The organism is Mesorhizobium sp. M0239, assembly GCF_040321815.1.
GTDB lineage: Bacteria > Pseudomonadota > Alphaproteobacteria > Rhizobiales > Rhizobiaceae > Mesorhizobium.
The window spans coordinates 54,566-111,910 of the sequence record NZ_JAMYSG010000024.1; the positions used below are offsets into that span (position 1 = coordinate 54,566).

Genomic DNA, 57,345 nt, shown 5'->3' on the forward strand with positions numbered 1-57,345 from the left:
CCGGAAGACGAGATCCCGATCGTGCTTTCCGCCTTCGGCCAGGGCTCGATCGCGATCAAGAGCGCCGAGCAAGGCACCGGGCTTGGCTTGCCGATCGTGCAAGGGCTGCTCGCCATGCATGGCGGCGAGTTCGAGCTTCATTCCAAGCTGCGCGAAGGGACCGAGGCGATCGCCATCTTTCCGCTGAGCCGGGTGATGGAGGAACTGCCAGCACTGCCGACAGCGGCGGTGGCGGCTCGACGACGGTAAGCGTCGCGGCGAACTGTGTCGATGGCCAGCAAGAAGGACGGCGCCCCACGATGGCAGAAGGTGATTGGCACGTCGTTGGCATAGAGATCCACTCGGACCGCCTTCGCTTGAGGCTGTTTACAGCCGACGACGCTGAAGACCTCTTTTTCGCCATCACTCCCGCCATCACCCGTTTCATGCAGTGGGAACCACCTCGATCACTGGCGGCCTTTGCCAAAGTATGGCGATCCTGGCTGACGCCAATCCAGGACGGATCGGATTTGCACTTTGTTGTGCGTGCATTGGCGGACGATCGCTGTCTGGGACTTGTCGGCCTTCATGCAGCGAAGACCGTGTGTCCCGAACTCGGGATCTGGATCAGGGAAGACGCTCAAGGAAACGGCATTGGCCAAGAGGCAATTGCTGCTGTCGCGGAGTGGGCCTCCGAGGCACTTGAACCGGACTGCTTCGAATATCCGGTTGCCGAAAGGAACGTGGCCAGCAGAAGAATAGCGGAACGCCTTGGAGGCGTAATAGTCGGCGGCCGCTCCAACCCAAAATACAACGCTGTCGTCTATCGCATTCCCAATCTCCGGCGCTAATACCTCAAGACTCTAGCCGCGTACTGCCGCAGCCATGCCCGAACTGGTCAGCGCGGCGGCCTTGACCAGCCCCGCGGCAAGGGCGGCCCCTGCCCCTTCGCCATGGCTGATGCCCAAATCGAGCAACGGGCGCAGGCCGAGCCGTTGGGCGGCGCGTGCATGCGCAGGCTCTGGCGACAGGCTGGCCAGCAGGCAATGATCGAGCGCGGTGGGATTGACGCCATGCAGTACCGCTGCGGCTGCCGTGGCGGCCAATCCGTCGAGCAGCAGCGGGATTTTCTGCATCCGCGCGGCAAGGATGGCGCCGGCGATTGCTGCGAATTCACGGCCGCCGACCCGGCGCAGCGCCTCGAGCGGGTCGCCGAGATGGCCGTCATGAAAAGCCAGCGCAGCATCGACCACGTCGGCCTTGCGTGCCTGCATGGCCGCATCGGCCCCCGACCCCGCGCCGACCCAGTCGGCGCCCCTGCCCCCGAACAGCGCCGCAAACAGGGTGGCGGCGACGGTGGAGTTGCCGACGCCGAGATCGCCGAGACACAAAAGGTCGGTGCCGCCGGCGATCGCTTCCATGCCGAAGGCCATGGTGGCGGCACAGCCACGCTCGTCGAGCGCAGCATCCTCGGTGATGTCGGCGGTCGGGATGTGCAGGGCGAGATCGAAGACCTTCAGTCCGAGATCGTTGGCGATGCAGATCTGGTTGATCGCGGCACCTCCGGCGGCGCAAAGCTCGACCGCATTGGCGGTCGCCGCCACCGGCCGTGGCGAAATGCCGTGGCGCGTGACGCCGTGATTGCCGGCAAAGACCGCCATCAGCGGTCTTGTCACCGCGGGCGGGGCCCGCCCGCTCCAGGCTGCCAGCCACGCGGCGATGTCCTCGATACGGCCAAGCGAATTGCCTGGTTTGTCGGCCTTGGCAAACAGCATGCGCACGCGGGTCTCGGCTGCCGTGTCGGCCGTCGGCAGATTGGCCAACAGGTTGCGAAAATCGTCGAAAGGCAGTGCGCTGGTCATCTTGTTGTCGATCATTCCCTGGAGTTGGTGAGCGGCATAGCCGCCTTGCGAGGTTGGCACAACCTCCGGGATGATGGGCCTGCATTTGACGCAAAGCCGGCCCCGAAGGGCGCAATCGCGAGGGCTTGCATTGGCTTTGCCGTTGCACCATGTGGAGGTGGAACAAGGGATTCCGGATGGAAGCCCAAGAGAAAGTCATGACGGCCATCGAATCCCCGTGCATCCTGGTCTGTTCGATCGACATGAAAACCGGCTTCTGTTTCGGCTGCGGCCGCACGCGCGAGGAGATCGGCGCCTGGATCGGGATGACGACGGAAACGCGCCGCAGCGTCATGGCGCAATTGCCGGCCCGGCTGGAAACGGTCGAGCGCCGGCCGCGCCGGGAAACGCGCCGCACCCGCATGACGCGCGAACGCGACGCGCTATCGTGAGGTGCGGATGAGCCGGTTGTTCTGGATCTTGATGGCCGCGATCGGGGTGGGAGCAGTCCTGCTCATGCTCAACGATTCCGCCGGCAGCACGCTCGGCGTCGAGAACAACGATTTCAGCCGACTGATCTGGCTCGGCGCCTTTGGCGCCCTTGTCGGCGCCGGCCTGCTTCGCTCGGGCCGGCCCCTGGGCGCCATGGCCCGCAACCTCGGCGCCTGGGCGGCGATCGCACTCGCGCTGATCGCTGGCTACCAATATCGCTATGAGTTGCAGGATGTCGCCAGCCGGGTGACCGCGGGCCTTGTTCCCGGCAGCCCGCTTGCGCTCGGCGTCGAAGACGGTCACGCCACGGTGACGCTCGACAAGGCCGACAACGGCCATTTCGAAGCGCGCATCCTGGTCAACGGCAACCCGGTCCGGGCCGTGGTGGATACGGGTGCAACCAGCACCGTGCTGACGTCACAGGATGCGCAGGCCGCCGGATTCAATCCGGCCGCGCTCAACTACACCATACCGGTTTCGACCGCCAACGGCATGGCACGCGCCGCGGCCGTGAAAACCGATCAGATTGCGATCGGCGGCATCATGCGCAGGGATATGTCGGTGATGATCGCCGCACCCGGCATGCTCAGCCAGAGCCTGCTCGGCATGAACTTCATCGGTTCATTGTCGGGTTTTGACGTGCGCGGCGACCGCATGATCCTCAGGGATTGATCTCCAAAACTCAAGCCGCTTCGGCTGCTGCTCCACCGAACTCGACGGCCGCGAAAGCCGTCTTCAGCACGTCCGGGCCGGCGCCGGGTTTTGTCGCGTCGGTGGACAGGATCTGCCGGTAGCGGCGCGCACCGGGCAGGCCATGGAACAGTCCGACCATATGGCGGGTGACATGGCCAAGCCGGCCACCCTGCTCGATATGGCGTGCCGCATAGTCCGCCATGGTATCGATCAGCGCGGCAAAATCGAACGGCTCGGACTGGACGCCGTAGAAAGCGGCATCGACGCCGGCCAGAATGCCGGGCGTGTGGTAGGCGGCGCGGCCAAGCATGGCGCCATCGACATGGTCGAGATGCGCCTGGGCCTCTTCAATCGACTGAATTCCACCATTTATGCCTATGAATTTGTTGTTCTTTTTTGCCTTCAGTCGATAGACTCTGCTGTAATCGAGCGGCGGGATGTCTCGGTTTTCCTTGGGACTCAGCCCTTCCAGCCACGCCTTGCGTGCATGCACCCACAACGCGTCGGCGCCGGCATCGAAAACCCCATCCGCCAGCGCATCGAGGGCTGGTTCCGGGTCCTGCTCGTCGACGCCGATGCGGCATTTGACGGTGACGGGAATTGTCACCGCCGCCTTCATCGCTGCGACGCAGCCGGCGACGAGGTCCGGCACCTTCATCAGGCAGGCGCCGAACGTGCCCGACTGAACGCGGTCCGACGGACAGCCGACATTGAGGTTGATCTCGTCATAGCCAAAAGCCTCGCCGATGCGGGCAGCCTCGGCGAGCTTTTCACGATCAGAGCCGCCGAGCTGCAGCGCGACCGGATGTTCCGTCGCATCGAAGCCGAGCAGCCGCTCGCGCGCGCCGTGAATGACCGCGTCGGCCACCACCATCTCGGTGTAAAGCAGTGCATGGCTCGTCAACTGGCGGTGGAAGAACCGGCAATGCCGGTCCGTCCAGTCCATCATCGGGGCTATGGCTATCCTAAACCTTTGATACTCTTGCATATTTAGTAACTTCAATAGGTTAAATCGTATCGTATGAACTCTATCACGTGCCATGATAGGCCAAGCCGCAAATTCGGCGGATGACTGGCTGGCGCGACGGCGTGCGGCGCGACTAGCTCAATCGCAGGGGTAGCTTATAGGTCGACCTGGCCGGAATTGCCAACGCGTCATCTGCTTTCGATGCCTGGGCGGAGGATGGAACCCTCCAGTTTCGTATGATGGTGTCTGCGCCAAAGATGTGGCTAGGAACTGGGAAGGCCAGCCCTCGACAGCATCTCAAGGAACCGGGAATGGTGATGATCCTTCACATAGCGCGGCACAAAGCCAGGGCAGACATTGCTCAGATTGAGATGCGGAAGTTGTGACAGGCAATGGTGGATGGCTCGGGACGCTTCTTCGTTGTTCCCGGTGGCCGACGCGGTCGCGGCCCAATAAAGGGCACCGCGAACGAAGCCCGGCTTTGTCCTGACCACTTTGCGGGCGGCTTCGAGCGCCCGCTGGTTGTCTCCGCCAGCGAAGAGCGCCACAACCAGGCCGTGGTGGCGCCAGAAGTCGATCACATCGTGCGTTCCGAGCCGGATTGCTTCGTTGGCCTCGCGCACCGCTTCGTCGACCTGCCCGCGCAACGCAAAGAGCATCGAAATATCGCCGTGGCCAGTCGGGTAGCTTGGGTTGAGGCTGATCGCGTGGCGGCATTCGGCGATCGCCTCGTCGATACGACCGCAACTTTCGAGAGCGAACGACAAGATACATCGGGCAATTTCATCGTCCGGTACCGCCCGCACCGCGGCTTCCGCGAGTTCGACCGCACGCTCGATCACCCCACGCTCCCGAGGCAGCGCGCCAAACGCCACGCCCATGGATATTACGATCGAGAGCGTCCGCTTTGCACGGGCGTTGTCGGGACCTATCGAGAAAGCCTTCTCGGCAAGCTCTACCCCCACCAAAAGCGAGTCCCGAGTCATCTCAAAATATTTCATGAGGGCTTCGTTGACCAGCCTGCGCACTTCAGGGGTACCCGGCGGGCTTTTGTCTCGAACCTTCCAGTTGGTCAGTTGAAGTTCGAGGATCACGGCAAGAACAACAGACTGTGCGATCCTGTCCTGGAATTCGAGCGCGTTTTCGGAGTGGCCGTCGAATTTCTGGGCCCAGACGTGGTGGCCGCCGGCGGCGTCGACGAGCTGGATATTCACCCTCAACCCATTGCCGGATCTCTGGACGCTGCCGCTGAGCATATATCGCGCCCGGAGTATCCCTGGCGTCTTGGCTTCTTCGCCCGGGCCGCTCTTCTCGGGCGGAAGCGCGGCGAGCACGACATAGTCGGCCACTTCGGAGAGGGCCGTCGTGATGTCCTGGACAAGTCCCTTGGCGAAAAAGTCGTCGCCTTGCTTTCCGGTCAGATTGACGAAGTCGGCAACGCTGATGGACGGGCGCCCAAGGCGCTGGCTGGCCGGAACACCACTTGTCGACTGCACATTTGAGGCGTCGTCGGCGGCAAGCAACAGAGATTGCCAAAGCGCCCGCGTTTCAGGGCCTGCTTCGACGCCGAACTCCTTCTTCAGCATGCTTCTGCAAGCTTCGTATGTCCTGATTGCCCTGTCGCGTTGGCCACATGCAAGGAGCAATTCCATCTTGAGCCGATAGGATTCTTCCCGTGTCGGTTCCATGGCCAAAATACGATCGGCTAGGATCAGCCCTGCATCGGGGTCGACGAGACGGGCCAGCTTTTCGAAGGACTCAAGCGCACGGCTAAGCAGCCTGTCGCGTTCCGATGTGATCCAGTCATCGAACGCATTGCTTCCCAGATAAAGCCCGTCGAGGAAGGGCCCGGTGTAGTTCGCCAAGGCCTTCGCGAGGTCCTGAGCGGAACGGGCCGAGAGACCCGTTTCGAACTTCTCCACGTCGATTTGAAAGGCCTCTGGCCTCAGGGCGATCAGCTCACCGCTGGAATGGATGAGATCCACCCCTTCTCGCGCCAGATCCTGGCGCAGGACACTGAGGGCTTGCCGAAGGCTGTTGCGCGAATGTTCGCCGTCACTGTCGCCCCATAGGAGGTCAGCCAGCCTCTCCCGCGTCGCCGCCATGCCCGGACACCGGGCCAGATAGGCGATGATTGCCGGCCCTCGTTTCCCGGTCAGCCGAAGCGGACCGGCCGTTTCATTTTCAATCCGGAAACCGCCGAAGAGTGAGATTCTATTTGCAGCGCCCCTGTCCTCACTTTGCATTTGCTATCCCAGCCTGACGAAATCCTAACTCAAAACTAACGCTTCGCAACAGTCGGCCTTCGCGCTCAAGCGCTGCCGTAACGGCAGGCTGTTTAGGCTTTGCTAAATTAAAGTGACCAAGTCAACGAAAGGCTTGGTTCGAGGGGGACGCGTGTCCAGGACAAGAGCCAATTTGCTGCTGCTATTCGCAGCCGCTTTGTGGGGCTTCGGCAATGTCTCGCAAAAGATGGTGCTTGTGCATCTCGACGCGCTGAGTGCGGTGGGTCTGCGCTGCCTGATCGGCGGGCTGCTTGTGCTGCCCTTTGTCTTGATGGAGAGGCGGCTTTCGCTCGGGCCGGACTATTTTTCCAGCTTGGCCAAGGTGGGCGCGCTGTTTGCCATCTCCATCACGCTCCAGCAGCTTTGCTATATCAGTGCCTCCGTCACCAATGCCAGCTTCCTGGTCAGCACGGCAACGGTAATGACACCGCTAGCCGCCTGGTTTCTCGCAGGCGAGCGTCCGACAGCGAGTCTCACGGTCGCCGCCGGGCTGACCGTTGTTGGCGCACTGCTGTTGTCGGATGGGATTGCCGGGTTCAGCAGTGGCGATCTCACCGCTGTCCTCTCGGCTGCCTGCTATGCGCTCTGGGCAGTCGAGCTGGGCCGGCACATGCAGGTGCATGCGCGGCCGTTCACCGCAGCCGCGACACAGTTCTTCGGCGCCGCAGCCTTCGCCCTGCCGCTCGGCGCAATGCAAGGCAATCTGTCGTTGGCCGCCGCATTCGCAGCCGGCCCGGAACTGGCGATCCTCGGCGTGTTCTCCACTGCGATTGCCTTCGGCATACAGACGGTTGCCCTCCGCTTTACGCCGGCCAGCCACGCCGCCGTGATCGTCAGCGCAGAAAGCGTTTTCGGGGCGCTGGGCGCGGCGATCTTTCTCGGCGAGCGGAGCTCGTCCGCGAGCGCATTGGGTGCCGCCATCATTCTGGGTGCGATCCTGTCCGTGGCACTGTCGAACCGAGCGCCGCAGGCACGCACGTCCTTGCGAACCGCTTCGGTTCAACCCTCCGACGGGGCCCCTGCCTTTGCAGCTGCCGCCGCAAATTGGGCAGGCGATCGTCACCCCAACAATTCAGGTCCAGTGGAGGAATGTGATGACCCTTGCCGGTGATGCGAAACCTATTCCGGCCCCGGCTGCCGCCCGACACGGGGCCAGTGGCGTCGATCAGCCAGGCGGCGGTGGCCTTGCCGATGGCGGCAGGACTTGTCGTGGGGGCGCAGTGATGGACGCGCGGACGATCCTTCTTCCTATCGCACATTTGGTTTCGGCGCTTCGCGCCCGCATGAAGGGACCGGGCGGCTATTACAACAGCGGTAACGCGCTCGGCCTCATTGTCGGTCTCGCGATCCAGATTGCTACCGCGCCGGTCGGCTTGCATGAGGGAAGCAGCGTCACCATGGCGGTGATCGAATATTTCGCCGGCAGCCATGGCACTGTTGCGCTGACCTTGACCACCCTGGTCTTCTTCTGGGGCGGCGAGGCCTATCACCGGGCCTGGGCAAGGCCGGATGCTCCCGATCCCACCCTCAACCGTCTGGGCGACTTCCTGTCGGGTCTGGGTGCGATCGGACTCGGTATTGCCCTGTTGCTGCTCGGCGATCCATTGCTTGCGGCGACCTCTGGCCTGCTCCATGCCCTGGGCAAATTCGGCAGCACCTTCCACAGGCCCGGCACGCCAATTCCGATGTGGCCGGCCGCTTGGCCCGATCCGTTCCGCAGTGCGGTGCTCGCCAGCCGGTTGCCGGCAATGCTGGCGACGACCGTCGCCCTCGGCCGAGCTCTGCCGGAGGTCTGGTCGGGCGGGTCCTTCGCGGCACTCGCCATGCCACTGACCTTGCTCGGCTGTTATCTTTTGTGGACCAAGGCCGATCTGCTGCTGTTCGGGGTGGGTGCCAAGGCGCCCCGCCAAATTTCCACATGTTGAGCTCGCTTTTTGAAACGACCGGATGTCGAGATGGAGAATGACATGTTTGGCAGTGTATATCATCAGGACGCCGGCCCCCTATCCTTTCGTGAACGGGTACGGACGAAAGGTTGGGGCATTCTGACGCCGGTCAGTTCAATCTCGAGAGTGACAGGAATAGTCGCAGCTTCGATGTTTTGGGCGATCTCTGCCCATGCCGCGAACGTTGACGTCGCTATCGTGTTCGCGGTCGATTTCTCGTCGTCAATCGATCCAAAGATCGCCGATATGCAACGCGAGGGACATGCCGCGGCACTCACCTCGCCAGAGATCATCGCCGCCATCAGCCGGAATTACGTTGGCTGCATCGGCATTGCCTACTTTGAATGGTCGAGCCCCGGACACGCGCGCATCGTGCTGCCGTGGACAAGCATCTGCGGACTGGAAGATGCCAAAGCGGCGGCTGCGGTGATCAGCAGGAAAGGCGATACCGGCTTCATCCGCAGAGGGCGAGGCGGAACATCCGTTTCCTCGGCTATCGACATCGGCAGTCTCCTGCTCGACCAGTTTCCGGGAAAGGCAGCCAAGAAAGTCATCGATATCTCCTCCAACGGCGAGAACAACGACGGGCTTCCCGTCCAACCGAGCAGGTCGAACGCCATAGCCAAGGGATATACGATCAATGCCATCGCCATCCCGACGGAGGATGAGAGTCCCGACGAACCTCTGGCATCCTATTTTGCAGAATCGGTCATTGGCGGTTCCCAGGCCTTCGTCATGACGCCGAAGGGGCCAGACGACTACACGATGGCGCTTCGCCGCAAGCTCGTGACTGAAGTAAGCATGATCGACGACCGTCCGCTGTGAAGTGTGCCATACAGGACGAACTTTCGACGCGCCATCCGAGCGCATTGCACAACGAGAGCCCGGCCCGCTGCAGCGCGGGACCTTGTGGGGACCGTCAGGACAACAGCCTATCGCCGCAACGCGTGTATGCTTGCCTTGCTTTCGCCGGGCACCGGCAACGCCATGTCGTCATCGAGAAGACGCGTGATGCGGGCAAAGCCGGTGAACGCTTTCCTAGCTTCCTCGGCCGACATCTGGCCCGACAAGGCGGCCGAGCAACAATTCAGCGCGCACTGATAAACCGGACCGCGCCGTCCCGTCGGCCATTTCCGCAAGAACATCATGGCTTCGGCAACACTATCGATTTCTTCCAAAGGGTGTCCCTGCCCGCGCGAAATCCGCACGGGCGAAAAGAAATGCAATTGATCCATCGTTTCCTCCCGGTCGACCGCAATGCGCTCGATCGAACCCCACCAAACGCGCCAATAGCCGGTTGGTTCCAGGCAAAAATGGAATTTTTTAGAAATCTGTCAGGCGAAGGCGATCACCCGTGCGGTGGTGAGTGTCGCCTACATCGTGGGGAAGTGGCAGGCGACTTTGCGACCGGGCCGGTATTCCCGTAACTGCGGCCGCTCCGAACGGCAGCGCTCCGCCGCGATCGGGCATCGGGGATGGAAACGGCAGCCGGTTGGAGGGTTCAGCGGGCTCGGTACGTCGCCGGTGAGGATGATGCGCTTGCGCGTCCCACCGGGCGTCGTCTCCACGACGGGAACCGCCGAGATCAGCGCCTGGCTATAGGGATGGGCTGGTGCTGCAAACACTTCTTCCGCCGGCCCTTCTTCGACGATCGAGCCGAGATACATGACCGCGATGCGGGTTGAAACCTGACGTACCACAGACAGGTCGTGGGCGATGAAGATGTAAGTGAGGTTGAGCTTCTCCTGCAGATCGGCGAGCAGGTTGACGATTTGCGCCTGCACCGACACGTCGAGCGCAGAGACGGGTTCGTCCAGGACCACAAGGTCCGGATTCAATGCAATAGCCCGCGCGATGCCGACGCGCTGGCGTTGTCCGCCGGAAAATTCGTGCGGAAACCGCATGACGTGATCCGGCAGCAAGCCGACAAGGTCGAACAGTTCCGCCACGCGTTTGGTGATCTCGCTCGACGAGAGCCTGCCATGGATGCGCAGCGGCTCGGCCACCAGGTCGCCGACGCGCCGGCGCGGATTGAGCGATGCCGACGGATCCTGGAAAACCATTTGCAGGCGCCGCCGCAGCGGCCTGAGTTCAGACAGCGACTTCGAGGTGATGTCGTTGCCTTCGAACAGAAGCTCGCCGTCCGATATGTCGTAGAGCCTCACCAGACAGCGCGCCAGCGTGGACTTGCCGCATCCGGATTCGCCGACCAGCCCAACCGTCTCGCCGCGCCACACGGTCAGGGAAACATTGTCGACCGCATGGACGGTTCGCTTGCCCTCGGCAGAAAAGCGGCTGCCGATGGAAAAGCGCCTGCCCAGCGAACGCGTCTCGAGGATTGGGCGGTTCTTGTCGATCATCGGTCCGCTCATGCCTGTGCCACCCTGAAGCATGCCGCGGCATGGGTGCCGCTCCCGAGATCGGGCTTGCCGGCCTCGCAGGGTTCGTAGTGAACTGGACACCGCGGACCGAACGCACAGCCCTGCGGCAGTCGCAGCAATGATGGCGGCGAACCGGGAATGGCCGGCAGGCGCCGTGGTTTTTCGCCGGTCAGCGGCGGGATCGAACCCAGCAGCGCGCGCGTATAGGGGTGTCGCGGATCGGAAAACAGCTCCGCGCGACTGCCGCGCTCCACCACGCGGCCGGCATACATGACCATGACCCGGTCGGCGAGTTCGGAGACCACGCCCATGTCATGCGTGATGAAGACGACCGCCGACTTGTGCGTCGCGCGCAGCTTGCGCACCAGATCGAGAATACCGGCCTGTACGGTGACGTCGAGCGCCGTGGTCGGTTCGTCAGCCACCAGCAGCGCCGGATTGCAGGACAAAGCCATTGCGATCACCGCCCGTTGACGCATGCCTCCGGACAGTTGGTGCGGGTAGCGCGACATCGCCTCGTGCGGGTTCGGAAAATTCACCTCGGCCAGCAGTTCCTCGACGCGCTCCATCGCCTTGGACTTGCTGATGTTGCGATGCGCGCGGATCTGTTCGGCGATCTGCCAGCCGATCGTGTAGACAGGCGTCAATGCGGTCATCGGATCCTGGAAGATCATCGCGATCTCGTTGCCGCGCAGCCGCCTGAGTTCGCGTGCGGGCAGTCCCACGAGTTCGCGGCCCTTGTAGCGGATCGACCCTTCGATGGTGGCGTTGGGATCGGTGATGAGACCCATGACGGCCAGCAGCGACACGGTCTTGCCGGAACCGGACTCACCGACGACACCGAGGATCTCGCTCTCCTCGAGGTCGAAGGAAACGCCATCGATGGCCCGCACCAGGCCATCATTTGTGCGGAAGGAAACTCTGAGGTCGCGCACCGACAGTATCATGATGTCCTCAGGCGCGGATCGAGAAGGATGTAGACGAAATCTACGACCGCATTGGCGATAACCACGAACATGGACGCATACATCACCGTCGCCATGATCATCGGCAGATCGAGATTCTGCAGAGCGTCATAAGTGAGCTTGCCGATGCCGTGCAGCCCGAACACCACCTCTGTCAGCAAGGCCGAGCCTCCCACCAGCGCGCCGAAATCCAGGCCGAACAGAGTGACGAAGGCGATGAGCGACGTGCGCAAGGCATGGCGCAGCAGGATGCGGGTTTCCGACAGCCCCTTGGCCCGGGCCGTGCGGATATAGTCTTCCTGCAGCGATTCGATGATTGCCGCGCGCAGCACGCGCCCGTAAATGCCGATATAGAGAATGGACAGTGTGATCCAGGGAATGACCAGGGTCAGAAACCAGCCCTTCGGATCGTCGGAGAAATTCTTGTAGCCGAGCGGTGGCACCCAGGAGAACGCCCAGCTGTCGTGGTAGCGGCTCTGGGTGATCAGGTTCATCACTTCGCCCAGCCAGTACACCGGCATCGAAATACCGAGCAGCCCCAGCGCCATCAGCAGCTTGTCCAGCCAGCTGCCGCGCGTGGCGGCGGCGGCGATGCCGATGATGATGGAGACGACCACCCACAGGATCGCCGCTCCGAACACCAGCGAGAGTGTGACCGGGATCGAATCCATGACCGCCGGCACCACCTTCCAGCCACGATTGACGAAGGAGGTCAGGTCGCCGGTGACGAAGATCTTCTCCATCATCGTCACATATTGCACGTAGAGCGGCCGGTCGAAGCCGAAGCTGTGGCGTACCGCCTCCAGCACTTCGGGCGATGCATTGCGGCCGGCGATGCGCGCCGCCGGGTCGGCGCCCGGCGTTGCGAAGAAAATCAGGAAGACGATGACCGAGATGCCGAACATCACGAACAGCATCTGGCCGAAACGGCGCAGGATGGCGTAGATCATCAGTCGCGCCCCAGCCGAACCTTGGAGCGCGGATCGAGCGCGTCGCGCAGGCCGTCGCCGAAGACATTGAGCGCCATGACGGAAACCGCGATCGCCAGCCCCGGCACCAGCGCCACCAATGGCCTGGTGTAAAGCAGCGCCTGTCCGTCCTGGATGATGGTGCCCCAGCTCGCGGCCGGCGGCTGCACGCCGATCGAAAGGAAGGAAAGCGCCGATTCCGTAAGCATGTTCAGCGCCATCATCAGCGGCACGAAGACGATGAGCGTGGTGGTAACGTTGGGCAGGATGTCGCGCCACAGGATGCGCCATCCCGGCACGCCCAGATTGATCGCGGCCAGCACGAACTCGCTTTTACGCAGTGCCAGAACCTGCCCGCGGATTGGGCGGGCCACATAGGGCACGTAGACGATGCCGATGATGATGACAGGCAGCCACAGACTGCCGGACTCGATCTGGATCGGTCCGATCGTGATGCCATGCGCGATGGTGACGATGGAGAGCGAAATCGCCAGCAGATAGATCGGGAACGCCCACAGTATGTCGAGGAACCGCGATAGCACCGTGTCGGTGACGCCGCCGAAATAGCCGGCGATCAATCCCGCCGCCGTGCCCAGGATCAGGGTGAAGATGGTGGCTGCTCCGGAGATCAGCAACGAGCTCAGCCCGCCATAGAGCATCCTGGCCATGACATCGCGCCCCTGGCTGTCGGCGCCGAGGAAATAATTGCCCAGCCGCCAGGTCGGGCCGAGCGGTGTGTAGCCAAGCCCGAGCCCTTCCGTCGATTGTTCCATCACTGGAACGTCGGCACCGTCGATCTGGATGACGGCGTCGAGCGTCGAGGCGAAGGGGTCCACGCCTGCCCATTTTGCATAAAGAGGCGCACTGAGGCAGGCAAGCACGATGAGGAGGAACACGGCCAGCGACGCCATGGCAGCCCTGTCCCTTGCCAGCTTCGCAAACGCGACGGCCCAGGGCCCTCGCGTCTTGCGCGGCGCGGCGACAGCTACGTTCGACACGGACGTGCCCCTCCGCGGTTCGTTACTGCACCCAGGCCATTACTGTACCCAGGATTGGGTGATCATCCAGTTGAACTGCCGGTTGAACTTGAAATTGCCGAGACGTTTGCTGACAAAGTCAAGCCGCTTCGGCGTGAAGAGGCCAACGGCGGGTGCCTTGTCGGTGACTTGCCTGTCGATTTCAGCCCACATTTTGTCGGCGGCTTTCTGGTCGGTGACGCCGAGGTCCAATGCTTTTTGCATCTTGGCGTCGATTTCCTTGTCGCAGAAGCCGGCGATGTTGATCGAGGCGTCCGAGCCTTCACGGAAGGAGGCGCAGCTGAACAGGATGTTCAGGAAATCCGAGGCCGCAGGATAGTCCTTGTACCACTGGGTGACGGACATCTGCACCTTGTTGTTGGTGTTCTGGATGTAGGTAAACTGGATGTTCGACGAGATCGGCTTGACGTCGGCGACATAGCCGATGCTGGTCAGCACGCTCTGCAGATAGACGCCGATGGACCGCGAAATGGCGGTGTCCTCGACGATGATCGTCACCTTCTGGCCCTTGGTGCCGGAGTCCTCGACGAGCTGCTTTGCCTTGTCGAGGTCTCCGGCCGACCATTTGGCGCCCGGATTCTTGGTGAAGGGGCAATAGTCTTCATGGCCGGGGAAGTCCGGCGGCAGGACCTGGCAGACCGGCGAGGCCAACACCTTGCCACCGAACAGCTTGACCAGCGTGTTGCGGTCGATCGCATAGGCAACGGCCTGGCGCGCTTTTTCATTGTCGAAGGGCGCGAGACGGTTGTTCAGCGGCGCGTACCACCACGCCGAAAGCGGCGAGATGTGCAACTGGTCCATGGATTTGCTGCCGAGTTCGCCGAGGCGGTCGCTCGGCAGAGCGTCGAACATCCAGTCCGCTTCGCCGTTCTGGATCGCGGTGACGGCTGCCTCTTCGGACAGGCCGAAATCATATTGGACGACATCCGGATAGCCGTCCGGCTGGGCTTCTTCGCTCCACTGCTTGAAATTGGGGTTGCGGGAAACCGTCATGCCCTTATTGGGGTCGAAGGCGGAGATCATGTACGCGCCGGTGCTGGGAATGGGCTTGGAACCCATGTCTTCGGCGGGCGTGTCCGCCGGCAGGACCACGGCATGCGGCAAGGCAAGCTTGTAGAGCAGCTCGGCATCCGGCTTGGTGATGTTGATGGTGATGGTGCCGGCCGCTTCGTCGCCGACAACGCCGCCTTCCAGCGTGCAGCTCTTGGTGTCGGCCAGGCATTTGTCCGCGCCGACGATGCCAGCATAGAACGTGCCGGAGGTGGGTCCGGAAACCTTGAAGATGCGCTGGAAGGAAGCGACGACGTCCTTCACGCCAAGATCCTGGCCGCTGGAGAACTTGATGCCCTTGCGCAGCTTGAAGGTGAAGGTCTTACCGTCATTGCTGACCTGCGGCAGGGCCTCGGCCAGATCGGGAACGATGGTGAAGCCGTCCATGCCCTCGGCCTTGCGGAAGGCCACCAGGCCGTCATAGATCGGCTGGTACATCTGCCAGCCCTGGTCCGTGTAATTGATGTGCGGATCGAGCGTTCCGGCCGCGGAGCGGGCCAGCAGGCGGATGGTGCCGCCTCGGTGCTCCTTGAGATATTCGGCCTGTGCCGGGGCCAGCCATGTACCGGCCAGCAATGCCGCGGCTGTTGCCGCCAGAAGCAGTTTCTTCATGTCTTCATTCCCCTTTTTTTCAGTTATCGTTGTGGTCCAGGAAGTCTCCCACCACCCGCATGCACGCATCTTGCTCTTCGACATGCGGCATGTGGCTGGAATGCTCGAATATCTCCCAGCGAGACCCCTTGATGCCGTCCTTGTAGGGCTGCACGGTCGCGGGCGTGGCCTCGTCGTGACGTCCGGAGATGATCAGTGTGGGAACATCGATGGCCGGCAGGCGCTCGACGATGCTCCAGTTCTTCAGCGTTCCGATGACATGGAACTCGTTCGGCCCATTCATCAGATTATAGACGGTCGGATTGCGCACGACCTGGGCGAAACTTTCCGTGACTTCGGGCGGGAAAGGCACGACCCGGCAGACATGCCGCTCGTAGAACACCATCGTCGCCGCCTGGTACGCCGCATCGTCCGTCGTGCCGGCCTGCTCGTGCCGGGTCAGAGTCTCCTGCACATCGGCGGGCAGATCCGCACGCAACCGGTTGGCCTCTTCGACCCACAGTTTCATGGACGCCGGTGAGTTGGCAATGGTCAGCGATTTCAGACCCTTCGGCCGCGTCACGGCATATTCGGCGCCCAGCATGCCGCCCCAGCTCTGGCCGAGCACGTGGAAGCCCGCCCGAATGCCGAGATGGTCGACCAGGTTTTCAAGCTCGTCGATGAACAGCCCAGGTGTCCAGAAATCGGCGCCCTTCTCAGGCAGTAAGGTGGAATTGCCGCAGCCCAACTGGTCATAATGAATGATGGCGCGATCCCTGCGCGCAAGAAGCTTGTAGGCATCGACATAATTGTGGGCGACGCCCGGGCCGCCATGCAGGATCACCACCGGCGCCTTTTCGCCACCGAGTTCGCCACTGACCCGATACCAGGTCTCGTGGGCCCCGAAAGCGGCCCGTCCTTCCATGCCGATGATCTCAGATGACATCCCAGTTCCCAGTGCGGTTGAAGGCATCTTGTATTTGTCCGTGACTGCGGGCGCCTAACTCATGTTTCGGCTGACCTGCACCCACTCTTCCAGCATCTGCACGCCAAATGCCGTGGCGCCTTGCCTGCCCAGAGGCCGATCGGTGTCGGTCAGTTCCTTGCTGGCGATGTCGAGATGCACCCAGGGGCGGTCTTCAGTGAAGTGACGCAGGAAGGCCGCCGCATAGGGAGCGTCGCCGTCTTCCATGTCCTTGGCATGATGCCGCAGGTCCGCGAACGGCGATTGCAGACCCTCATCATAGGCCCGGTCGAGCGGCAGCCGCCAGAACCGTTCGCCGACCGCTTCTCCGGCCGCGATCATCTGTGACGCGATGGCATCGTCGGTGCTGAACAGGCCGGCGAATATCGACCCCAGGCCACGCGTCACCGAATAGGTCAGCGTCGCCAGATCGACGATCACCGAAGGGTTGAAGCGCGTGGCTGCATAGTGGAGGCAGTCGGCCAGAAGCAGGCGTCCTTCCGCATCCGTGTCGAACACTTCCACGGTCTGTCCGGACGCCGTCGTGATGATGTCGCGCGGTTTGAGCGCGGTGCCGGATGGCATGTTCTCGGCGATGCCGAGAACACCGACAACATGTACCGGGCTGCCTTGCCGGGCGAGCGCGATCAGCAGGCCGACCACAGCGGCCGCTCCGCCCATGTCGGCTTTCATGTCGAACATTTGCGCTCCGCCCTTGATGCAGAGGCCTCCCGAATCGAAGCAGACGCCCTTGCCGACGAAAGCGAGTGGTTGAGCGGGCGCACCCTTGCCCCGGTAACGCAGGACAGCGACCCGGGGCGGGCGCGCCGAGCCCGATCCAACAGCAAGAAGCGCGTTCATGCCGAGCTCCTTCAGTTGCGCGGCATCGAGCATTTCGATGTCGATGCCGGCTTCACGCAGCGGCTCCAGATGATCATGGAAATTGTCGGGATGGAGATGGTTCGGCGGCAGGTTGACCAAGGTCCGCGCATATTCGACACCGTCGGCGATGGCATTCATCCGCGCCAGCGCCGCGGTCAGATTTGGGCCGCGGGCCCCGACCAGTTTCACCCGCAAGGTTCGATCCGCTCCCGCCCCTTGCCGCCGGTTGCGCATGTCGAAACGATAGCGGCGCAGCCGCATGCCGAGCGCGACACGCGCCAGGATTTCGGCTCCGGGCAGGTCAACGCCGGCGATGGGGTCCAGGACCAGCGTGGCCGCGCATTCTCCCTTGCCCTCCAGATGCGCGGCAAGCAGACCGCCAGCGCGTGCCAACGACAGGGCGGTTACGGTTTCAGCTTTGCCCAAGGCCAGGACGACCACGCGCTTAATCGATACGGCCTGAGGAGCAATAAGATCGATGCAGGTGCCGGATTCGGCCAAGGCGGCCGGGTCGGAGCAGGCGCGAGAGAGGATCCCGCTCATCTCGGCATCCAGGGCGACTGCCCGCGGGCCAAAGCCCGTGTGGGCAGTTTGCAAAATCACGACGACAGAGGCTTCGGCGGAAATCTCATCCGCGGTCTCGAAAACCGGCGCTGGCGATTGAGGCATAGGCTGGCGCTCTCTCCAATTGCGGCAATACCAGCCGGTAGCGAGCAACGCTTCGCTCGCCCCGGTGGAGACTGGTCAAGCCGGTCTCCGCCGTTCGTGGTATAATGCCGGTCCCCAAACAGTCGCTTTCTTGAGACGACTTAATTGCTCTTGCCTTCTGGGTATCCCCTAACGGGGCAGGCGATCAAACGCGAATTCTGCCCATATCGATTGACAAAAACTCAACTGACAATTCATGATCGGCCAATGGCCCTTCCCTCACTCAATGGCATGCGCGCTTTCGAGGCCGCCGCTCGCCTCGGCAGCGTCAAGGACGCGGCGGAAGAACTGCATCTGACACCCTCGGCTGTCAGCCGCCACATCCGCGCGCTTGAACGAAATCTTGGCCAGGACCTGTTCGAACGCGGTTTTCGCCAGATAACGCCAACTATCAGGGGCTCCTACTATGCACGCAGCCTCTCGGAGGCGTTCGAAGCCATCTGGCGCGCCACCGATGACGTCAGCCTCTCCGAGGGGTCGCGCCACGGCAAGATCCAACGTGTCCGGGTCTTGTGCGTGCCCACTGTTCTGAACCTTTGGCTGGCGGACCGGTTGCCGAACTTTCGCCGGTTGCATCCGTCGGTGGATCTGGAGATCTCCACTTCAGGCAAGCGCGCCAACTTCGATTTGGCCATTGTCGACGAGTTCGTCTACAAGGCCGGCCCGGCTTTGACGCTGCTGATCCCGCTGCTTTTGACGCCGGTCTGTGCGCCTTCGCTTCTGGAGGGGCCTGTGCCGCTGCGATCGCCGGCCGATCTGGTCAATCATCATCTGATCCATGAATGCGAAACCATGAGATGGAAGCGTTGGCTGGAGCAGGAAGGCGTTCTGGAAACGACGCCAAAATCCAGCACAACACTGGATGATTGCACCTTGATCATGCGCGAAGCGATCAATGGCGCGGGAATAGCGCTCGCGGACACGATGATGGCGCAAGATTTTCTGCAGCAAGGCAAACTGGTCGCCCCGTTCCGTGCCCGCCACACCTATCCGGCCGGCATTTACCTGCATCAGCGTCGCAGCATCGGCAACAAACCAGGCACCGGCCTGTTTCAGGATTGGCTGCTCGCCGAAGTCGCGGATCACAAGCAGCTTATGGCCATCACCTAGATGGCCCCCTACCGAAGATGTCGGGAGCCACCGCTTCAGATTGGAATCCCAGCGTCGAACTTCGAATCATCCGTGCCGGGCTCAGCGATGACCCACCATCGCCGTGCATCGATAATCGCAGTTCTCATTGAATATCTTTAAGGCCAAAGCCGGCAAATAGGTTGCTTGTCGGTTCCCCTGCGGCAGGCTTAACCTGCACGCGGCCAACGCGTGAGGGCGCGTGCTGCAAAAGGGGACCATTGCAATGACAATACAGGGTGCTTCACCTGATCTGTACAACGAGGATCTGGCTCCGGCCAAAGTTCGAAACTGGGGACCATTCTCGATCTTCAACGTCTGGACGTCGGACGTCCACAGCCTTTGGGGCTACTATCTTGCCGCCAGTCTGTTCCTGTTCTGCGGCGGCTTTGTCAATTTCATCATCGCCATAGGCATCGGATCGCTGATCATCTACGCGCTGATGAACATGGTCGGCTATGCCGGCGTGAAGACGGGCGTGCCCTACCCCGTGCTTGCCCGCGCCTCTTTCGGCATCTGGGGCGCCAACATACCGGCACTGGTGCGCGCCATCGTCGCCTGCTTCTGGTACGGCGCGCAGACGGCCGCCGCCTCGGGCGCGATCGTGGCGCTGCTGATCCGCACGCAGTGGTTCGCCGATTTCAATGCCAGCACGCATTTCCTCGGCCATACCGGCCTGGAGGTGATCTGCTTCGTGGTCATCTGGGGGCTGCAACTGCTGATCATCCAGAACGGCATGGAAACGGTGCGCCGCTTCCAGGACTGGGCCGGCCCCGCGGTGTGGGTGATGATGCTGATCCTGGCGATCTATCTCTGCGTCAAATCCGGGAGATTTGCCTTCACCAGCGACATCCCGATGGACGTGTTGCTGGACAAGACGAAGGACGCGGGCGTGCCCGGCACGCCCGGCTCGTGGACTTCGCTGTTTGCGGTGGCAGCAATCTGGGTCACCTATTTCTCGGCGCTCTATCTCAACTTCTGCGATTTCGCCCGTTACGCGCCGGACAAGGCATCGCTGCGCAAGGGCAACATCTGGGGTCTGCCGATCAACCTCATCCTGTTCTCGCTGGTCGCCGGCGTCACCACCATTGCCGCCTTTGACGTCTATGGCGAAGTGCTGCTGCATCCCGACCAGATCTCGGCGAAATTCGACAGCTGGTTCCTGGCGGCGCTCGCAGCCCTGACCTTTGCGGTTGCGACCCTGGGCATCAACGTGGTCGCCAATTTCGTCTCGCCGGCCTTCGACTTCTCCAACGTCTTCCCCAGGCAGATCGACTTCAAGAAGGGCGGCTATATCGCGGCCGTCATTGCCCTGCTGCTCTATCCCTTCGCGCCATGGGAAGGCAGTGCCGCTTCCTTCGTCAACATCATCGGCGCGACGATGGGGCCGATCTTCGGGGTGATGATGGTCGACTACTACCTGATCCGGAAGGGTGAGATCGACGTTGAGGCGCTTTACCGCGAAGACGGCGAGTTCCGTTTCCAGGGCGGCTGGCACGTCAATGCATTCATCGCCGCCGGCATCGGCGCCATCTTCTCGTCGATCCTGCCCAACTTCACCAACTGGCTGCCGTCCTGGTGGGGCGTCTATGGCTGGTTCTTCGGCGTGGCGATCGCCGGCATCATCTACTACGTGCTACGCACCGCCGCTTTAGGCGCCGGAGCGAAGACGGCAAAGGCTTGAAAATGAGGCAGTAGGCAGTAGGTGTGAGGGAGTAGAGAACTGCTTCCCTACTGCCTACTGCCCACCATCTCGGCCAGTTTTCGCACCGTGTTCCAGTTGCGTGAGGTACCGACGCCCAGACGCTTGTGGCTCGCTGCGGTCAGAAGCCGTGAACTGGGTGCGGCGCGCGAGAAGACAATCCAGATATTGCCAGCGACGGCGTGCATCTTTTCGTCTTTGCCGACATAGGAGCCGAGCGCCGTGACGGCTTCGTCCGGCACCGGCCGGCGCATCACGCGCACCGCCACCTGATCCGCGGTCGCATTCGATTCATCTGGAAACGGATTGCCGGCGGCAAGCTTCAGCCAGTCCTCGGCACCGCGCACGAGGATATCGACATGGCGGCCGAAGGTTTTTTCGAAGGCTGCTTCCAGCCGCTGTTCCAGGTCGGCGATATCAGTTGCCGGTGCCTCGAAGACCAGATTGCCCGTCGCCACCAGCGTGCGCGGGTTGTTCAGCCCGAGCTCTTCGGCCATGGCCTTGAGGTCGGCCATGACGACCCGGCGGCCCTCGCCCAGGATGATGCTGTAAAGCAGCGCGACATAGGTCTGCATTGCCGCCCGACCTGATCGCTACACCAACCGGCTCTGCTCCACCGCCGCCTCGATGAAACTGGCGAACAGCGGATGCGGGTCGAGCGGCCGGCTTTTCAGTTCCGGATGATATTGCACGCCGATGAACCAGGGGTGGTCTGGATACTCGACCGTCTCCGGCAGCACGCCGTCGGGCGACATGCCGGCGAATACCAGGCCGCAATCCTCGAGTCGCTCCTTGTAGTCGATATTGACCTCGTAGCGGTGGCGATGGCGCTCGAAAATCTGTGTGTCGCCGTAAATCTCGGCGATCTTGGAGCCCTTGGCGAGTTCGGCCTGATAGGCGCCGAGCCGCATCGTGCCGCCGAGATCGCCGGTTTCCCGGCGCTTCTCCAGCATGTTGCCTTTCAGCCATTCGGTCATCAGGCCGACGACCGGTTCCTCGGTCGGACCAAACTCGGTCGAAGACGCATGTTCGACGCCGGCCAGCGACCGCGCCGCCTCGATGCAGGCCATCTGCATGCCGAAGCAGATGCCGAAATACGGCACCTTGCGCTCGCGCGCGAACTTCGCCGCCAGTATCTTGCCTTCGGCACCGCGCTCGCCAAAGCCGCCGGGAACCAGGATGCCATGCACCTTTTCCAGCCATGGCGTCGGATCCTCCTTTTCGAAGATCTCCGATTCGATCCAGTCGAGCTTGACCTTGACGTGGTTGGCCAGGCCGCCATGCGACAGCGCCTCGATCAGCGATTTGTAGGCATCCTTGAGGCCGGTATATTTGCCGACCACGGCGATGGTGACCTCGCCTTCCGGATTGTGGATGCGGTTGGACACCGCCTGCCACGGCTCCATGCGCGGCTTCGGCGCCGGATCGATGCCGAAGGCGGCCAGCACTTCCGAATCGAGCCCTTCCCTATGGTATGCCATCGGCACATCGTAGATATGCGGCACGTCGAGCGCCTGGATCACGGCACTTTCGCGCACATTGCAAAACAGCGACAGTTTTCTGCGCTCTTCCTTGGGAATGGCGCGATCGGCGCGGACCAGCAGGATGTCGGGCGCGATGCCGATGCCGCGCAGTTCCTTGACCGAATGCTGGGTCGGCTTGGTCTTCAGCTCGCCGGCCGTCGGGATGTAGGGCATCAGCGTCAGATGCACGTAGACGGCGTTGTTGCGCGGCAGGTCGTTGCCGAGCTGGCGTATCGCTTCCAGGAACGGCATCGCCTCGATGTCGCCGACCGTGCCGCCGATCTCGCAAAGCACGAAATCATAGTCGTCATTGCCGTTGAGGACGAAATTCTTGATCTCGTCGGTGACGTGCGGAATGACCTGCACGGTTGCGCCGAGATAATCGCCGCGCCGCTCGCGCTCGATGATGTTCTTGTAGATGCGGCCGGTGGTGATGTTGTCCTGCTGATTGGCGGAGCGGCCGGTGAAGCGCTCGTAATGGCCAAGATCGAGATCGGTTTCCGCGCCATCATCAGTGACGAAAACCTCGCCATGCTGGTACGGCGACATCGTGCCCGGATCGACATTGAGGTAGGGGTCGAGTTTTTTGATGCGTGCGCGATAGCCTCGCGCCTGCAGGAGAGCCCCAAGGGCCGCTGCGGCTATGCCTTTTCCAAGTGAGGAAACCACGCCGCCTGTGATGAATACATATCGCGCCATGGGAGTCATCGCTTAACGCGGCCGGATTGATTCCGCCAGAGAAAAAACCACCGCGAAGGTTTTTTCCCAAGAAGGCGCTCGGATCGTGAACAGGGCAAAACAAAAGGGCCGGCTGAGCCGGCCCTTTCGGCAGGATGACGAAAACGTCAGATGATAACGACCTTGGTGCCAACCCTGACGCGGCTGTAGAGGTCCATGACGTGCTCGTTGATCATGCGGAAGCAGCCATTCGAGGCGCTGGTTCCGATCGACTGCGGCGCGATGGTGCCGTGGATGCGCAGATGCGTGTCCTTCTTGCCGTCATAGAGATAGATGGCGCGCGCGCCGAGCGGGTTCTGGCCACCGCCGGGCATGCCGTCCTTGTACTGGCCGTAATGCTTCGGCTCACGCTTCTGCATGTCCAGCGTCGGGATCCAGCGCGGCCATTCCTGCTTGTCGCCGACCGCAACCGTACCCTTGTACTGCAGACCCTCGCGGCCGACCGCAATGGCGTAGCGGCGGGCGGTGGAGGACGATTCGACGAGGTAGAGGCGCCGCGCGCTGGTGTCGATGACGATGGTGCCCGCATCGTAACCGCTGAATTCCACGTCCTGCGGCACGAATTCCGGCTTCACCTTGAACTGCTTCTTGGCTTCCCTCTTGGCGAGCACCTGGTCGAGAGCCCGTGTCTCAGGGAGATAGCTTATCGAAGACCCGGACGAGGTCCCGCCGAAGAGACCGGCGAACAGACCACCGTTGCTCGGCTGCTTCTGGCCGATGACCTCGCTGCGCAGCTCGCCATTGTTGCCGGTCAAGGCGACGTTCATCGCCTCTGCCGGAAGCGGCTCTGCCGATTGGATCGGCGCGATCGGTTCGATAGGCTCGATGATCTTGGCAACCTGCTTCTTGGCCGGCTTGGCATCGGCCACCTCGGTTGCCGGCGCGCTCTTGCCCTTCTTGGCAAGGAACGCCTGCCGTTCAGCGTCGGCCTTGGCCTTGGCCGCCTCGCGCATCGCCAGTTTCCTGGCTTCGAGCGCCTTGGCTTTGGCGGCCTCCTTGTCGGCAACGATCTTGGCCTCGATCTTCTTGATCTGGGCGAGGTCGTCGGGCGTCGGGTTTTTCTTCTTCTTGAGAAGCTTCAATTGCGACGCGTCACTTTTGACGGCGACGTTGATGGCGGAGGTTGTTTCAACCGAAGGCTGTGCGGCCATATTGGCTGGAACGCCAGCGAAAGCGGGGGAACTGATGCCGATTGCGGCACAAAGTCCCAGGAAAATGAAGCTGCGAAGCTGCATGGCGAAGATCCGATCGTTCTATGCTTGTTGCCCACGGCGTCGCCCAGCGCCCCCCAAGGGCGCCGGAAGTGCCGCGCGCAATCTATAGTCGAATAAGCGCGGGGGCCTCAAGCGTGAGGTCGTACCTCACCCAGTCGAATCTTTGTGATCTCGCTGCATTTGCCGCGACTGTGTTCAAACGAGCACAGATCGCGGCTTCAGCCGCCGAAGACTACTGGTTTGGAACCTGCGGGGCCGCCGGCGCGGCGGGAGCGGCGCCATTGGTTGCCGGCGGCGTCGACCCGGCGGCAGGCGCCGTGGCCGGCGCGGTCGCCGGAGCCGCGGCATCGTTGCCTGACGGCGGCGTCGGCGTGGTGGTGCCTGCGGGCGCCGGGGTGGTCGTGCCGGGCAATTGGTTGAGCACGCCTTTGCCTGCACCGTCCGATGTCGCCGGCACGCGGTCGAGGATATCGATCGGCTTCTCGCCGTAGCGGGCGACGATCGACAGGGTCAAGGACGTGGCGAAGAAGGCGGCCGCCAGGATCGCCGTCGCACGCGTCAGCGCATTGGCAGCGCCACGCGCGGTCATGAAGCCGGAGCCGCCACCGATGCCGAGGCCGCCGCCTTCGGAGCGCTGCAGCAGCACCACGCCGACAAGGGCGAGCACAACCATGAGATGGATGACGATCAGTACGGTTTCCATAGTTTATCCTGGCAAGGCCTTGCCCGGCCGCGGACACGACCGGTGAATTGGAGGCGGCTCAATACAATGCTTTGACGGCATTTCCAAGCCCGTGGCCGGAATATGGGAAGCAACCCGTCCTTTGCAACGATTTCAGGCACCGGAAGCCCTGTCCGGCGTGGCGAATGTCTTCAAGCAATATTGCGATAGGCCTCGGCAATAGCTAGGAAATCCGCCGCTTTCAGGCTGGCGCCGCCGACCAGCGCCCCGTCGACATTCCTGACGCCGAGCAATTCGACCGCGTTGGAAGGCTTGACCGAGCCGCCATAGAGAATGCGCACCTTGGCCGCAACGCCGCCGAGCTTTTCCGACAGCTTTTCGCGGATATGTGCATGTGCTGCCGCCACATCGCCGGCTGTCGGCGTCAGGCCGGTGCCGATCGCCCATACCGGCTCATAGGCAATGATGGTGTTGGACGGGGTGGCGCTTGGCGGGACCGAACCATCGACCTGCCGCGACAGCACATCCAGCGTCGCGCCCGCTTCACGCTGTTCATGCGTTTCGCCGACGCAAATGATGGCAACAAGCCCGGCACGCCATGCGGCGGATGCCTTGGCCTGGACAGTGGCGTCATCCTCGCCGCGTTGCTCGCGGCATTCGGAATGGCCGACGATGACATGGCTCGCACCGGCATCCCTGAGCATTTCCGCCGAGATGCAGCCGGTGTAGGCGCCGCTCTCCTTGGTATGGCAATCCTCACCGCCGGCATGCACCGGCGTGCGTGACAGGATCTCCGCGGCGTGGGCAAGCAGGGTCGCGGGAACGCAAACCAACGCTTCGGTCTCCGCGTCAAGTCCGCTCATGAAGCCGTTGCCGATCATCCGGAGCTCGTTGAGCGAGGCACTGGTGCCGTTCATTTTCCAGTTGCCGGCGACGAGCGGGCGAATTCCTGGCGTCATGGGTTTGCTTCTCCGGATGATATCGGGGCTCTGGCCCTCACTACCAAAATCAGGCCACAAAGCAATCGACAGTGGGCCGGAAGGGCGCTATTGCGCTTGTTTCAGACTCGGCGCATGCGAAAATGCGCATAAATCGGAAGTAAAAATGCTTGGTATATTGAGAAGCGCGGCAGGCACCTGGGTCGCGAAGGGGCTGTTGGTGCTGCTGGTGCTCAGCTTTTTGGTCTGGGGCGTTTCCGGACGGCTGATGGGTGGTTTGGCCGGCCATGATTCGGTCATTACCGCCGGCGGCACCAAAGTGTCGATCAACGAATACCGTCTCGCCTATGATCGCCAGCTCGCTGTCATGTCGCAGCAGTTCGGCCAGCGTCTCAGCCACGAACAGGCAAAGGCACTCGGTGTCGACAACCAGGTGCTGGCGCAGCTCGTCTCAGGCGCCGTTCTCGACGAACAGGCCCGCAAGCTGGGCCTCGGACTTTCCAAGGACCGGCTGGCCGAGTTGACGCGCGAAGACCCGGCATTCAAGGGCCCGGGCGGCCAGTTCGACCGCAGAACATTCGAATACATGCTGCAGCAGATTGGCATGCGGCCCGAGGACTATCTGAAGAACCGTGCCCAGGTGGCGGTGCGCCAGCAGATCGTCGAGGCTGTCTCGGATGGCCTCAAGGCTCCGGACACTTTCTTCAAGGCTGTTGCACTCTATCGCGGCGAAGACCGCACCATCGACTATTTGACGCTGCCCAAGGCACTGGTCGAGCCGATCGCGGCACCGTCCGATAGCGTGCTCTTGGCCTATTTCGAAGCCAACAAGAAGACATATGCGGCACCCGAATACCGCAAATTCTCCTATGTCCGCCTCGAACCCGTCGACATCATGGACACGACCGCCGTCACCGACAGCCAGGTCAGCGACGACTACAACAAGAACAAGGCGCGTTACACCACGCCGGAACTGCGCACCGTCGAGCAGCTTGTATTCAAGACGCCGGATGCGGCCAAGGCCGCACTCGATTCGCTCAAGGCCGGCGCCACCTTCGACAAGCTGGTCACGGCGGAAGGCAAGACCCCGGCCGACACGCTGCTCGGCACGCTTGCCAAGGACAAGATTGCCGACAAGGCGGTCGCCGGCGCGGCCTTTTCGCTCAATGCCAATGAAGTCAGCCAGGTCGTGCAAGGTGCCTTCGGCCCGGTGCTGCTGCGCGTCACCGAGATCAAGTCCGAGGTGGTGAAGCCGCTGACCGAAGTGTCCGACCAGATCCGCAAGGACCTGGCGTTGGGCGAGGCAAGCCGCATTCTTCTGGACGTGCGCGACAGTTACGATGACACCCGCGCCGCCGGCAGTTCGCTGGCCGACGCCGCGGCCAAGCTGAAGCTGAAGGTCGTCACCATCGACGCCATCGATCGCAGTGGACTGCGGCCAGATGCAAGCATCGTCAAGGACCTGCCGCAATCGCCGGAGCTGATCAAAGCCGTCTTCGACGCCGAACCCGACACGGAAAACGATGCCTTGACCACAGCCGACAACGGCTTCCTCTTCTATGAGGTGGCGTCCATCACGCCGGCTCGCGACCGCACGCTGGATGAGGTTCGTCAGAAAGTCGTGGCCGACTGGACGGCGGCGGAAACAAGCAAGCGGCTCGCCGCCAAGGCTGACGAGCTGGAAAAGCGGCTCAAGGCCGGCGCAACGCTCGATGTCATCGCCAGCGAACTGAAGCTGGAAAAGCAGACCAAGCGCGGTGTCAAGCGCGAGGCCGACGATGTCGATTTCGGCAAGGAAGGCGCCGCAGCAATGTTCGGCGTTGGCGAAGGCGGTACCGGCCTGATCCCCTCGCCCACCGGCGACGGACAGATCCTGTACAAGGTCGCCGAAGTCTTCGAGCCCGCCGGAGCCGATGCCAGCTCGGTGCCGGACGATGCGCAGAAATCCTTCACCTCCGGCATGTCGGATGATCTGCTCGACCAATTGGTGGCACAGTTGCAGACACAGTACGACGTTCGCATCGACCAGGCCGCCGTCGCCCAAGCCTCGACAAGATGAGCGCGCTGAAAACCCATATCGGCAAGATCGCGACCGGTAGCGCGCTTTCCTTTGAGGAAGCGCGCGAGGCCTTCGACATCATCATGTCGGGTGACGCGACCCCCGGCCAGATCGGCGGTTTCCTGATGGCGCTGCGCGTGCGCGGCGAGACGGTGAGCGAGATTTCCGGCGCCGTCGCAACCATGCGGGCCAAGATGCTGCACGTCGACGCGCCCACCGATGCCGTCGACATCGTCGGTACCGGCGGCGACAATTCTCACAGCGTCAACATTTCGACGGCATCGGCCTTCGTCGTTGCCGGCAGCGGCGTGCCGGTTGCCAAACACGGCAATCGCGGCCTGTCGTCGCTGACAGGGGCAGCCGATGTGCTGGTGGCGCTCGGGGTCAAGATCGACATCTCGCCCGATTTCATTAGCCGTTGCATCCACGAGGCAGGCGTTGGCTTCATGTTCGCGCCCGCGCATCATCCTGCGATGAAGCATGTCGGCCCGACCCGCGTCGAACTCGGCACCCGCACCATATTCAACCTGCTCGGGCCGCTCTCCAATCCGGCCGGCGTCAAGCGGCAGCTGGTCGGTGTGTTCCTGCCGGAATGGATCCTGCCGGTTGCCGAGACACTGAAGGCGCTGGGTGCCGAGCATGTCTGGGTCGCCCATGGCGACGGCTATGACGAGATCACCACCACCGGCGAGACGCAGGTCGCCGAACTGATCGGCGGCGAAATCCGCAGCTTCACGCTGACCCCTGAAGCGGTTGGGCTGGCGCGCCATAGCAAGGATGAGTTGCGCGGCGGCGATGCGGACTACAACGCCAAGGCCTTGCGCGATATGCTGGGCGGCGGCGCCGGCGCCTATCGCGACACCGTGCTGATGAACGCCGGTGCCGGACTGGTTGTGGCCGGCAAGGCGACGACGCTTGGCGACGGCATCGCGGCGGCGGCGCAAGCCATCGATAGCGGCCGTGCCCTGCAAGTGCTCGACAGGCTGGTCGAGATTTCGAACGGATAACGGATAGAGCGTGTCTGACATTCTTCGCAAGATCGAGGCCTACAAGCGCGACGAGATCGCGGCGGCAAAGGCACGCGTGCCGTTGGCCGAAATCAAGGTCCGGGCAAAAGATGCCGACGCACCGCGCGGTTTTCTTGCCGCACTGGAAGCGAAGCGCAAATCCGGCGCCTTCGCGCTGATCGCCGAGATCAAGAAAGCGAGCCCCTCCAAGGGTCTGATCCGTGCCGATTTCGATCCACCGGCTCTGGCGCAGGCCTATGCCAAGGGTGGTGCTGCCTGTCTTTCGGTGCTGACCGATGCACCGTCCTTCCAGGGTGCGCCTGAATTTCTCACCCGGGCGCGAGCCGCCGTCGCGCTGCCGGCGCTGCGCAAGGATTTCCTGTTCGATCCGTATCAGGTCTACGAAGCCCGCGCCTGGGGCGCGGATGCCATCCTGATCATCATGGCCAGCGTCGACGACGCCCTGGCGAGCGAGCTCGAGGCGACGGCGTTCGAACTCGGCATGGATGCACTGGTCGAAGTGCATGACGAGGCCGAGACGCAACGCGCGCTAAAATTGTCGTCGCGGCTGATCGGCATCAACAACCGCAATCTGCGCACATTCGAGACCAGCCTCGACACTTCCATGCGGCTGGCGACGATGGTTCCGGCCGACCGCTTGCTGGTCAGCGAGAGCGGTATTTTCTCGCATGACGACTGCCTCAGGCTGCAAAAGAGCGACATCGGCACTTTTCTTGTCGGCGAGAGCCTGATGCGGCAACAGGACGTCACCGCGGCGACGCGCCTGCTGCTGACAGGCAAGGCTTTGGCCGGGGCTATCTGACGATGGTATCAGGTCTTACCCATCTCGGCGCGCAGGGCGAGGCCAACATGGTCGATGTCGGCGACAAGGAAGAAACAACGCGCACGGCGATTGCCGAAGGCTTTGTCGCGATGCAGCCCGAGACGCTGAAGATGATCCTCGCCGGCAACGCCAAGAAGGGCGATGTGCTCGGCACAGCGCGCATCGCCGGTATCATGGCGGCGAAGAAGACGCATGAACTGATCCCGCTCTGCCACCCGCTGCTTTTGACCAAGGTTTCCGTCGACATCGAGCCCGACCATGCTTTGCCGGGCCTGAAGGTCACCGCGCTGGCGCGCGTCACCGGCAAGACGGGTGTCGAGATGGAAGCGCTGACCGCCGCTTCGGTGGCCTGCCTGACCATCTACGACATGGCGAAAGCAGTCGACCGCGCTATGGTCATCACCGGCATCCGCCTGGTCGAAAAGACGGGTGGCAAGTCGGGTGACTACAAGGCGAGCGCCTGATGGCGCTGGTTCCTATCGCGGAGGCGCTTGAACGCCTGCTCGATGGTGCGGCACCTCTAGCCGGCGAAAGCGTTCCTCTGTTCGAGGCGGTAGATCGTGTTCTGGCGGAACCGGTCGTTGCTCTTCGCACCCAGCCGCCTTTCAATGCTTCCGCCATGGACGGCTATGCGGCGCGCGCCGCCGACGTCACGTCGGTCCCATCCAGGCTGTCGGTGATCGGCATGGCGCCGGCTGGACGTGGCTTCGACGGCACGGTCGGCCAGACGCAGGCCGTGCGCATCTTCACCGGCGCGCCGCTGCCCGAAGGCGCCGACACCATCGTCATCCAGGAGAATGTCCGCGACCTCGGCGGCGGCGAAATCGAAGTGACCGAGCCGACGGCGCAATGGCGCAATATCCGCCGCATCGGGCTCGATTTTTCAACAGGCGACATGCTGCTGGAAAAAGGCCGCTTACTCGACCCGGCGGCACTGTCGCTGGCAGCATCGGCCAACCATCCTCGGGTCAGCGTGGTGAAACGGCCGCTGGTCGCCATCGTCGCCACCGGCGACGAATTGCTGCCGCCGGGCAGTGATCTCGGCCCGGATCAGATCATCTCATCGAATGCCTATGGCGTCGCTGCCACCGCACACTCGGTCGGCGCCCGCGCGCTCGATCTCGGCATTGCCGCCGATCGCAAGGAGGCTATCGCTGCCCTGATCAGACAAGCGGTCGCGGCCGGTGCGGATGTCATCGTGACGCTTGGTGGCGCCTCGGTCGGCGATCACGACCTGATCCACGACGTGCTGACCGGCGAAGGCATGACGCTCGGCTTCTGGAAGATCGCCATGCGCCCCGGCAAGCCCCTGATGTTCGGCCGCCTCGGCGACATCAGGTGCATCGGCCTGCCCGGCAATCCGGTGGCAAGCCTGGTCTGCTCGCAGTTGTTCCTGAAGCCGCTGCTGGCGCGGCTCGGCGGCCGCAATCATCGCCAGGACGTTCGCCAAGCGCGATTGGGCGCCGCAATGCCGGCCAATGATTTGCGCCAGGACTATGTCCGAGCCGTGGTCAGGGAAGATGACGGCGTACCGGTGGCGACGCCGTTCGGTATCCAGGATTCCTCGATGCTGAGAATGCTGGCCGACGCCAACGGGCTGATCGTGCGGGCGCCGTTTGCCCCTGCAGCAGCTGCTGGCGAGGCTTGCAGCGTTTTGATGCTGCGCTGAGGAATCCCAGACAAGCCACTCATAACAGACGAGAAAGTGATCCCGGCTCTAGTTCGAGATCAAGCTCTGCGTCAGCGGATGCGCCGGGTCGGCAAGGCCGTCGACAATGCTGTAATGATGCCGGTCGGGCTCGACCACGACGCTGGTGGTGGCGCCGAGGCCGGTCCAGATGTTGGCAAGCAGCGCATTCTGGCGCAGGAATTCGGCGCGCTCGCCGCCACCGGCCCAACAGGTGATGCGGGCGCCATTTATCGGGCGCAGCAGCGCCGGGCTTTCAGCCAGCGCCTCCTCTTCGTCGATTGCCAGTTCCTTGTTCATGCCGGTGCGCATGATCGGACGCAGGTCATGCAAGCCTGAAATCGAAACGACGTGGCGTATGCGCCGCGCCACATCGGCAGCCAACGGCGTGGTTGTCGTCACCATCCGGGTGGCGAGATGGCCGCCGGCCGAATGTCCGGTCAGCATCAGCGGTCCGTCGACCATTGCCGCTGCCTCGCCGATTGCCGCCCCAATCTCCCTGACGATGCCGGCGATGCGTATGTCCGGGCACAGCGTGTAGGACGGCATCGCAACGGCAAAACCGTTGCTGACCGCGCCATTGGCAAGGTGAGACCACAAACTCTTGTCGGTCTCCAGCCAGTAACCGCCATGGATAATCGCCACCAGCCCTTTGGGCGCGGCACTAGGAATGAAAAGATCGAGCCGATTGCGCGGCCCTTCGCCATAGGCGATGTCGAGCCGTGCCCGGCCCTGCGCCGACAGCGCATCACGGAATGCTTGCGCCGGCTTCGCCCATGCGGCCGGCCAGCGATCACTGCCGGCGATATTCGCACCGTTGGCATAGGCATCATCCCAATCGACGATGTGACGTTCGAACATCTGCGCCCTTCCCCAAGACGGCATCGCTACTTGCTAGCAATGGCCACCGCCATGCCATGCGTCAATGCCCTGAGCAAAAACATTTTAGGCTTGAAACAAATTTCGACTGGTGCGATCCTGCCCCAACGAACAGCCGACAATGGGAGGTCTGCTGTGCTGCCCGAACCTGCAGATGTTCACCCTTTCTGGGCGCATCTCAGCAGGTGCGATGGGTAGTACGAAGCTTCCTCAGAGCAGGACCTTAGGATCCACTACATCCGGCCAAGGCGCATCGCGCACTGGTCAGGCAGCAGACGGGAGAGCGGCGACATGCTTGGGCCTTCAGCGCATATCGACACGTTCACGCGCGATCACCTGCCGCCGCCGGAGCAATGGCCTGAAATCCTGCTCGACGGCTTCGACTATCCCGAACGCCTCAACGCCGGTGTCGAACTGACCGACAGGCTGGTCGAAAAAGGTCTCGGCGACCACACCGCCCTGATCGGCAATGGCCGCCGCCGCACCTACAAGGAACTGTCCGACTGGACGAACAGGCTGGCCCACGCGCTGGTCGAGAATTATGGAGTCAAGCCGGGCAACCGGGTGCTGATCCGCTCGGCCAACAACCCCGCCATGGTCGCCTGCTGGCTGGCCGCCACCAAGGTCGGTGCCGTGGTCGTCAACACCATGCCGATGCTGCGCGCCGGCGAACTCGCCAAGATCGTCGACAAGGCCGAGATCACCGTTGCGCTCTGCGACACCAGGCTGATGGACGAGATGACCGTGTGCGCCAAGGACAGCGCATTCCTCAGGCAGGTCATCGGTTTCGACGGCACCGCCAACCATGATGCTGAACTCGATCGTGCCGCTCTCGACAAGCCGGTAACGTTCACCGCAGTTGACACCGGCCGCGACGATGTCGCGCTGCTCGGCTTCACCTCGGGCACGACAGGCGTTCCGAAGGCGACGATGCATTTCCACCGCGACCTGCTGATCATCGCCGACGCCTATGCTCGCGAAATCCTGGAGGTGACGCCGGACGACATCTTCGTCGGCTCGCCGCCGCTGGCCTTCACCTTCGGCCTTGGCGGGCTCGCTATCTTTCCGCTGCGCTTCGGTGCGGCGGCGACGCTTCTGGAGCAGGCGACGCCACCCAACATGATCCACATCATCGAGACCTACAAAGCGACGATCTCCTTCACCGCGCCGACTGCCTACCGCGCCATGCTGAAGGCCATGGATGAAGGTGCCGACCTGTCGTCGCTGCGCGTCGCCGTTTCGGCCGGCGAAACCTTGCCCGCCCCGGTTTTCGAAGAGTGGACGCAAAAGACCGGCAAGCCGATCCTCGACGGCATCGGCGCCACCGAAATGCTGCACATCTTCATCTCCAACCGCTTCGATGACATGAGGCCTGCGTCGACCGGAAAGCCGGTGGGCGGCTATGAGGCGCGCATCGTCGATGACGAGATGCGCGAGGTGCCGCGCGGCACGACCGGCAGGCTGGCGGTGCGCGGCCCGACCGGCTGCCGCTACATGGCCGATGACAGGCAGAAGGAATATGTGCGCGACGGCTGGAACCTCACCGGCGACACCTTCACGCAGGACGAGGACGGCTTCTTCCATTTCGCCGCACGCTCCGACGACATGATCGTCAGCGCCGGCTACAACATCGCCGGTCCCGAGGTCGAGGCGGCGCTGCTGGCGCATCCGGACGTCGCCGAATGCGCGGTGATCGGTGCAGAGGACGCCGAACGCGGCCAGATCGTCGAGGCGCATGTCGTGCTGGTGCAGGGCGTCGCGCCCGACGCCCTCACCACCAAGCGCCTGCAGGACCATGTCAAGGCAACGATCGCGCCCTATAAATATCCGCGATCGGTAAAATTCATCGCCGCTCTGCCCAAGACCCAGACCGGAAAGATCCAGCGCTTCCGGCTGCGCACGGAGAAAATCAATTGAGCCAACCGTACGATCCGGCGTCCGAAGGCGCCCAGATGTCGTTCAAGGAGCGCATGTCCTACAGCGACTACCTGCACCTGGAGAAAGTGCTGGAGGCCCAGACGCCGCTGTCATCGGCGCATGACGAGATGCTGTTCATCATCCAGCATCAGACCTCCGAGCTCTGGATGAAGCTTGCTCTGCACGAGATTGGCGCCGCGATCCGTTCCATCCGCGCCGACCGGCTCGAGCCGAGCTTCAAGATGCTGTCGCGCGTTGCGCGCATCTTCGAGCAGCTGAACAATGCCTGGGACGTGCTGCGGACGATGACGCCCAGCGAATACACCGAGTTCCGCGACGCGCTCGGCCAGTCCTCGGGTTTCCAGTCCTGGCAGTATCGCGCCATCGAGTTCATGGCCGGCAACCGAAACCTGGCAATGCTCGGGCCGCACAAGCATCGGCCCGACCTGAGCGGGAAGCTGGAAGCGATCCTGGCCGAGCCGTCGCTCTATGACGAGGCACTGCTGCTTTTGGCGCGCAACGGATTCGACATCGGTGCCGATGCCAGGCGCACGGACTGGCGTGAGACGCGAACCGAGAATGAAGAGGTGCTGGTCGCCTGGCAGACCATCTACCGCGATCCGCAGCGCTACTGGATGTTCTACGAACTGGCCGAGAAGCTGGTCGACTTCGAGGACTACTTCCGCCGCTGGCGCTTCAACCACGTCACCACGGTGGAGCGCATCATCGGCCTGAAACGCGGCACCGGCGGCACGTCGGGTGCTTCGTATCTGAAGAAAATGCTCGAGGTCGTGCTGTTCCCGGAGCTGTGGACGGTCCGCACCCGGCTCTGACGTCGAAATGAAAACAGGCACAACCGAGGGGACGCGCTGTGGCGGAAAACCCTTCGCGAACAACCGGGGACTGACCGACCATGAGTGGAATTCCTGATCTCGCCGCAGTCGAAGCGATGGATGCCACGGATCCGCTGCGGGCCATGCGCGACCGTTTCATTCTGCCGGAGGGGATGATCTATCTCGACGGCAATTCACTGGGGGCAGCGTATCATGCCGTTTTCAGCGAGCTGCAGCAGGCGGCGACCCAAGAATGGGCCCAGGATCTCATCCGAGCTTGGAACACGGCCGGATGGTTCGAGATGCCAATCGAACTCGGCGACCAGCTCGGACGCCTGATAGGAGCCGCGGCCGGCCAGACCGTTGTCTGCGACACGACATCGACCAACATCTACAAGGTGCTGCACGCGGCGATGGAGATGCGGCCCGGCCGGTCGGCCATCGTCGCCGAAGGTGACAGTTTTCCCACCGACCTGTACATCGCCGAAGGCGTGGCCTCGACCCGGGATGGCGTCCTGCTGCGCCTCGCGGGTGTCGACGCGCCGACCATCGAAGAGCTGATCGACGAAAACGTCGCGGTGGTGCTGGTCAATCACGTCAATTACAAATCGGGTGAACTGCGCGACATGGCGGCGCTGACGCGCAAAGCTCATGCGGCCGGAGCGCTGATCGTCTGGGATCTTTGCCACACCGCCGGCGCCCTGCCCGTCGAGCTCGATCACGCAAATGCCGATTTCGCCATCGGCTGCACCTACAAGTACCTCAACGGCGGTCCGGGCGCACCGGCCTTCATCTATGCCGCGCAGCGCCACCACGGCGATATCAGCCAGCCGCTCAGCGGCTGGTGGGGCCATGCGCGGCCCTTTGCCTTCGAACGGGGTTATGTTGCCGGCACCGGCATCCGCCGCTTTTTGTGCGGCACTCAGCCGATCCTGTCGATGCGGGCGCTCAAAGGCGCGCTTGCCATCTGGAATGACGTCGACATGGCGGCATTGCGAAAGAAGAGTGTCGCGTTGACAGAACTGTTCATCCAGCTCGTCGAAGCCAGGTGCGGCGCCTACGGTCTCACGCTGGAGACCACCCGCGACGCGACCAGGCGCGGCAGCCAGGTGTCGTTCCTTCACGATCACGGCTATCAAATCATGCGGGCGCTGATCGAGCGCGGCGTCATCGGTGATTTTCGTGCGCCATCGACCATCCGTTTCGGCTTCACGCCGCTCTATGTCGGCTACAAGGATGTGTGGCTGGCGGTTGAGGTGCTGGAGGATATTCTGCGCACGGGCGCATGGAAGGACCGCCGTTTCGCGGTCAAGGAAGCCGTTACCTGACGCAACGATCCCCGCGATCCACCGCCGCCGCCCTCACTGCCTGGCAGATGACGGAGGGCTGAATTTCCAGCCACAAATGCCAACAGACGTTGGCGTTTTGGCTCCGTTTCGTTCACGGCAAACGAACGTCCCGAAGATTGATATCGTCCTTTGTGGAGGTCGATAGACTGATAATGCCAAGCCTTGGGTCGAGGATGAGCCACAGGTCATTAACCATAATAATTTCAATGTGAGCAGGCGCATCGCCGTGCCTAGCGCCTGTTGATCGCGACCCGCTGGCAAGCGCCAAATAATTTCAGCAGCCTTAACAAATTCATTAAACTTTAAACGGTTGCAGAACACAACTGGAACAGATAGGGTTTGTTCTGGGTTTGTTTTTCGATTCTGGTTTCAGGTAACCTGGGGGCCGCCATGCTGACGCGCAAGCAACATGAACTGCTGATGTTCATCCATGAACGCCTGAAGGAGAGCGGCATTCCGCCATCCTTCGACGAGATGAAGGAGGCGCTTGACCTTGCCTCCAAATCCGGGATTCATCGGCTGATCACCGCACTTGAGGAGCGCGGCTTTATTCGCCGGTTGCCCAACCGGGCACGCGCGCTGGAAGTGCTGCGATTGCCGGACTCGATCGCGCCCGGTCTCAACGCGGCAAAGAAGTTTTCGCCAAGCGTCATCCAGGGCAGTCTCGGTCAGGGTGGCGCCCTTGGCCGGCAGATCAAGCCGGCGCCTTCGCGGATGCCCTCGCCCGGCAATGATGACGATGCGGTCTCCGCCGTGTCGATCCCGGTCATGGGCCGTATCGCCGCCGGTGTGCCGATCGATGCCATCCAGCATCAGACGCATTCGATCTCGGTGCCGCCGGATATGATCATGGGCGGCGCCCACTATGCGCTGGAGGTCAAGGGTGACTCGATGATCGAGGCCGGCATCTTCGATGGCGACACCGTCATAATCCGCAACGCCGACACCGCCCAGCCAGGCGAGATCATCGTGGCGCTGGTCGACGAAGAGGAAGCGACGCTGAAGCGGTTCCGCCGCAAGGGCGCCTCGATTGCCCTCGAAGCCGCCAATCCAGCCTACGAGACACGGATTTTCGGCCCGGACAGGGTCAAGGTGCAAGGCAAGCTCGTCGGCCTGATCCGCCGCTACTGAGCCGGCTGCGGGTTGGCCGCTGGCTTCTCCGGTTTCTTGAAGGGTGCCAGCCCCCTTGCCTCACGAGAGTATTTGCGTTGCGTGTGCCAGGGCCGATATGGGCTGTCCACCGCGAAGCTGATCGTCGCCGGCGTGGTCGCCGATTGGCGATCGAAGAAGACCGCGGCACTGCCTTTGCGAGCCAGTTGCCGCTTGGTGATGACGAGAACCAGCGGATTGTGACAGGCGTCATACGCGGTGGCGTCATTGATGACGATCAGCTCGGCGAAGCCGCAGGCTTTCCAGGTGTCCTTGCGGTCCTCGACATAGGCAATGATCGCACCGGACATGTGCCTGGCCACGCAAACGCCTGAGGAGCAATAGAACGGCGATCCCAGCGGCAGATCAACGGCATCCGCGACATCGAATTGCCCATAGCTGTTGTCGAACACCTCTGGCACGACGATGGTTTCTGATGTCAGGGCGCGTTTCCAGTTGTCGACGGTGAATTCGTTCGGCCGTTCCCGGCTGACGGCAAGCTCGCCGCCACCGATCGGCAACGCCACCAGCCGGGCGTCTTCCGAGATCAGCACATCCGGCGTGCGCGTATCCGAGACGGTCAGCAAGCCTGCCAGCGCGAATGGCAGGGCAGCGAGCCGCAGCCAAGTTGTCGCCATCGTCGCGATGACCAAAGCAATTGCCACCAACAGGACCGACTGTTGCGAAATCAGCCCGACCCCGTCGACAGGCGAACGCTCGGAGATCCAGCCGGATATGGCGATCATCATCGTCAGGCCCTTACCCATCAGGTAGAGAGCCGGCCAATCCAATCCGAAAGGCATCAGCAGCGCGCTGGCGACGGCCAGGAACATGACGACGGTGACGATCGGCATAACCGCGAGGTTGGCAAACAGGCTAAGCGGCGAGACACGCTGAAAATGCCAGATGGCAAACAGCGTCGTGGCGCTTCCGGCGATGATCGAGGTCATGGCAAGGCCGGTTGCCGCCAGCAGGAATTTTCGCGTCAGGAAACCTGGCATGGATCGCTTTGGCGGCGGCGGTCTAGCTTTTCCCGCGCGGTGATCGGCCCAGCCGGCATAGGCGCCGACCAGAGCCGCGGTCGCGGCGAACGACATCTGAAAACTCGGGCCGACCACCTCATGCGGCGACACCACGATGACGGCGATCGCCGAGATCGCCAGATTGCGCATGGTGAGTGCTGCTCGATCGAACAGCACGGCAATCAGCATCACCGCCAGCATGATGAAGCTGCGCTCGGCGGCAACGACGACTCCCGAGATGATGAGATAGGCCGCGATCGAGAACAGTGCGGCGGCGGCGGCATACTTCTTGACCGGGCGACGCGCGGAAAAGTCGGGAAACAAGGCGAAGGCGCCGCGCAGCAAACCCATGATGGTGCCTGCGACCAGAGCCATGTGCAGTCCCGAAATGGAGATGATGTGGTAGATGCCGGTACGTCGCATCGCCTCATTGATGTCATCGGGAATGCCGGCGCGCACGCCGACGATCAGCGCCGCGGCGATCTCGCCTTCGGCGCCGCCGACGCTCGCCCTGATATGGTCGGCGATGCCTTCACGGGCATTTTCCACGCTAGAGGAAATTCGGGCCGGCAGCGGCATGTCGCCGTCATCGTTGACGACAAGCTTTGGATTGCCGAGAAAGAACCCGCTGCCGCCGATGCCGGCAAAGTAGCTGTCGAAGGAGAAGTCATAGCTGTCCGGCCGCACCGGCCCGGTCGGCGGCAAGAGCTTGGCATATCCGGTGATGAGGGAGCCGGCGGTCACGTCAGCCGGGATCTTGCGTGCCGAAAGCCGCACCCGTTCCGGCGCATAGCGCAGTTTCGGTCTTGCGGTCGATGTCACGTCGATGGTCAGCCGGATACGGCCGGTTTCCATCCGGTCGAGCGAGACGACGCGGCCGGTGACTTGCGTCGAAATTTCCGAGCCCAACATTTGTGTGCCCGCACGCCACGTCTCGACCTTGGCAGCAAGCAGTCCTAGGGCGCACAAAAGTGCCGCCATGAAACACAGATGGGTCTTTGGCCATGAGCGCGAGACCAGCGCACAGATCCCCGTCAGAATGACAACCGCGACAGGTCTCGCAAAGTCGGGTTCAGCCGTCAGCGAAAAATAGCCGATCGCTCCGATCGCCAGGCAGACCGGCACCAGCAGGAAGGCCACGCCCCGGTCGAGTTCCAGGCTCGCCGCCGTGTTCACGCTGTGGTGCAGGCGAGGCAGTGATGTCAGGCTGATTTGCCGGCGCACGCGAACGATCCTGCCGGTCTCGGCAACAGGAACAGAGGCGGCGACATCCGCTTGTAACGGCGCTTGGCCGGGATCCGGCAGGAGGGGCGACGGCAATGGCAGAGGCGCAAAGAGGGACCGTTCGCTGACGCCGATGGCAGCGTCCTCGCCCTGATCCGAGCCCCAGCCTCGTCCAGCCATCGGGTCTGCCCCTTGCGCCCTCGACACCCTATGCTACATGAACGCCGGGCGCGCGAAAGTCCGCGCAACCGCACCCGCTTCAGATGGTTTCCGAGAGTTCCATGTCCGACAAGGTCGTCACCCGTTTTGCCCCCTCGCCCACCGGCTATCTGCACATAGGCGGCGCGCGCACGGCGCTGTTCAACTGGCTGTATGCAAAGCACACTGGCGGCACGATGCTGCTGCGCATCGAAGACACCGACCGTGAACGCTCCAATGAAGCCGCGACGGCTGCCATCCTCGACGGGCTTTCCTGGCTTGGCCTGAGCTGGGACGGCGAGCCGGTGTCACAGTTCGAGCGTGCGCCGCGCCACCGCGAGGTGGCCGAGGAGCTCGTGCGCATGGGCATGGCCTATTATTGCTATGCCACGCCAGCCGAACTGGAGGCCATGCGCGAGGCTGCCAGAGCCAAGGGGCTGCCGCCCCGCTATGACGGCCGCTGGCGCGACCGCGACCCCTCTGAGGCGCCCGCAGGCGTCAAGGGCGCCATCCGCATCAAGGCGCCGACCGAAGGCGAGACCATCGTCCATGACCGTGTCCAGGGCGAGGTGCGCTTTCCCAACAAGGATCTCGATGACTTCATCATCCTGCGTTCTGACGGCAATCCCACTTACATGCATGCCGTCGTCGTCGATGATCATGATATGGGCGTCACCCATATCATTCGCGGCGACGATCATCTGACCAATGCCGCTCGCCAGACCGTGATCTACAACGCCATGGGCTGGGACGTGCCGTCCATGTCGCATATCCCCCTGATCCACGGCGCCGATGGCGCCAAGCTGTCGAAGCGGCACGGCGCGCTTGGCGTCGAGGCCTATCGCGCCATGGGCTACCTGCCGGAGGCGCTGCTCAACTACCTGGCGCGCCTTGGCTGGAGCCATGGCGACGACGAGATCATGTCGATCAAGGATATGATCTCGTGGTTCGACATCGGCGATGTCAACAAGGGCGCGGCGCGCTTCGACTTCGCCAAACTGGAAGCGATCAACGGCGCGCATATGCGCAGCATGAGCGATGCCGAGCTGTTCGACATCTTCATCGCCACCCTGCCCTATCTCGAAGGTGGCCCGGCGATCGCAGCACGCCTGAACGACAGCACCAAGGCGCAGTTGCTGGCAGCGCTTCCGGGCCTGAAGGAGCGCGCCAAGACGCTGGTCGAGCTCGTCGACGGCGCGGCCTTCCTGTTTGCCACGCGACCTCTGCCGATCGACGACAAGGCGGCCCTTCTGCTCACCGACGATGCCCGCAAGATCCTGCGCAGTGCTCACGAAGCTTTGAACGGGCTTGCGAGTGACTGGACAGCCGCCTCGGCGGAGGCGGCGATCCGTGAGGTGGCTGCGGCCGGCAGTCACAAACTCGGCGCGGTGGCCCAGCCTTTGCGCGCCGCTTTGACCGGCAAAAGCACCTCGCCGGGCGTGTTCGATGTGCTCGCCGTGCTCGGCCGCGAGGAAAGCCTGGCGCGCATCTCAGATCAAATCGATTAGGAGCAAACTGGCCCAAGAAGATTGGCATTGAAAGGCGGGTTTCGCAGTGCAACATTAGGCCTTGGCCCAATCTGGCACGCACCTCCTGAAATGCGGTGGCGAATACGCGCATTGCGGTGATTTTCGACGTGTCGCTCTGCAGAATTTTGCCTTTGCCGGCATGAGGAAACAAGAAGGAGTTTGCAATGACCGAAGCTGCGAAAAAAATGGATTTGGGCGGCAAGACCCAGGAGGCCACGGCAACGCTTGCATTCGCCGGCAAGACCCATGAATTCAAGGTGCGAAGTGGTTCGGTCGGGCCTGATGTCATCGATATCGCCTCGCTCTACTCAACCACCGGCGCCTTCACTTACGATCCCGGCTTCACCTCGACGGCAAGCTGCGAGTCCGAAATCACCTTCATCGACGGCGACGCCGGCATCCTGTTGCACCGCGGCTATCCGATCGACCAGTTGGCCGAACATGGCGATTTCCTCGAGGTCTGCTATCTCCTGCTCTACGGTGAATTGCCGACCAAGGCGCAGAAGGACGACTTCGACTATCGCGTGACGCGCCACACCATGGTGCATGAGCAGATGTCGCGCTTTTTCACCGGCTTCCGCCGCGACGCGCATCCGATGGCGGTGATGTGCGGCGTGGTCGGCGCGCTGTCGGCCTTCTACCACGACTCCACCGACATCTCCGACCCCTACCAGCGCATGGTTGCCTCCATGCGGCTGATCGCCAAGATGCCGACAATCGCGGCGATGGCCTACAAATACCACATCGGCCAGCCCTTCATTTACCCGAAGAACGAGCTGAACTTTGCCGCCAACTTCCTGCACATGTGCTTTGCCGTGCCGTGCGAGGAATACAAGATCAACCCGGTGCTGGCGCGCGCCATGGAGCGCATCTTCATTCTGCACGCCGACCACGAGCAGAACGCCTCGACCTCGACCGTTCGTCTCGCCGGCTCGTCGGGCGCCAACCCGTTTGCGTGCATCGCAGCCGGCATAGCCTGCCTGTGGGGCCCCGCGCATGGCGGCGCCAATGAAGCGGCGCTCAACATGCTTGGCGAGATCGGCCATGTCGATCACATCCCCGAATTCATCGCCCGCGCCAAGGACAAGGACGACCCGTTCCGCTTGATGGGCTTTGGCCACCGCGTCTACAAGAACTACGATCCGCGCGCCAAGATCATGCAGAAGACGGCACATGAGGTTCTGGGCGAACTCGGCATCAAGGACGATCCGCTGCTCGACATCGCCATGGAGCTGGAAAAGATCGCGCTGACCGATTCCTATTTCATCGAGAAGAAGCTCTACCCGAATGTCGACTTCTATTCCGGCATCACGCTGAAGGCGCTGGGCTTCCCCACCACCATGTTCACCGTGCTGTTCGCGGTCGCCCGCACCGTCGGCTGGATCGCCCAGTGGAAAGAGATGATCGAGGATCCGCGCCAGAAGATCGGCCGCCCGCGTCAGCTCTATACCGGTGCGCCCGAGCGTGACTACGTGCCGATCGCCAAGCGGTGAATTGGGAGTAGGGATTGGGCATTAGGCAGTAGGCACGGTCAACTTCCCTACTCCCTACTGACTATTCCCTCTCTTGATATACCGCATCACCACCTGCGCGGCGATCTCGCCGGACGGTCTAACCGTCGCCATACGCCGCGTGATCTCTGCAAATCCATTCTTCTGCCAGGCGCGCATGCCGCTGTCGGCGAACAGGGCTTCCAATTGCCGGGCCAGATTGTTCGGCTTGATGTAGCCGTCGTAGAATTCCGGAATAAGCGCTCGATCCGATATCAGATTGGGCAGCAGCGCCGACCAGACGGAAACGAGGTACGGCGCCAAGACGCGCGCGACCGGGTCGAGCCTGTAGCAGGAAATCATCGGCACGCCGGCCAGCGCCAGTTCCAGCGATACCGTCCCGGACGCTATCAGCGCCGCATCGGCTTTGCCGAAAGCCTGCCATTTGCGCTGGGGATCGACGATGATCTCAGGCTTTTCATCCCAGCGGTTGACGAAGGATTTGACGAGGTCGGCGACATGCGGAACGGTCGGCAGCAGCAGCCGTAGGCGGTGGCCACGCGCACGCAGAATCGACACCGTCTCGCCGAACGGGTCGAGCAGCCGCCGTACCTCGCCACGCCGCGAACCGGGCAGGACGAGCAGGGTCTTGACGCGATCAGGAGAAAGGTCGCGCGGCAGCTCCTGCGCCTTGGCTGCGGCCAGCAAGCCCGCATCGTGGGTCAGGCGATGCCCGACATAAGTGCCCGGTGGCCCGCCGAGCCGATCGAGCTCCTTGACCTCGAAAGGCAGGATGCAGAGGATGTGGTCGACATAGGGCTTCATCGCCACCGCCCTGCCCGGCCGCCACGCCCATACGCTCGGGCAGACATAGTGGATGATCGGAATCGACGGGTTGGCCGCACGCACCTTTTTGGCGACGCGCAACGAAAAGTCCGGACTGTCGATGGTGACAAGGCAGTCCGGCTTTTCGTCGGCAACGGTCTTGGCCAGTTGGCTGATCCGCCGTATCAGGCGCGGCAGGTCGCGCAGGACGGCACTGAACCCCATGAGGGCGATCTCACCGGCATCGAATGGCGAGACCAGTCCCAGCGCCTGCAAATGACGGCCGCCGAGGCCGACGAGTTGCACCTCGCGCCCGGCCGCCTGCCTGAGCGAGCGTACTATGTCGGCGCCGAGCAGGTCGCCGGACTCCTCTCCGGCAACGATCGCGATCTTCAATACCCTGTCAGCCATTACGCGGCTCCGTGGCGACAGGCAGGCCAAGGACGAACAGGCCGAGTGCATTGGCGCGTGCGATGGTTTCAGGACCTTCGAGGATCAGCGAGCGTCCCGCCTCGACGGCAATGCCGGCGAGCCCGGCCGCGTGCGCTGCCTCGACCGTCTGCGGACCGATGGATGGAAGATCGGCGCGCAGTTCCTGACCAGGCTTGGCGCACTTGACGAGGACGCCGCGGGTCTTGCCCGCAATACGGCCGTGGCCGCGCAGCAGCTTCGCACGATCAAGCAGGCCGGCTGTTCCTTCGATGCCTTCCAGCGCGATTGCCCGGCCGCCAACGGCGATCGCCGCCTGGCCGACATCCAGCGCCCCGATGGCCTTTGCTGCCGCAAGGCCCGCCTCAATATCGCGCCAGTCCAATTTTCGCGGTTCGGTCTTGGTCAGCACGCCTTCGGCGGCGACAAGATTCGGCACTACTTCGTGGGCGCCAACGACCTTTATTCCACGCGCTTCGAGGCCCCGTGCCAAGATCTTTAGAAGACCATCATCGCCACGCGCGAGCGCCATGACGACCAAAGGAATCACCGCGAGCAGGCTGAGACTGGGGCGCAGCGCAAGCAATCGCGGCCGGCGCTTGATCTCGCCTGCAAGCACCAGATGGGTGATCCGGTGCCGCCGCAGCAATGGGACGAGCGAGCCTATACCTTCCAGAGCGAGGTTTTCGTGATCGTATCGGGAGAGTTCCGCGATGCGGTCGACTTCGCCTTCCATCAGGATGACGAAGGGCGGATAACCTTGTTCAGCCGAACCGGCCGCGACTTCGACCGGCAGACTGCCGCCGCCGGCAATGATGCCGACCCTGGAGCCCGGCGGAAGATCAAGACGCGCTGCCGCTGTCTCAGTCTTCGTCATCGACATCGTCGCCATCGCCGCCCTTGAGCGACGGCACAGCATAGTGCCGCTTGCCGCGACTGGTGATGAAATCGATGATCTTCATGGCGGTCGGCGACGACGCGAACTCCGCCTTGGCGAATTCGATGTTCTCGCCAACGGTGCGGGAACGATCGAAGATCATCCTGTAAGCCTTGCGCAGCACAAGGATTTCGGACCTCGGCAGACCGGAACGCTTGAGGCCGATGATGTTGAGACCGCGCAGGCTGGCGCGGTTGCCGACCGCGATGGCAAAGGGAATGACATCGCCGACGATCGCCGAGCAGCCGCCCAGAAAGGCGTTGTCGCCGATGCGAACAAACTGATGCACAGCGGTCAGGCCGCCGATATAGACATTGTTGCCGACCTCGCAGTGGCCGCCCAGCGTTGCGCCATTGGCGAACGTCGCATTGTTGCCGACGACGCAATCATGGGCGATATGTGCGTAGGCAAGGAAATTGCCATTGTCGCCGACCGTGGTCTCGCCGCGGCTGGAATCGGTGCCGAGATGCATGGTCACGCCTTCGCGGATCGTGCAGTTCTTGCCGATGACCAGGGTGGTGCGGCCGCCCTTGTGCTTGGTGTTTTGCGGCGGTGCGCCCAATGTCGCCATCGGATAGACCTTGGTCGAGGCGCCGATCGACGTCGCGCCCATCACCGAGACATGACTGACCAGTTCGACGTCGTCGCCGATCACCACATCGGCACCGACATGGCAGAACGGTCCGATGCGCACACCTTGGCCGATTTGAGCGCCTTCCTCCACAACGGAGGAAGCATGGATGGATGTTTTGATTTTCATAAGCACTCGATCGTCAGTCGCTGGTGACCATCATGGCTGAAATCTCGGCCTCGGCCGCCTTGGCGCCGTCGACCATGGCTTCACAAGCGAATTTGAGCAGATTGCCGCGTTTCTTGATTTTCTTGACATAGATCTTCAACTGGTCGCCGGGAACGACCGGTTTGCGGAATTTGGCGTTGTCGATGGTCAGGAAATAGACCAGCGACGGCTTTTCGGTGCCCAGGCTGCGGATACAGATGGCGCCGGCCGTCTGCGCCATCGCCTCGACGATGAGCACACCCGGCATGACCGGCTGCTCAGGGAAATGGCCCTGAAAATGCGGCTCGTTTATGGTCACGTTCTTGATGCCGATGCCGGATTCGTCGCCATCGATGTCGACGATACGATCGATCATCAGGAACGGATAGCGGTGCGGCAGGAGCTTCATCAGCCCCATGATGTCGACCGCTTCCAGCGTCGTCGACGCGATCATGTCAGCCATTGCCTCCCTCGCCCTGTTTGCGGGTCCTGGCGAGCTTGCGCAGCATGGCTATCTCCCGCATGGCTTCCGCCATCGGCTGTGCCGGATAGCCGCCCCAGATCTCGCCTGCAGGGACATTGCTCATAAATCCACTTCTGGCGGCAAGCTTGGCCCCTGTCCCTATGGTCAGGTGATCCGCAAGCCCGACGCCGCCGCCCATGGTGACATTGTCACCCACCACCACGGAACCCGAAATACCCGAAAGCCCGGCTATTATGCAATTGCGGCCGATGCGGACGTTATGGGCGATCTGCACGAGATTGTCGATCTTGGTGCCCTGGCCGATGACCGTATCGGACATGGCGCCGCGATCGACGGTGGTGTTGGAGCCGATCTCGACGTCGTCCTGGATAACGACACGGCCGATCTGCGGCACGCGTTCGGGACCCTTGGCCCCTCCAACGAACCCAAAACCATCTTGGCCTATCCTGGCACCGCCATGAATGATGACGCGATTGCCGATCAAGGCATACTGGACGCTCGCGCCTGGACCGACATAGCCGTCGCGGCCGATCTGGCAGGATTGTCCGATGACCGCATTTGGGGCGATGACGGTACCGCTGCCGATCGAAGCGCCTGGCCCGATGACCGCGCCGGCCTCGATGACGGCACCGGCTTCGACATGCGCGGTCGCATCGACATGAGCGTGCGGCGAGACGCCGGTTTCACTGGTCATCGGCCCTGGTGTCGCCGCCCTCGGAAACAGCAGACGCCCGACAAACGCGAAGGCCTGTTGCGGACGCGGATGAACCAGAACGGCAACGCCGGCCGGCGCCTTGCCGGCAAATTCCGCCGGGCACAGGACCGCGGCTGCCCGCAGCGACGGCATCAGCGCGGAATTGCGCTTGCCGTCGACAAAGACGAGCGCATTCTCGCCGCCCTCGCTGGCCGGCGCGAGTGCTTCGATCGAAATATCTGAGTGGCCGGAATCGACGAGCACCGAGCCGGTCAGATTCGCGACTTCGCCCGCCGTATACCGGCGTGATGGCGCGAAGAACACCGGATCGGTCATTCCAGAAGCTATATCCAGCTAGGTCGGAACATTTCTCCCGGACCCTGAAGACCCGGGAGCATCGTTGGCCGCCGATCAGAAGCGGGTCGATATGCCGAAGTTGAATTCCTGCACGTCGTCGCGCGCTTCCTTCTTGACCGGGATCGCATAGTCGATACGGATCGGACCGAACGGCGACGCCCACATCAGGCCGAGGCCGACCGAGGCACGCAACTTCATCCCGACCGAGTCCTGGGTGACGCCAGCGGTGTCGACCTTGCTTCCATAGAGCGTTGCCGCATCCGCGAAGACAGCGCCACGCAAGCCGAAGCTTTCCGGCACGACCGGCAACGGAAACTGAGCTTCTGCGGACGCATTGAAATAGGTCGTGCCGCCGAGATGGTCGCCCGTAGCAGTATCGACAGGACCGATGCCGCCATAGGCGAAGCCACGGATCATGCGATCGGTGCTCTGGAACTGATCGAAAATCCGCAGACCATCGCTGCCGTATCCTTCAACATGGCCAGCGCCACCTGAAACGAGCCCGACCAGATCATACTGCTCCGACAGCGTCTGGTAGATGCTGCCGCGTCCCGTGACCTTCACGAACTTGGCATCACCGCCGAGGCCTGCGACTTCTACCGTCGTGGTGGCGTAGATACCCTCGTGCGGGCTCTTCATATCGTCGATGGTGTTGTAGACCAGCCCGAGGCTGACCGACGACTTGATCCAAGGGCTTTGTTCGATGCCATCCAGGATAGCCGTGGAAACGTCACACTTCGCCGGATCGTAAACGCCGCCGGTCACGCAATCGTCTTCCAGCTTATACTTTTCTTGCGAGATGTTGTACGCCAACTGGGTCGAGATGCTGTCGGTGATCGGCAGACCGAAGCGCACCGTCGCGCCCACAGTGTCGCTTTCGTAGTTGTCGTATTCCCTGGTCTGCTTGAAGATGTCGAAACCGGCAGCGATGCGCCGTCCGAGGAAATAAGGCTCGGTGAAGGACAGGCTGTAGTCGCGTGAATTCTTGCCGCCGCCCGCCGACAGCTTGATGAACTGGCCACGACCGAGGAAGTTGCGCTCGGTCACCGAGCCTTCGACCGACGGACCGGCCGTGTCGCCACCGGTCGAATAACCAGCGCCTACCGAGAACTCGCCGGTCGATTTCTCGACCACATCGACCACCAGAACGACCTGGTCAGGCTGCGAGCCCGGCACGGTCGAGATGTCGACTTTCTCAAAGTAATTCAAGTTTTCCAAACGCTTCTTCGCGCGCTGGATGAGCACCTGGTTGAAGGCGTCGCCTTCGCTGACGTCGAACTCACGGCGAATGACATAGTCACGCGTGCGATCGTTGCCGCGGATCTCGATGCGCTCGATATAGGCCTTGGTGCCCTGGTCGATCGTATAGACCACCGAAATGGTGTGGTTCTCGAAATTGCGGTCGCCGCGCGGCGTGACCTGCGCGAAGGCATAGCCGGAACCGGCCACCTTCTCGGTCAGCGCGATGATGGAATCCTCGACGTTCTTGGCGTTGTAGACGTCACCCTTATGGGTCTCGATCACCGATTCCAGCGACTTGCCGTCGACTTCAGGGATCGAGCTCTCGACGCTGACATCACCGAACGTGTAGCGGTCGCCTTCCTGGACGGTGATGGTCACCGTGTACTTGTTCGTCGCGCTGTCGAGTTCACCGACTGCGGACACGACCTGGAAGTCGGCATACCCATGATTGTAGTAAAAACGGCGCAGCAGCTCCTGGTCGGCGCGCAGCTTGTCGTCGTCATAGACGTCGTCGCGCAGGATGAACGAAACCCAGGACGAACGCTTGGTGTTGATGATATCCGACAGGCGGCGGCTGGAATAGGCGCTATTGCCAACGAAATTGATCGCCGCGATCTGCGTGCGATCGCCTTCAGCGATGTTGAAGACAACATTCACGCGATTGTCGCCAAGCTGCATGACCTGCGTGGTCACGGTTACATCGTCGCGACCAATGCGCCTGTATGCAGCCTTGACCGATTCCACGTCGGCATCGAGCGTCGCCTGCGAGAACGTTCCGCGCGGCTTCAGCTGCACGGCCGCCGCAAGCGCATTGTCCTTGAGCTTCTTGTTGTTCTGGAACAGCACCTGGTTGACAACCTGGTACTCGGCAACCTTGACCACCAGCGTCGAGCCGACCTGGTTGATCTGCACGTCCGAAAACAGGCCTGTGCCGAAGAGCGCCTTGACCGCACCGTCGATATCGGAACTGGAGAAAGCCTTGCCCGGCTTGATGGTGATGTAATTGCGGATGGTCTCAGCGTCGATACGCTGATTGCCGCTCACTTCGACTCTGCTGACGACAGCGGCTTCAGCCGCCGATGTGGCAACGAACTGCACTGCGAGCGCGCCTGGCACGACCATGGCCGCGGACAGGGTCACCGCGGACGCGGCGCTTAGAAACTTGGATGCTGCCTTCATCGGGCTTAATAACCTTTTCTCGTAGTCCCCACGGCGAGAAAACCGGACGTGCGGTAATTTCCCCTACCGTATTAACCGGATTTTCCCTACACGCAAGGCTTCTGGTTAATTTGTATTTACTTAACCCTGCGGCGTGGCTTTCGCGTCACTCATATCCCCTTGCATGGTAAACGGCGTCTCAACATCGTCCATGCAGAAGCCAAATTTCTTCATGATTTCAGCACCCAAACAGATCGTTCCAAAAAACGAACCCCATGAAGCACAGCACCAGAAGCAACCCGGCCCGATAGGCCATTTCCATCATCCGTTCCGACACCGGACGGCGAATGACAGCCTCCACCCCGTAGAACAAGAGGTGACCGCCGTCGAGGGGGGGAATCGGCAAAAGGTTCAGAATTCCGATGCCAACGGATAGCAGTGCAACCAGCTGCACCAGCCATTCGAATCCCAGTTTCGCAGCCCTGCCCGCCATGTCGGCTATCTTCACCGGACCGCCCAGCTGACATTTGTCTTCGCGCCCGACAACAAAGCGCTGCAGGAACTGGCCGGTGCGCTGGATGACGTGACCGGTTTCCTCGACCGCCGCCGCGACCGCTCCGACCGGCGTGTAGGTGATGAGCCTCGGCTGGCCGAGTTCCTTGTTGTTGACGACACCGATCACGGCGACCTTGACCTTGTTGCCGAGCGCGTCTTCCTGCTCCATCAGCCGCGGCGCCGCGGTCACAGTGACCTCCTGGCCGTCGCGCAGCATGACGAAGGTGATTGCGTCGTCGGCACGGCCCGAGACCAGGCGTTGGACGTCGCCAAAGGTTTCGACCTTGTTGCCGTCGACGCTGACGAATCGGTCGCCGGGAAGGATGCCGGCCTTCGCCGCCGGGCTGTCGGCTGTCACCTCGGCCACCATGGGCTCCGCGACATAACGGCCATAGGCGGTGAACAGCACAGCAAAGACGACGATCGTCAGCAGGAAATTGAACAGCGGTCCGGCCACCACTGTCGCCGCGCGCTTCCAGATCGGCTGCGTGTGAAAGGCGACCTTGCGCTCCTCCTCCGTCAGCGTTCCGAGTTCTTCCGACGTGGGCTGGCTCGAGGTGGCGTTCATGTCGCCGACGAATTTGACATAGCCGCCAAGCGGTATCGCACACAGTTTCCAGCGCGTGCCGTGGCTGTCGTTGAAGCCGAAAAGTTCCGGGCCGAAGCCGATCGAGAAGGCCCTGACACCGATGCCGCACCAGCGCCCGACAAGGTAATGGCCCATTTCATGGACGAACACGACCACTGTCAGCACGAAGAGGAATGGCACCAGCGTGCCCAGGACAAAGCCTTCTGTGCTGAAAAGCGCGTGAAGAATCTCGTTCAAGACAAACCCTCAAATTCTTCCACGGCGCAGACTGCGCCGTGACTGTGACACCAATCCGGGCGAATCCAAGGCGCACCGCGCATAGGACCCTGAAATGACATCGCTCAAACGGGAAACAGACCCTGCGCCGGATGATCGGCGTTCGCCGAAATCCAGCCGATGACGTATAGGGCGAATGCCGCTGCGACAAGCCCGTCGACACGATCCATGACGCCGCCATGGCCCGGGATGAGCGCCCCCGAATCCTTGCGGCCATGGCGGCGCTTGATCCAGGATTCGAAAAGGTCGCCTGCCTGCGAGACAATCGACAGCACGAGCGCGACCAAGCCGAGCAATACCAGATTGCCGACACCGGCAGCTGCGGCGAGGACCAGCCCGGCGACGACGCCGCCGACAGCGCCGCCGAGTGCGCCGCTGCGCGTCTTGCCGGGCGAGATCGCCGGCGCCAGTTTCGGCCCCCCAACGGCGCGCCCCACGAAATAGGCAAGGATATCGGTGGCCCAGACGACCGCGAACAGGAACAGGATGGCAATGAGGCCTGAACGATCGCCATCCCGCAGCAAGGCGAGCGACAGGCCCGAAACCGCGGCATAGGCAAGGCCGCTCGCATCCCATTGTCCGGTCTTGCGAACCGAGGCGGCTATCGCCGTTGCGGCAACAATGGCCGCCACAAGCGGTAGCAGCCAGGAGGAGGCCAGGCCGCCAATCAAGGCGCCAATGAAGACAACCAGCAGTGCTTCCGGCAGGAAACCCAGACCCGTTGCCCCGGTTGGCCGCGACATGCGGGTCCATTCATAGAAGATCGCCGCTACGATCACGGCACACAGCAGCCGGAACGGCAAACCGCCGATCCAGGTCAAGCCGAGAGTGATGATGGCGAGCACGATCGCCGAAACGATACGGAGTTGAAGATTGCTCATCCCGCGGCCGGTCGCGAAGCGACGTCCTGGCCTCCAAGTCCGCCGAAACGGCGTTCGCGGCCAGCAAACTCACGCAAAGCTTCCGCAAGGTGCTCGCGGCTGAAGTCGGGCCAATAGCAAGGCAGGAAGACGAGTTCGCTATAGGCGGCTTGCCACAGAAGGAAGTTTGACAACCGAAGCTCGCCGCTGGTGCGGATGACGAGTTCCGGGTCGGGAATGCCTTGCGTATCAAGCGCGCCGGCAAAACTTTCGGCTGATATCGCCTCGGCGTCGAGTTCGCCACGCGCCACGGCCGCCGCAAGCTTTTGTGCCGTGCGAACGATTTCGTCTCGTCCGCCATAGTTGAAGGCGATCACCAGCGTCAGCGATTCGTTTGCGGCCGTCAGCGTTTCGGCCTCATCGAGCAGTCCCCTGATATCAGACTGCAGCCCTGCCCGGTCGCCGATGATTCTAACCCGCACACCGCTCTGGTGCAGTTCGGCAAGGTCACGGCGGATGAACATTTTCAAGAGGCCCATCAGGTCGCTGACCTCGGACTTCGGCCGCGACCAATTCTCCGACGAGAAAGCATAGACGGTCAGGTAGGAAATGCCGAGCCCAGGTGCCGCGCGCACCGTCTTGCGCAGCGCCTCGACACCGGCACGGTGGCCCGCAAGACGGGGCATGCCGCGCGCCTTGGCCCAGCGTCCGTTTCCGTCCATGATGATCGCGACATGCGCGGGCGTTGCCATGTTCTCGCTTTCGGGTCAGCCGGCGGCCATGACCCTAAACCTGCATGATTTCAGCTTCCTTATCGGAAAGCAGGTGGTCGATGGTGCTGATCGTCTCGTCGGTAAGTTTCTGGACCTGGTCCGAGCGCTTGCGCTGATCGTCTTCGCTGATGTCGCCGTCCTTCTCCGCCTTCTTCAGGAAGTCCATGCCGTCGCGGCGCACATGGCGCGCGGCGACACGGGCGTTCTCGGCGTAGGTGTGCGAGATCTTGACCAGTTCCTTGCGGCGCTGTTCGTTGAGTTCGGGAAGCGGAATCCTGAGGTTGGTGCCGTCTACGATCGGGTTGAACCCCAAATTGGATTCGCGGATCGCACGGTCGACCGCGCCAACCATCGACTTGTCCCATACCGATACCGAGATCATGCGCGGCTCCGGCACCGAGACGTTGGCGACCTGATTGATCGGCATGGTGGTGCCGTAGGCCTGCACCTGGATCGCATCGAGCAGATTGCTGGAGGCGCGACCGGTCCGCAGCGAGGCCAGATCATGCTTGAACGCGGCAATAGCCCCATCCATGCGCCGCTTGAGATCGTCGTACTCACCACTCATCTTTATCTCCTCGACCCGTCTAATGCGGGCTCACTGCTTCGGGGCCGTCTTCGAATCGAACTTTCGAAAACCGGCTTCCCTTTTCGGGTCAGGTCGCCGATCAATCGTCCGCGACGACCGTGCAGCGGCCGCCGCCCCTCAGAATATCGCCGAAACCACCTTTTTCGTGGATCGAATAGACGATTATCGGAATGTTGTTTTCGCGCGCAAGTGCAATCGCAGCAGTATCCATGATGGAAAGGCCGCGATTTATGACTTCGCCATGGCTGATGCGCTCGAAGCGCGTCGCACTGGAGTCCTTTTTCGGGTCCGCCGAGTAGACGCCGTCGACCTGAGTGCCCTTGAACAGAGCGTCGGCGCCGATTTCAGCCGCACGGAGGGCGGCGGCCGAATCAGTGGTGAAGAACGGATTGCCGGTGCCGCCGGCAAAGATCACCACCTTGCCCTGGTTCATGTAGGCGGTCGCCTGGCGCTGCGAAAAGCTCTCGCAAAGTTCGGGCATGGCGATCGCCGAAAGCACCACGGCGTCGACGCCGATCTTGTTCAATGACGTGCGCAGCGCCAACGAGTTGATCACCGTGGCAAGCATGCCCATGTGGTCGCCGGTGACACGGTCGCCGCCCTTGGAGGCAACGGCCACGCCGCGAAAAATGTTGCCGCCGCCGATGACAACGCCGACCTCGATGCCCAATGCACGCGCCTCGGCGATGTCGCCGGCGATGCGATCCACCACTGAAACGTCGATGCCGAAATGCTGCTCGCCCATCAGTGCTTCGCCCGACGCTTTCAGCAAGACACGTCGGTAGAGGGGCTTCACCGTCATCTGGGCCTCTTCATTTGCATGTGGCGCGTTCCGGGTGGCTTCTCTGGCGCAGGCGCGCAATCCCAAACAAGGGCTTGCCTAAACTCCACGGGCGCCGCTTTTTCCCGGGGCGCCCAAACGGCAAATTGCCGGTTTCCCGTCCCATCAATCAATTGGTGGACACGCTGGCCGACTCTCCTTCGATAAGCACCGGTGACGCGTAGTTGGAGGGCTTGTCGCCGGTTGTCGCGCCGCCGGTAACGCGCGCCTGTATCTGTGAACCGAAATAGGAATAGGGAAACGGCGCTGGAGTTCTGCTGGCTCTCTCCAGCCGGTCGCGATGCGCTTTCGGAATCTCGAAATCCAGCGCACCAAGATTGTCATGCATTTGGCTGAGCGTCGTCGCACCGAGGATGACGGTTGCGATCCCCGGCTGCGTCGCCACCCAGTTGAGCGCGACCTGAGGCATGCTGCGGCCGATCTCGGATGCGACCTTCTCGAGTTCGGCCACGATAGCCCAGTTGCGTTGCGTGAACTTTTGGAAACCCGGATGCGTCGAGTTGCGAAATCCGTCGAGGCGGCCGTTTCCGGTCTGGGCCGGTCGATACTTGCCGCTCAGCAAACCGCTGGCCAGCGGGCTCCACACCATGATGCCGGCGCCATGGCGCGTGCCGAATGGCACGAACTCGTTCTCGATCGCGCGTTCGGCCAGCGAATATTCGAGCTGTAGCGCCGAAACCGGCTCATATCCTCGCAATTCGGCGATCGCCTGTGCGCGGCCCGCATACCAGGCGGGCACATCGGAAAGGCCGACATGGCGCACCTTGCCCATCCGGACCAGGTCGTCCAGCGTGCGCATGACCTCTTCAGCCGGGGTCAGCCTGTCCCAGACATGCATGAGATAGAGATCGATATAGTCGGTCCCCAACCGTTTCAGCGAAGCATCGACGGCCCGCATGATGTTCTTGCGGCCGTTGCCGCCAGCATTCGGATTGCCGGGCTGCATGTTCATGGTGAACTTGCTGGCTATCACCGCCGTGTCGCGCAGCCCGCGCTCGGCGATGAATTCACCAAGCCAGGCTTCGGCCGTGCCATCTGTGTAGAGATCCGCCGTGTCGAAGACATTGCCGCCCGCCTCGACATAGGCGTCGAAAATCGCCCGCGCCGTATCCCTGTCGGCTCCCCAGCCCCATTCCTTGCCGAAAGTCATCGTGCCCAGTGCCAGTCGGCTGACCCTAAGGCCGCTGTTGCCAAGAGTGTAGTAGGTCATGGTCATGATCGTCTTCCAATGCTTGGTGATAGATACCCCCGCGCGTCACTGGCCCGGAGTGTTCTTGACCCAGGGATTGCCGCGCTCGTGTGTCATGTGGAACGCGAAGCCATCGACCTTCCAGCCATCCGCAAAACGCGTCAGGTGATGCTCATAGGTGCCCCAGACCTCCCAAAGCGGGTCGCCATTGCCTTCCATCCGGTTCCAAGCATAGCCGTTCGACAGGACAGTCGCCGTGTCCGCCTTGAGAGCGACCTGGTGATTGGTGCGCAGATGCAGGCTTGTCTTGCTGCCCTTGAGGTTGGCCGCCCAAGCGCCAACCAGATCGTCGGAAGCGATGTTGGCCGCCGGCTGTCCGGAGAGACTGCTGAAGTCGGCGGTGATCCGATCCGCAAAATAGCCGCGTGCAAGTTTCCAGTCCTGGGCGTCAACGGCCCGGTCGATGGCATCGGCAATGCGAATGACCGCGCGTTCGTCTGCAAGGGCCCGCCAGTCTGATGGCTCCGCCCCACCGGCATCCATCGGCGCCAACGCCATGCCTGCCGTGAAAGTTACGTGCTTTAACGTGTTCATGTCTCGTCTCCTCAGTGCCATCAGCCGATCGCCGATGAGTTGGCGACAATGTGGACCACCGCCTTGGCATCGATAAGGTTGCATTGTTCGCAAAGACCATGCGATATCATTCATGAATGGATCGCGATCTGCTCAGCCATCTTCCGGTCGTGGTCGCCGTTGCCCGGCGCGGCGGCTTCGCGCTTGCCGCCGCCGAACTCGGCATGAGCCCTTCGGCGGTCAGCCATGCGGTGCGCATTGTCGAAGAGCGGATCGGCCAGCCCTTGTTCGCCCGCACGACGCGCAGCGTTTCGCTCACCGAGACCGGCAAGGCGCTGGTGGAAACGGCGGCTCCGGCCCTCCAGGATATTGCCGAGCGGATGGACCGCATCCGCAGCGTCAAAGGCAGGCCGTCTGGCCTGCTCAGGATCAACGCCTCCAACATAGCGATACCATTGGCGGTGACGCCGGTGGTCGCGGCGATGGCCGAGCGCTATCCGGAGGTTACGGTCGAGGTCTTCGCTGACCAGGGTCTGGTTGATATCGTCGGCGAAGGCTTCGATGCCGGCGTCCGGCTTGGCGAGATGATCGCTCAGGACATGGTTGCGGTCCGGCTGACGCCGCCATTCTCCGTCGTCATCGTCGCCTCGCCCGCCTATATCGGAAGGCACGGCCGTCCCGGCGGCGTTGCCGACCTGGCGAACCACAATTGTATCGGCTACCGGCTCGTCCGCTCCGGTGCGCTCTATCGCTGGGATTTGATCGAGGATGGCAAGGACATCGCCATGGAGACGCGGGGCAGCGTTGTCGTGACGGATTCGCTCGCAGCAATCGATCTTGCGCTTGCAGGCGTCGGGCTTGCCTATGTGTTCGAGCCGCTGGCGCGCGCCGATCTTGCCGCGGGCCGCCTCGTCCAGGTGCTGCCGCAGACGGCGATCGAGGAACCGGGGCTATTCCTCTATTTCCCTCGCCGGGCGGCGATGGCGCCGAAGCTCAGGGCCTTTATCGACACCGCACAAGAAATCGGCCGGGCCTCCTTGCGGACACCCGGCCGAGTTGCCTGAGTTCGTGAGCCCTGGAAAGGGCTATTTCTTGACCGCTGCAGCGACTTCCGCGGCGAAATCGGTCTCTTCCTTCTCGATGCCCTCGCCCAGCGCAAAGCGCAGGTAGGCGGTGATCTTGGCCGGCGCACCAATCTCCTTCTCGGCATCCTTCAGCGCCTTCTCGACAGTGATGTCGGGATTGAGCACGAAGGCCTGCTTCAGGAGCACGACTTCCTCGTAGAACTTGCGCAGACGGCCCTCGACCATCTTCTCGATGATCGCTTCCGGCTTG

At 62.4% G+C, this 57,345-nt stretch carries 53 protein-coding genes (2 of these 53 only partly in view); 21 read left to right on the forward strand and 32 right to left on the reverse strand.

Going from position 1 to position 57,345, the window contains the following annotated elements; translation table 11 throughout:
* Positions 1–249 carry the 3' end of a sensor histidine kinase gene (locus NKI99_RS23790; RefSeq protein ID WP_352442420.1) on the forward strand. It extends 1,272 nt beyond the left edge of the window, so the window shows 249 of its 1,521 coding nt (coding positions 1,273–1,521); the start codon falls outside the window, past its left edge; the stop codon is at positions 247–249.
* Between the two features lie 50 nt (positions 250–299).
* On the forward strand, positions 300–830 hold the full coding sequence (locus tag NKI99_RS23795) for a GNAT family N-acetyltransferase (RefSeq protein ID WP_352612253.1): 531 nt from the start codon (positions 300–302) through the stop codon (positions 828–830).
* Between the two features lie 12 nt (positions 831–842).
* Here the strand turns inward: NKI99_RS23795 and NKI99_RS23800 are convergent, their stop codons facing one another.
* The gene (locus tag NKI99_RS23800; RefSeq protein WP_352442446.1) at positions 843–1,841 is read right to left on the reverse strand and encodes a nicotinate-nucleotide--dimethylbenzimidazole phosphoribosyltransferase; all 999 of its coding nucleotides are present in this window, start codon (positions 1,839–1,841) and stop codon (positions 843–845) included.
* Positions 1,842–2,038: 197 nt separating this feature from the next.
* On the opposite strand from NKI99_RS23800, the gene NKI99_RS23805 reads away from it, so the two are divergent.
* Positions 2,039–2,272 carry a DUF1289 domain-containing protein gene (locus NKI99_RS23805; RefSeq protein WP_031213804.1) on the forward strand — a complete coding sequence of 78 codons (234 nt, stop codon included), beginning with the start codon at positions 2,039–2,041 and terminating at the stop codon, positions 2,270–2,272.
* A gap of 7 nt (positions 2,273–2,279) precedes the next feature.
* Positions 2,280–2,984, forward strand: coding sequence for a TIGR02281 family clan AA aspartic protease (locus NKI99_RS23810; protein ID WP_023813938.1), 705 nt, complete (start codon positions 2,280–2,282; stop codon positions 2,982–2,984).
* Between the two features lie 10 nt (positions 2,985–2,994).
* Here NKI99_RS23810 and dusA read toward each other — a convergent pair whose 3' ends face one another.
* Both dusA and NKI99_RS23820 read right to left on the reverse strand, forming a co-directional pair.
* Positions 2,995–3,993, reverse strand: a complete 999-nt coding sequence (dusA, locus tag NKI99_RS23815) for a tRNA dihydrouridine(20/20a) synthase DusA (RefSeq protein WP_352612255.1) — start codon at positions 3,991–3,993, stop codon at positions 2,995–2,997.
* 242 nt (positions 3,994–4,235) lie between these two features.
* Positions 4,236–6,218: a BTAD domain-containing putative transcriptional regulator gene (locus NKI99_RS23820; RefSeq protein ID WP_352612257.1), complete on the reverse strand. Its 1,983-nt coding sequence runs from the start codon at positions 6,216–6,218 to the stop codon at positions 4,236–4,238.
* A 151-nt stretch (positions 6,219–6,369) separates the two neighbouring features.
* Here NKI99_RS23820 and NKI99_RS23825 point away from each other — a divergent pair, with 151 nt between their 5' ends.
* From NKI99_RS23825 to NKI99_RS23835, 3 genes are read left to right on the forward strand one after another with little or no spacing between them, the layout of a single operon-like run.
* Positions 6,370–7,368 carry a DMT family transporter gene (locus tag NKI99_RS23825; RefSeq protein ID WP_023813935.1) on the forward strand — a complete coding sequence of 333 codons (999 nt, stop codon included), beginning with the start codon at positions 6,370–6,372 and terminating at the stop codon, positions 7,366–7,368.
* On the forward strand, positions 7,352–8,182 hold the full coding sequence (locus NKI99_RS23830) for a hypothetical protein (protein WP_245273307.1): 831 nt from the start codon (positions 7,352–7,354) through the stop codon (positions 8,180–8,182). The genes NKI99_RS23825 and NKI99_RS23830 overlap by 17 nt, the downstream gene beginning before the upstream one ends.
* Before the next feature lie 30 nt (positions 8,183–8,212).
* Positions 8,213–9,028: a DUF1194 domain-containing protein gene (locus NKI99_RS23835; protein WP_502900177.1), complete on the forward strand. Its 816-nt coding sequence runs from the start codon at positions 8,213–8,215 to the stop codon at positions 9,026–9,028.
* A 107-nt stretch (positions 9,029–9,135) separates the two neighbouring features.
* On the opposite strand, the gene NKI99_RS23840 is transcribed toward NKI99_RS23835, so the two are convergent.
* From NKI99_RS23840 to NKI99_RS23875, 8 genes are all read right to left on the reverse strand, one after another.
* On the reverse strand, positions 9,136–9,438 hold the full coding sequence (locus NKI99_RS23840; RefSeq protein WP_023813931.1) for a DUF982 domain-containing protein: 303 nt from the start codon (positions 9,436–9,438) through the stop codon (positions 9,136–9,138).
* A gap of 138 nt (positions 9,439–9,576) precedes the next feature.
* Positions 9,577–10,563: an ABC transporter ATP-binding protein gene (locus tag NKI99_RS23845; RefSeq protein ID WP_023813930.1), complete on the reverse strand. Its 987-nt coding sequence runs from the start codon at positions 10,561–10,563 to the stop codon at positions 9,577–9,579.
* An 8-nt stretch (positions 10,564–10,571) separates the two neighbouring features.
* Positions 10,572–11,531, reverse strand: a complete 960-nt coding sequence (locus tag NKI99_RS23850; protein ID WP_013531724.1) for an ABC transporter ATP-binding protein — start codon at positions 11,529–11,531, stop codon at positions 10,572–10,574.
* Complete coding sequence (locus tag NKI99_RS23855) at positions 11,528–12,499, reverse strand: ABC transporter permease (protein ID WP_023813929.1); 972 nt, start codon at positions 12,497–12,499, stop codon at positions 11,528–11,530. The genes NKI99_RS23850 and NKI99_RS23855 overlap by 4 nt, the downstream gene beginning before the upstream one ends.
* Positions 12,499–13,515, reverse strand: a complete 1,017-nt coding sequence (locus tag NKI99_RS23860; RefSeq protein ID WP_063167981.1) for an ABC transporter permease — start codon at positions 13,513–13,515, stop codon at positions 12,499–12,501. Before NKI99_RS23860 ends, NKI99_RS23855 begins: the two co-directional genes overlap by 1 nt.
* 39 nt (positions 13,516–13,554) lie before the next feature.
* Positions 13,555–15,216: an ABC transporter substrate-binding protein gene (locus NKI99_RS23865; protein WP_352612259.1), complete on the reverse strand. Its 1,662-nt coding sequence runs from the start codon at positions 15,214–15,216 to the stop codon at positions 13,555–13,557.
* A 19-nt stretch (positions 15,217–15,235) separates the two neighbouring features.
* Positions 15,236–16,141 carry a proline iminopeptidase-family hydrolase gene (locus NKI99_RS23870; protein ID WP_352612261.1) on the reverse strand — a complete coding sequence of 302 codons (906 nt, stop codon included), beginning with the start codon at positions 16,139–16,141 and terminating at the stop codon, positions 15,236–15,238.
* A gap of 54 nt (positions 16,142–16,195) precedes the next feature.
* On the reverse strand, positions 16,196–17,710 hold the full coding sequence (locus NKI99_RS23875; protein WP_352612263.1) for a leucyl aminopeptidase: 1,515 nt from the start codon (positions 17,708–17,710) through the stop codon (positions 16,196–16,198).
* Between the two features lie 246 nt (positions 17,711–17,956).
* Between NKI99_RS23875 and NKI99_RS23880 the strand changes: the two genes are divergently transcribed.
* Positions 17,957–18,859 carry a LysR substrate-binding domain-containing protein gene (locus NKI99_RS23880; protein WP_023813924.1) on the forward strand — a complete coding sequence of 301 codons (903 nt, stop codon included), beginning with the start codon at positions 17,957–17,959 and terminating at the stop codon, positions 18,857–18,859.
* Between the two features lie 244 nt (positions 18,860–19,103).
* On the forward strand, positions 19,104–20,561 hold the full coding sequence (locus NKI99_RS23885) for an NCS1 family nucleobase:cation symporter-1 (protein WP_352612265.1): 1,458 nt from the start codon (positions 19,104–19,106) through the stop codon (positions 20,559–20,561).
* Positions 20,562–20,608: 47 nt separating this feature from the next.
* Here the strand turns inward: NKI99_RS23885 and NKI99_RS23890 are convergent, their stop codons facing one another.
* From NKI99_RS23890 to tpiA, 5 genes are all read right to left on the reverse strand, one after another.
* The gene (locus NKI99_RS23890) at positions 20,609–21,154 is read right to left on the reverse strand and encodes a DUF1697 domain-containing protein (protein ID WP_352612267.1); all 546 of its coding nucleotides are present in this window, start codon (positions 21,152–21,154) and stop codon (positions 20,609–20,611) included.
* Between the two features lie 18 nt (positions 21,155–21,172).
* Positions 21,173–22,810: a CTP synthase gene (gene pyrG / locus NKI99_RS23895; protein ID WP_352554855.1), complete on the reverse strand. Its 1,638-nt coding sequence runs from the start codon at positions 22,808–22,810 to the stop codon at positions 21,173–21,175.
* Between the two features lie 137 nt (positions 22,811–22,947).
* A complete protein-coding gene (locus NKI99_RS23900) occupies positions 22,948–24,075 on the reverse strand; it encodes a L,D-transpeptidase (protein ID WP_352442406.1) in 1,128 nt (375 codons plus the stop codon).
* 211 nt (positions 24,076–24,286) lie between these two features.
* Positions 24,287–24,757 (reverse strand): preprotein translocase subunit SecG, encoded by a 471-nt coding sequence (secG, locus tag NKI99_RS23905; protein WP_128303636.1) that lies wholly within the window; start codon positions 24,755–24,757, stop codon positions 24,287–24,289.
* Between the two features lie 170 nt (positions 24,758–24,927).
* Positions 24,928–25,695 carry a triose-phosphate isomerase gene (gene tpiA, locus NKI99_RS23910; RefSeq protein ID WP_352612269.1) on the reverse strand — a complete coding sequence of 256 codons (768 nt, stop codon included), beginning with the start codon at positions 25,693–25,695 and terminating at the stop codon, positions 24,928–24,930.
* 145 nt (positions 25,696–25,840) lie between these two features.
* On the opposite strand from tpiA, the gene NKI99_RS23915 reads away from it, so the two are divergent.
* Genes NKI99_RS23915 through NKI99_RS23935 form a run of 5 tightly spaced genes read left to right on the forward strand, consistent with a single transcriptional unit; the run spans position 25,841 to position 31,253 of the window.
* Positions 25,841–27,733, forward strand: a complete 1,893-nt coding sequence (locus NKI99_RS23915; RefSeq protein WP_352612270.1) for a SurA N-terminal domain-containing protein — start codon at positions 25,841–25,843, stop codon at positions 27,731–27,733.
* Positions 27,730–28,740 (forward strand): anthranilate phosphoribosyltransferase, encoded by a 1,011-nt coding sequence (gene trpD / locus NKI99_RS23920; RefSeq protein ID WP_352612272.1) that lies wholly within the window; start codon positions 27,730–27,732, stop codon positions 28,738–28,740. The genes NKI99_RS23915 and trpD overlap by 4 nt, the downstream gene beginning before the upstream one ends.
* Positions 28,741–28,750: 10 nt before the next feature.
* Positions 28,751–29,563: an indole-3-glycerol phosphate synthase TrpC gene (gene trpC, locus NKI99_RS23925; RefSeq protein ID WP_352612274.1), complete on the forward strand. Its 813-nt coding sequence runs from the start codon at positions 28,751–28,753 to the stop codon at positions 29,561–29,563.
* Between the two features lie 2 nt (positions 29,564–29,565).
* Positions 29,566–30,048 carry a cyclic pyranopterin monophosphate synthase MoaC gene (gene moaC, locus NKI99_RS23930; RefSeq protein WP_023812913.1) on the forward strand — a complete coding sequence of 161 codons (483 nt, stop codon included), beginning with the start codon at positions 29,566–29,568 and terminating at the stop codon, positions 30,046–30,048.
* Positions 30,048–31,253 carry a molybdopterin molybdotransferase MoeA gene (locus NKI99_RS23935; protein WP_023812914.1) on the forward strand — a complete coding sequence of 402 codons (1,206 nt, stop codon included), beginning with the start codon at positions 30,048–30,050 and terminating at the stop codon, positions 31,251–31,253. Before moaC ends, NKI99_RS23935 begins: the two co-directional genes overlap by 1 nt.
* A 48-nt stretch (positions 31,254–31,301) precedes the next feature.
* Here the strand turns inward: NKI99_RS23935 and NKI99_RS23940 are convergent, their stop codons facing one another.
* A complete protein-coding gene (locus tag NKI99_RS23940; protein WP_023812915.1) occupies positions 31,302–32,132 on the reverse strand; it encodes a hormone-sensitive lipase in 831 nt (276 codons plus the stop codon).
* Between the two features lie 309 nt (positions 32,133–32,441).
* On the opposite strand from NKI99_RS23940, the gene NKI99_RS23945 reads away from it, so the two are divergent.
* The 4 genes from NKI99_RS23945 (at position 32,442) to lexA (ending at position 37,380) form a co-directional block, all read left to right on the forward strand.
* The gene (locus tag NKI99_RS23945; protein WP_352612276.1) at positions 32,442–34,067 is read left to right on the forward strand and encodes an AMP-binding protein; all 1,626 of its coding nucleotides are present in this window, start codon (positions 32,442–32,444) and stop codon (positions 34,065–34,067) included.
* Entirely contained in the window at positions 34,064–34,900 is an 837-nt protein-coding gene (gene kynA, locus NKI99_RS23950) for a tryptophan 2,3-dioxygenase (protein ID WP_031213580.1), read from the forward strand. The genes NKI99_RS23945 and kynA overlap by 4 nt, the downstream gene beginning before the upstream one ends.
* An 80-nt stretch (positions 34,901–34,980) precedes the next feature.
* Entirely contained in the window at positions 34,981–36,228 is a 1,248-nt protein-coding gene (gene kynU, locus NKI99_RS23955; protein ID WP_352612277.1) for a kynureninase, read from the forward strand.
* A 411-nt stretch (positions 36,229–36,639) separates the two neighbouring features.
* Positions 36,640–37,380, forward strand: a complete 741-nt coding sequence (gene lexA / locus NKI99_RS23960) for a transcriptional repressor LexA (protein WP_128303628.1) — start codon at positions 36,640–36,642, stop codon at positions 37,378–37,380.
* Here the strand turns inward: lexA and NKI99_RS23965 are convergent.
* Entirely contained in the window at positions 37,374–39,824 is a 2,451-nt protein-coding gene (locus tag NKI99_RS23965) for a ComEC/Rec2 family competence protein (RefSeq protein ID WP_352612279.1), read from the reverse strand. The genes lexA and NKI99_RS23965 overlap by 7 nt on opposite strands.
* A gap of 101 nt (positions 39,825–39,925) precedes the next feature.
* Here NKI99_RS23965 and gltX point away from each other — a divergent pair, with 101 nt between their 5' ends.
* Together gltX and gltA are read left to right on the forward strand one after the other, a co-directional pair.
* The gene (gene gltX, locus NKI99_RS23970) at positions 39,926–41,350 is read left to right on the forward strand and encodes a glutamate--tRNA ligase (RefSeq protein WP_352612281.1); all 1,425 of its coding nucleotides are present in this window, start codon (positions 39,926–39,928) and stop codon (positions 41,348–41,350) included.
* A 185-nt stretch (positions 41,351–41,535) separates the two neighbouring features.
* Positions 41,536–42,864: a citrate synthase gene (gene gltA / locus NKI99_RS23975; protein WP_027036654.1), complete on the forward strand. Its 1,329-nt coding sequence runs from the start codon at positions 41,536–41,538 to the stop codon at positions 42,862–42,864.
* A gap of 54 nt (positions 42,865–42,918) precedes the next feature.
* On the opposite strand, the gene lpxB is transcribed toward gltA, so the two are convergent.
* From lpxB to NKI99_RS24040, 13 genes are all read right to left on the reverse strand, one after another.
* Entirely contained in the window at positions 42,919–44,097 is a 1,179-nt protein-coding gene (gene lpxB / locus NKI99_RS23980; protein ID WP_352612282.1) for a lipid-A-disaccharide synthase, read from the reverse strand.
* Complete coding sequence (locus tag NKI99_RS23985; protein ID WP_023812924.1) at positions 44,090–45,007, reverse strand: LpxI family protein; 918 nt, start codon at positions 45,005–45,007, stop codon at positions 44,090–44,092. Before NKI99_RS23985 ends, lpxB begins: the two co-directional genes overlap by 8 nt.
* Complete coding sequence (gene lpxA, locus NKI99_RS23990) at positions 44,979–45,812, reverse strand: acyl-ACP--UDP-N-acetylglucosamine O-acyltransferase (protein ID WP_023812925.1); 834 nt, start codon at positions 45,810–45,812, stop codon at positions 44,979–44,981. The genes NKI99_RS23985 and lpxA overlap by 29 nt, the downstream gene beginning before the upstream one ends.
* Positions 45,813–45,825: 13 nt before the next feature.
* Positions 45,826–46,293: a 3-hydroxyacyl-ACP dehydratase FabZ gene (gene fabZ / locus NKI99_RS23995; protein WP_352612284.1), complete on the reverse strand. Its 468-nt coding sequence runs from the start codon at positions 46,291–46,293 to the stop codon at positions 45,826–45,828.
* Complete coding sequence (lpxD, locus tag NKI99_RS24000) at positions 46,286–47,344, reverse strand: UDP-3-O-(3-hydroxymyristoyl)glucosamine N-acyltransferase (protein ID WP_128303621.1); 1,059 nt, start codon at positions 47,342–47,344, stop codon at positions 46,286–46,288. Before lpxD ends, fabZ begins: the two co-directional genes overlap by 8 nt.
* A 75-nt stretch (positions 47,345–47,419) precedes the next feature.
* Positions 47,420–49,786, reverse strand: coding sequence for an outer membrane protein assembly factor BamA (gene bamA / locus NKI99_RS24005; protein ID WP_352554841.1), 2,367 nt, complete (start codon positions 49,784–49,786; stop codon positions 47,420–47,422).
* Positions 49,787–50,003: 217 nt separating this feature from the next.
* Positions 50,004–51,146 carry an RIP metalloprotease RseP gene (gene rseP, locus NKI99_RS24010; protein WP_352612286.1) on the reverse strand — a complete coding sequence of 381 codons (1,143 nt, stop codon included), beginning with the start codon at positions 51,144–51,146 and terminating at the stop codon, positions 50,004–50,006.
* Between the two features lie 104 nt (positions 51,147–51,250).
* On the reverse strand, positions 51,251–52,066 hold the full coding sequence (locus NKI99_RS24015) for a phosphatidate cytidylyltransferase (RefSeq protein WP_023812929.1): 816 nt from the start codon (positions 52,064–52,066) through the stop codon (positions 51,251–51,253).
* Positions 52,063–52,797 carry an isoprenyl transferase gene (locus NKI99_RS24020; RefSeq protein WP_023812930.1) on the reverse strand — a complete coding sequence of 245 codons (735 nt, stop codon included), beginning with the start codon at positions 52,795–52,797 and terminating at the stop codon, positions 52,063–52,065. Before NKI99_RS24020 ends, NKI99_RS24015 begins: the two co-directional genes overlap by 4 nt.
* 34 nt (positions 52,798–52,831) lie before the next feature.
* On the reverse strand, positions 52,832–53,386 hold the full coding sequence (gene frr, locus NKI99_RS24025; RefSeq protein ID WP_013531759.1) for a ribosome recycling factor: 555 nt from the start codon (positions 53,384–53,386) through the stop codon (positions 52,832–52,834).
* A 100-nt stretch (positions 53,387–53,486) separates the two neighbouring features.
* Positions 53,487–54,209: a UMP kinase gene (pyrH, locus tag NKI99_RS24030; protein WP_352612288.1), complete on the reverse strand. Its 723-nt coding sequence runs from the start codon at positions 54,207–54,209 to the stop codon at positions 53,487–53,489.
* A gap of 148 nt (positions 54,210–54,357) precedes the next feature.
* Positions 54,358–55,464 (reverse strand): aldo/keto reductase, encoded by a 1,107-nt coding sequence (locus tag NKI99_RS24035; RefSeq protein ID WP_352612290.1) that lies wholly within the window; start codon positions 55,462–55,464, stop codon positions 54,358–54,360.
* A 39-nt stretch (positions 55,465–55,503) separates the two neighbouring features.
* Positions 55,504–56,031, reverse strand: coding sequence for a nuclear transport factor 2 family protein (locus NKI99_RS24040; protein WP_128303617.1), 528 nt, complete (start codon positions 56,029–56,031; stop codon positions 55,504–55,506).
* 116 nt (positions 56,032–56,147) lie between these two features.
* Between NKI99_RS24040 and NKI99_RS24045 the strand changes: the two genes are divergently transcribed.
* Complete coding sequence (locus NKI99_RS24045) at positions 56,148–57,074, forward strand: LysR family transcriptional regulator (protein ID WP_352612292.1); 927 nt, start codon at positions 56,148–56,150, stop codon at positions 57,072–57,074.
* Between the two features lie 21 nt (positions 57,075–57,095).
* Here the strand turns inward: NKI99_RS24045 and tsf are convergent, their stop codons facing one another.
* Positions 57,096–57,345, reverse strand: partial view of a translation elongation factor Ts gene (gene tsf, locus NKI99_RS24050; RefSeq protein ID WP_128303615.1) — the 3' end only. It continues 671 nt past the right edge of the window; only the last 250 of its 921 coding nucleotides appear in the window; the start codon falls outside the window, past its right edge — the gene reads right to left on this strand; it ends in the stop codon at positions 57,096–57,098.

Coding starts and splice junctions, on each gene's coding strand:
- NKI99_RS23900 (WP_352442406.1), bottom strand. CDS start 24,075: ATGCAGCTTCGCAGCTTCATTTTCCTGGGACTTTGTGCCGCAATCGGC.
- NKI99_RS23820 (WP_352612257.1), bottom strand. CDS start 6,218: ATGCAAAGTGAGGACAGGGGCGCTGCAAATAGAATCTCACTCTTCGGC.
- NKI99_RS23795 (WP_352612253.1), top strand. CDS start 300: ATGGCAGAAGGTGATTGGCACGTCGTTGGCATAGAGATCCACTCGGAC.
- pyrH (WP_352612288.1), bottom strand. CDS start 54,209: ATGACGGTGAAGCCCCTCTACCGACGTGTCTTGCTGAAAGCGTCGGGC.
- NKI99_RS23805 (WP_031213804.1), top strand. CDS start 2,039: ATGACGGCCATCGAATCCCCGTGCATCCTGGTCTGTTCGATCGACATG.
- lpxD (WP_128303621.1), bottom strand. CDS start 47,344: ATGACCGATCCGGTGTTCTTCGCGCCATCACGCCGGTATACGGCGGGC.
- NKI99_RS23935 (WP_023812914.1), top strand. CDS start 30,048: ATGGCGCTGGTTCCTATCGCGGAGGCGCTTGAACGCCTGCTCGATGGT.
- NKI99_RS24045 (WP_352612292.1), top strand. CDS start 56,148: ATGGATCGCGATCTGCTCAGCCATCTTCCGGTCGTGGTCGCCGTTGCC.
- dusA (WP_352612255.1), bottom strand. CDS start 3,993: ATGCAAGAGTATCAAAGGTTTAGGATAGCCATAGCCCCGATGATGGAC.
- bamA (WP_352554841.1), bottom strand. CDS start 49,786: ATGAAGGCAGCATCCAAGTTTCTAAGCGCCGCGTCCGCGGTGACCCTG.
- NKI99_RS24035 (WP_352612290.1), bottom strand. CDS start 55,464: ATGACCATGACCTACTACACTCTTGGCAACAGCGGCCTTAGGGTCAGC.
- kynU (WP_352612277.1), top strand. CDS start 34,981: ATGAGTGGAATTCCTGATCTCGCCGCAGTCGAAGCGATGGATGCCACG.
- NKI99_RS23850 (WP_013531724.1), bottom strand. CDS start 11,531: ATGATACTGTCGGTGCGCGACCTCAGAGTTTCCTTCCGCACAAATGAT.
- NKI99_RS23830 (WP_245273307.1), top strand. CDS start 7,352: ATGACCCTTGCCGGTGATGCGAAACCTATTCCGGCCCCGGCTGCCGCC.
- NKI99_RS23965 (WP_352612279.1), bottom strand. CDS start 39,824: ATGGCTGGACGAGGCTGGGGCTCGGATCAGGGCGAGGACGCTGCCATC.
- NKI99_RS23840 (WP_023813931.1), bottom strand. CDS start 9,438: ATGGATCAATTGCATTTCTTTTCGCCCGTGCGGATTTCGCGCGGGCAG.
- gltX (WP_352612281.1), top strand. CDS start 39,926: ATGTCCGACAAGGTCGTCACCCGTTTTGCCCCCTCGCCCACCGGCTAT.
- NKI99_RS24040 (WP_128303617.1), bottom strand. CDS start 56,031: ATGAACACGTTAAAGCACGTAACTTTCACGGCAGGCATGGCGTTGGCG.
- lpxB (WP_352612282.1), bottom strand. CDS start 44,097: ATGGCTGACAGGGTATTGAAGATCGCGATCGTTGCCGGAGAGGAGTCC.
- NKI99_RS23880 (WP_023813924.1), top strand. CDS start 17,957: ATGGCCCTTCCCTCACTCAATGGCATGCGCGCTTTCGAGGCCGCCGCT.
- NKI99_RS23835 (WP_502900177.1), top strand. CDS start 8,213: ATGGAGAATGACATGTTTGGCAGTGTATATCATCAGGACGCCGGCCCC.
- NKI99_RS23875 (WP_352612263.1), bottom strand. CDS start 17,710: ATGCCTCAATCGCCAGCGCCGGTTTTCGAGACCGCGGATGAGATTTCC.
- fabZ (WP_352612284.1), bottom strand. CDS start 46,293: ATGGCTGACATGATCGCGTCGACGACGCTGGAAGCGGTCGACATCATG.
- NKI99_RS23800 (WP_352442446.1), bottom strand. CDS start 1,841: ATGACCAGCGCACTGCCTTTCGACGATTTTCGCAACCTGTTGGCCAAT.
- NKI99_RS24015 (WP_023812929.1), bottom strand. CDS start 52,066: ATGAGCAATCTTCAACTCCGTATCGTTTCGGCGATCGTGCTCGCCATC.
- NKI99_RS23855 (WP_023813929.1), bottom strand. CDS start 12,499: ATGATCTACGCCATCCTGCGCCGTTTCGGCCAGATGCTGTTCGTGATG.
- NKI99_RS23915 (WP_352612270.1), top strand. CDS start 25,841: ATGCTTGGTATATTGAGAAGCGCGGCAGGCACCTGGGTCGCGAAGGGG.
- moaC (WP_023812913.1), top strand. CDS start 29,566: ATGGTATCAGGTCTTACCCATCTCGGCGCGCAGGGCGAGGCCAACATG.
- NKI99_RS23940 (WP_023812915.1), bottom strand. CDS start 32,132: ATGTTCGAACGTCACATCGTCGATTGGGATGATGCCTATGCCAACGGT.
- NKI99_RS24020 (WP_023812930.1), bottom strand. CDS start 52,797: ATGGCAACGCCCGCGCATGTCGCGATCATCATGGACGGAAACGGACGC.
- NKI99_RS23885 (WP_352612265.1), top strand. CDS start 19,104: ATGACAATACAGGGTGCTTCACCTGATCTGTACAACGAGGATCTGGCT.
- NKI99_RS23985 (WP_023812924.1), bottom strand. CDS start 45,007: ATGGCGACGATGTCGATGACGAAGACTGAGACAGCGGCAGCGCGTCTT.
- secG (WP_128303636.1), bottom strand. CDS start 24,757: ATGGAAACCGTACTGATCGTCATCCATCTCATGGTTGTGCTCGCCCTT.
- NKI99_RS23865 (WP_352612259.1), bottom strand. CDS start 15,216: ATGAAGAAACTGCTTCTGGCGGCAACAGCCGCGGCATTGCTGGCCGGT.
- NKI99_RS23890 (WP_352612267.1), bottom strand. CDS start 21,154: ATGCAGACCTATGTCGCGCTGCTTTACAGCATCATCCTGGGCGAGGGC.
- gltA (WP_027036654.1), top strand. CDS start 41,536: ATGACCGAAGCTGCGAAAAAAATGGATTTGGGCGGCAAGACCCAGGAG.
- frr (WP_013531759.1), bottom strand. CDS start 53,386: ATGAGTGGTGAGTACGACGATCTCAAGCGGCGCATGGATGGGGCTATT.
- lexA (WP_128303628.1), top strand. CDS start 36,640: ATGCTGACGCGCAAGCAACATGAACTGCTGATGTTCATCCATGAACGC.
- lpxA (WP_023812925.1), bottom strand. CDS start 45,812: ATGAAAATCAAAACATCCATCCATGCTTCCTCCGTTGTGGAGGAAGGC.
- NKI99_RS23945 (WP_352612276.1), top strand. CDS start 32,442: ATGCTTGGGCCTTCAGCGCATATCGACACGTTCACGCGCGATCACCTG.
- NKI99_RS23845 (WP_023813930.1), bottom strand. CDS start 10,563: ATGATCGACAAGAACCGCCCAATCCTCGAGACGCGTTCGCTGGGCAGG.
- tpiA (WP_352612269.1), bottom strand. CDS start 25,695: ATGACGCCAGGAATTCGCCCGCTCGTCGCCGGCAACTGGAAAATGAAC.
- NKI99_RS23870 (WP_352612261.1), bottom strand. CDS start 16,141: ATGTCATCTGAGATCATCGGCATGGAAGGACGGGCCGCTTTCGGGGCC.
- pyrG (WP_352554855.1), bottom strand. CDS start 22,810: ATGACTCCCATGGCGCGATATGTATTCATCACAGGCGGCGTGGTTTCC.
- NKI99_RS23810 (WP_023813938.1), top strand. CDS start 2,280: ATGAGCCGGTTGTTCTGGATCTTGATGGCCGCGATCGGGGTGGGAGCA.
- trpD (WP_352612272.1), top strand. CDS start 27,730: ATGAGCGCGCTGAAAACCCATATCGGCAAGATCGCGACCGGTAGCGCG.